This window comes from Janthinobacterium aestuarii (genome assembly GCF_046113285.1).
Lineage (GTDB): Bacteria > Pseudomonadota > Gammaproteobacteria > Burkholderiales > Burkholderiaceae_D > Janthinobacterium.
Genome location: NZ_CP142524.1, coordinates 6,126,721 through 6,184,391 on the forward strand (window position 1 = coordinate 6,126,721; position 57,671 = coordinate 6,184,391).

The window sequence follows — 57,671 nt, forward strand, 5'->3', positions numbered from 1 at the left end:
GTCATGCGCCCGGCGCGCACGTCTTCGGAAAACTTCCACACGTCCGTGCCCGAACCGATCGGCTTGCCCCGGTAATTCCCGTTCAACATGGGGCCGCCCGACAGCACGATGGTGGGCAAGTCCACGCTGGCCGCGCCCATCAGCAGGGCCGGGGTGGTCTTGTCGCAGCCCGTCAGCAGCACCACGCCGTCGATGGGGTTGGCGCGGATCGATTCCTCCACATCCATGCTGGCCAGGTTTCGGAACAGCATGGCCGTCGGGCGCAGATTCGTCTCGCCCAGCGACATGACGGGAAATTCGACGGGAAAGCCGCCCGCTTCGAGCACGCCGCGCTTGACCATCTCGGCCAGGTCGCGGAAATGGCCATTGCAGGGCGTCAGTTCGGACCAGGTATTGCAGATGCCGATGACGGGACGGCCATCGAAAGCGTCGCTGGGATAGCCCTGGTTCTTCATCCAGCTGCGGTGAATGAAACTGTCCTTGTCGTCGCCGCCAAACCACGCTTGCGAACGCAAGGGACGCTTGTTCTTGTTGCTGCTCATACTGTCTCCTGCGGGGAAATCAAGCCGCGCGCGGCGGCGATCAGCAGCGCACCGTGACCGGCCAGATAGTCTTGCTGCTGGTCGTCGACGATGATGCGCTTGCCATAAAAAAATCCGTGTTCTTCGATCAGCAGCCCGAGCGCCTGGCGCAGCATGGGCTTGCCCGTAATGACGAGCGGCGTATCGGGCCGCATCTGGATGGCGGTGCTGTTGCGCAGCGCCAGCAGGTCGCCGCTGAGGACGGCACCCATCAGGAAATTGGCCCGCTCATTGCATTCGATGGCGCTGAACTGGCCCAGGGTGCGCACGCTGAAGCAGGCGCGCGCCAGCCCCGTTTTTTGCGCCGCGGCCGCGCCGGCCAGCAGCATTTTCGGCACCAGGGTCTGGGCAAAACCGCCATCGACCGATTGCTTGATCAGGGTGTGCTGCGTGATCGCCTGCAGCAATTCCCCGGCGATGGTGGTGCTGCAGCCGAGGATGCGGCGCTGCTCGTCCACGCTGATCAATTTGGTATGCGAGCCGGGCATGATCAGGGTCGCCGCGCCGCGCAACTGCAGGCGCTCGAGCAGCGCGACGACTTCCGTCTCTTCGCCGCGCATCATGTCCATCGCCTCGACGTTATGCAGGCCGACGGCGCCATGCTGGTTGCGCACGCCGGGAATCAGCCACAGGGGCTGCGCCAGCACGTCGGGCAAGTCCACCGCCTGCATGCCTTGCGCCAGCTGGGCCAGGCCGGCGGGCGCCGGCAAATGCGGCACTTCCCGCACGCCCATGGGCGAACTGATCATGCCCGAAGCGAGCGCCAGGTCCACGGCCGACGGCGCGATGCCGGCGCTGGCCAGCACGCTGGCGATGGTGTCGCGCAGCGCTTGTTTCAGCGCGCCGTTATGGCCATCGATGGCGGTATTGCGCACGCCCGTTTCCAGCTGCGCCTGGGCGACGACGGCGCCGGCGCGCCACAGCAAGGTACGCGTATTGGTGGTGCCGGCATCGATGGTGAGTATGTTCATGGCAGGTTCGCAGCGTCGGTAAGGGCAAAAATAAATGAGGGAAAAACTACCCCATGGTAGAACTGCCCCGCATATCTGACCAATCACTTATTTGACATCATTGATACCGGTTCGGATATGTCAAACGCATCAATATCCTGCACGCCCAAACGGTAGGCGAGCTGGAACCGCCTCACCTGTCCCGGCTGCAATTGCACGCCCTGCGCCAGCAGGGAAAAACAGCGCGCATCGGAATACAGATGACAGCTGTCCTGGGTGCTGGAAAAACGCAGGACCCGGCCGGAAGCGGGGTCGGCAACCCGCGCCGCCTCGCGCAGCTGGCCGCTGCCCGTCCAGTAAAAGTCATGCCGGAATCCCGCCGATTGCGCCAGCGCGGGCCAGGCCAGGCGCGAAGCGAGCGGCGCCGGCTGGCGGAAGTCAAACGCGCTGCCCGCCACATCGAGCGGAGCGCTGCAAGAGTGGCCGCCAGGCCAGTAGCGGTCCGCCGCCAGGCGCAGCACATGGTCTCCCACTGCGGCGCGGCCGCCCTGCAGATTGAAGCGGGGCGCGGCAAGCGCAAAACGTGAAACCGCATCGGCCGTGGCGGCGCAGTCGAGGTGCAGGCTGCCATCGTCGTCAAGCCGGTAGGCCAGTCGCACCGACAGGCCGTCGTGCGCCAGGCGCAGCAGCAAGCGGCCGTCGTCCGGCGGGTCGCACCGCCAGCCCGTGGACGCGTGCGCAGCAGAGGGTGCCGCGCCCAGCACGTCGGCCAGGCGACCATAGCGGTCGGGCGCCCACCAGGCCCGCACGCTGGCGTCGTGCGCGTCGATGGCCACGCGCATGCCGCGCGCATTGCGCAGCAGATGCATCATGGCGCCTGCCCGGGGGCTGGCGGCGGCCGGCTGCGCTGCTGGAATTCGCGCGGCGTGCAGCCGAGTTCGCGCTTGAAGACGGCGTGCATGTACTGCACCGTGGTAAAGCCGCAACGCACGGCCACCTCGGCCACCTGCCCTGGCCCGCGCGCCAGCAGGGTCTTGGCCGCATCGAGCTTGAAATGCAGGATCTCGTCGTGCACGCTGCGCCCCAGCTCGTGGCGGAAGTGCGCTTCGAGCGAGGAGCGCGACACGCCCACGTAATCGGCCACCTGCTCCGTCTTGATGCCCTGGCAGGCGTACTGGCGGATGAAGTGGCGCGCCTGCATCACCTGCGGATGCTGGAAGGGCTGGTGGCGCGTGGACGCGAGCACGTTCAGGCCGGCCGGCGGCACGAGGATGCGCGTGCCGGACAGGCGCGCGCCGTTGAGCATCTGGTGCAGCAAATGCGCGGCCGTGCGGCCCATTTCCTCGGTGCCCTGGATCACGGAGCTCAAGGGAATGCGCGTGAGCATGCGCGCCAGCGGGTCGTTGTCGATGCCGATCAGGGCCACTTGCTCCGGCACGGCGATCCCCGCATGCATGCACGCTTGCAGCAGCTGGCGCGCGCGCGCGTCGCTCACGGCGATGATGCCGACGGGTTTTTCCAGACTGTTGAGCCAGGCGATCTGCTGCTCCACCGCCTCGTCCCAAGACGGCGCGCTGGTGGCCACGCCCCGGTACACGTCGGCGCGCATGTGGTCGCGCTCCATCAGGGCGCAAAATGCCGTTTCGCGTTCCTGAGCCCAGCGGTTGACATCGGCCTCGGGCAGGCTGAAACAGGCAAAGCGGCTCAGTCCCGCTTCCACCAGGTGTTCATAGGCCAGCTTGACGATCTTGAAATTATCGGTCGCCACGTACGGGATGCCGGCCGGGTAATCGTCCTCGCGCGCATACGAGCCGCCCACGGCCACCACGGGCAGGCGGCTGTGCGCCAGCGCCGCGCAGACGGCGGGATCGTCGAAATCGGCGATGATGCCGTCTCCCTGCCAGCGCTCGATGCCGGGCAGGCGGCAACGGAAGTCCTCTTCCAGGAACAGGTCCCACGACACGCGCGTGGTGTTCAGGTAGGCGGCGATGCCCGCGATGATGTCGCGGTCGTAGATCTTATTCCCGTTAAACAGCAGCGCGATCCGGTGCGCGGTCGGCATCTTCATGGTGTCTCCTCCCGTGCCAGATCGTTTCACGGCTATCTGCGTCCGGCTCGCGTGCTGACATCGACCCACACGGCGAGGGTGAGGATACTGCCTTTCACGATCATCTGCCAGTAGGTGTCCACGTCCAGCATGGACATGCCGTTATCGAGGCTGGCCATGACCAGCGCGCCGATCAGGGCGCCGTACACGGTGCCCGAGCCGCCGCGCATCGAGGTGCCGCCGATGAAGCAGGCGGCAATGGCGTCGAGTTCGCTGAAGGTGCCGGCGGACGGCGAACCGGCCGCCAGGCGGCCCGTGTTGATCAGGCCGGCGAGCGCGCACATCAGGCCCATGATGCCGAAGATCCACAGCTTGACGGCTTTCACATTGATGCCGGACAGGCGCGTCGCTTCCATATTGCTGCCGACGGCGTAGATGCGCCGGCCGAACACGGTCTGGCTGGTGATGTAGCTGAACAGCCCCAGCAAGGCCAGCAGCAGCAGCACGGGCAGCGGAATGCCTTCATAACCGTTCAGGGTCCGCACGAAGGCATACAGCACGGCGCCGATGACGGCCAGGCGCAGGCCGTCGGCCCAGGGCGCCGTCTGCGGCAAGCCATGCTGGGCGCGGCTGGCGCGCGCGCGCCACGTCAGGAAGGCGGCCAGCAGGAACAGGCCGATGCCCAGCACGATGCCGGGCACCGCAGGCAGGTAGCCCTGTCCCAGGTAGACCATCGGCTCGGAGACGGGCGCGATCGTGATGCCGCCCGTGATGCCCAGCAGGATGCCGCGATACGCGAGCATGCCGCCCAGTCCCACGATGAAGGACGGGATGCCCCGGTACGCCGTCAGGTAGCCATTGAGCAGGCCGATCACCAGGCCGCAGCCCAGCACCGCCATCAGGTTCAGCGCCAGCGGCCAGTGCTGCGTGACGTCCAGCACGGCGGCGATGCCGCCGAGTAGCCCCAGCAGGGAGCCGATCGACAGGTCGATCTCGCCGGCGATAATCACCAGCACCATGCCGCAGGCGAGGATGCCGGTGACGGACATCTGGCGCAGCAGATTCGACAGGTTGCGCGGCGTGAGGAAGCTGCCCTCCGTTTTCCACGAAAAAAAGGCCCAGATCAGCGCCACGGCGATCAGCAGGGCCAGCATCTTGTATTGGGTGAACAGCTGTTTGATACTGTGCGGTTTCATGCTGCGGGTTCCTTGTTTGCGGTGTTGGCGGCGGGCGCCGGGCGCTGGTCCAGCGCCGCCGCCAGCACGGTTTCCTGGCTCAGGCCATCGTTGATAAAGTCGCCGCGCAGGCGGCCTTCGCCCATCACCAGCACGCGGTCGGACACGCCCAGCACTTCAGCCAGTTCCGACGAGACCATGATGATGGCCACGCCCCGGTCGGCCAGCGCCAGCATCAGTTTGTAGATTTCATATTTGGCGCCCACGTCGACGCCGCGCGTGGGCTCGTCGAGGATCAGCACGCGCGGGCGCGTCAGCAGCATCTTGGCCAGCACGGCCTTTTGCTGGTTGCCGCCCGACAGGCTCGTAATGGGCAGCGACGGGCTAGCCGCCTTCAGTTCCAGCTGCGCGATCTCGCCGCGCACGGCCGTCAATTCCGCCTCGCCATCGATGCGCGTGGCACGCGCGAATTGCTCCAGCACGGCCAGGGTGATGTTCTGCCCCACGTCGAGATCGGGCACGATGCCGTGATGCTTGCGGTCTTCCGGCACCATGGCCAGGCCCATGGCAATCGCCTTTTGCGGGGACGAAGTGTCGATGCGGCGGCCATCGAGCCACACTTCGGCCTGGCACGGCCCCTGGTAGGCGCCGAACAGGGCCGAGACGAGTTCCGTGCGCCCCGCCCCCACCAGGCCGGCGATGCCGAGGATCTCGCCCTTTCGCAGGGTGAACGACACATCGTCGACGCGCTTGCGCTGCGGGTTGTCGGCGTCGATGCAGCTTACGTGGCGCGCCTCGAACAGCACTTCGCCGATAGGTGCCGGCTGCGCACGCTGCGGATACAGCTGGCTCATTTCGCGGCCCACCATTTGCGCGATGATGCGCTCGACGTTCATCTGCGCCATCGGCGTGGTGGCGATATGCTTGCCGTCGCGGATGACGACGATGGTGTCGCAGATGGCCGCCACTTCATCGAGCTTGTGCGAAATGTAGATGCAGGTGACGCCCTTGGCCTTCAGCGCGCGCAGGATATCGAGCAGCACGGCGATTTCCGAGGCCGTCAGCGACGACGACGGCTCGTCGAGTATCAGCAATCGCGCATTCTTGTTGAGCGCCTTGGCGATTTCCACCAGCTGCTGGTGGCCGCCGCCGTAATTCATCACGGGTTGCGCTACGTTCAGTTCGGGAATTTTCAGTTCGCGCAGCAGCTCGTCGGCGCGCTTGTACATGGCCGCGTAATGCATGCGCCCGCCGGGCAGGGTGAGCTCGCGGCCCATGAAGATATTCTCGGCCACGGACAGCTGCGGCACCAGCATCAGTTCCTGGTGGATGATGATGATGCCCGCGTCTTCCGTGTCGCGGATCGATTGCGCGCGCAGGGGCTGGCCATCCCACAGGATCTCGCCATCCCAGGTGCCGTGCGGGTACACACCGGACAGCACCTTCATCAGGGTCGACTTGCCGGCGCCATTCTCGCCGCACAAGCCGATGCACTCGCCGGCCCGCACCTGCAGGTCGATGCCGTCGAGCGCGCGGACACCGCCAAACTGTTTGACGATGCCTTTCATTTCAAGCAGATAGTCGGACATGCTCACTCTCGTTGCGGATACGGGGGAAATGTCGGATTACGCGGCGCCCATGGCGCCGCTAATCCGACCTACGGTCGATGCGGACGGCCGACACCACCACCGGCGTTTCCGGAGCCGGCGATTGTCGGATAACGGCCGATGCGGGCAATCGTAGGTCGGCTTAGCGCGCAGCGCGTAAGCCGACAGCAAGCGGGTAATCAATTACCCAGCTGCGCCTTGGTATAGAAACCGTCGTCGACGAGAATGTTCACGTTCGCCTTGGTCAAGGGCGTGGGTTTGAGCAGCACCGTGCTGACTTTTTTCAGGCCGTTGTCATAGCTGGAGTTGTAGGCGGGCTTTTCATTGCGCGCCAGTTGCACGGCCAGCTTGGCCGCTTCGGCGGCGATGGTTTTCAGGGGTTTGTAGACGGTCATCGATTGCGTGCCGGCGATGACGCGTTTGACCGCCGCCAGATCGGCGTCCTGGCCCGAGACCGGCACCTTGCCGGCCAGTTTTTGCGCGGCCAGGGCCTGGATGGCGCCGCCGGCCGTGCCGTCGTTCGAGGCGACGATGGCATCGATCTTGTTGCCGTTGGCCGTCAGCGCGTTTTCCACGATGGACAGCGCTTCGGTGGCGCTCCAGTCCTTCACCCACTGCTGGCCGACGATCTTGATATCGCCCTTGTCGATGAACGGTTTGAGCACCTTCATCTGGCCTTCGCGCAGCATCTTGGCGTTGTTGTCGGTGGGCGAGCCGCCCAGCAAATAGTAATTGCCCTTCGGCTGCAGCTTGGTCACGCCTTCGGCCTGCATCTCTCCCACTTTCTCGTTGTCGAACGAGATATACGCATCGATATCGGCGTTCAGGATCAGGCGGTCATACGACAACACCTTGATGCCGGCCTTTTTCGCTTCCTTGACGGTGTTGTTGAGCACAGTGGCGTTGAACGGCACGATCACCAGCACGTCCACGCCGCGCGAGATCAGGTTTTCGATCTGCGAAATCTGGCGCTGCTCGCTGGCGTCGGCCGACTGCACGAAGACCTTGGCGCCCTGCTTTTCGGCGGCGGCGATGAAGAAATCGCGGTCGCGCGTCCAGCGTTCCACGCGCAAGTCGTCGATGGAAAAGCCGATCTTCGGGTTTTTCGCATCGGCCAGGGCGGCGCTGCTGCTCAATGCCAGCATGGCGGTCATGATGGCTGCACTGATGATCTTGTTCATTGTGTGTCTCCTTGTGGATTTTTTAGCTACATTTTTTAACTGCGGGTACTGCTGAAAATTTTATGTCTGTGGTGGTGTCGGGTTACGCGCGAAGCGCTAACCCGACCTACGTGCTGCGACTGCTAATGGTTGTGGCGCGGCAGGGTCTGGCCCACGGCGCGGTATTTCAGGGCCAGCTCCATGCAGGCGCCCGTTTCCAGCTGGCCCACGCTGGCGCGGTAGATTTCCTGCCACGGCGTGGCGCTGTCGTTGACGGGCGGCGGCAGTTCCTGGGCGCGGCGCGCCAGTTCAGCCGCATCGACCAGCATGTCGCACTGGCCCCCGTTCAGGTCCACGCGGATGATGTCGCCCGTGCGCAGCAGCGCCAGGCCGCCGCCGACGGCGCTTTCCGGCGACGCGTTCAGGATCGAGGGGCTGTCCGAGGTGCCCGACTGGCGCCCGTCGCCCAGGGTCGGCAGGTTCAGAATGCCCGCCTTGAGCAAGGCGTCGGGCGGCTGCATGTTGACCACCTCGGCCGAACCGGGCCAGCCGACAGGGCCGGCGCCGCGCATGACCAGCATGCAACTGTCGTCGATATTGAGCGCCGGGTCATTGATGCGCGCGTGATAGTCAGCAGAACCGTCAAAGACGATGGCGCGCGCCTCGAACACTCCCTCGCTGCCGGGACGCGACAGGTAGCGCTCGCGGAAGGCGGGCGAGATCACGCTGGTCTTCATGATGGCAAAATCGAACAGGTTGCCCTGCAAGGCCATGAAACCGGCCTTTTCCTTCAGCGGCGCGGCAAACGGGCGGATCATCTCGCGGTCCGCGCTTTCGCGGCCCTGCAAGTTGGCCGCCATGCTCTGGCCCGTGACCGTCAAGCGGTCCGCGTGCAGCAGGCCCGCCTGCTGCAGCTCCCACATCACGGCCGGCACGCCGCCGGCGCGGTGGAAACGCTCGCCCAGATACTTCCCGGCCGGCTGCATGTTCAACAGCAGCGGCACATCGTAGCCATGTTCCATCCAGTCGCTCGAATGCAATGCCACGCCCGCATGGCGCGCCATGGCCATCAGGTGCGGCTGGGCGTTGGTGGAGCCGCCGATGGCCGCGTTGACGATGATGGCATCCAAAAATGCCTCGCGCGTGAGGATGCTCGACGGGCGCACGTCGTCATGCGCCATGCCGACGATGCGGCACCCCGTTGCATAGGCGATCTGGCCCCGTTCGCGGTACGGCGCGGGGATGGCCGAGCAGCCCGTCAGCGACATGCCCAGCGCTTCGGCCAGCGCATTCATCGTCGATGCCGTGCCCATGGTGTTGCAGTGGCCGGCCGACGGCGCCGAGGCGGCGGCGATCTGCAGGAATTTGTCGTTGTCGATCAAGCCGGCGGACAGCTGGCGGCGGCCCTTCCAGATGGCCGCGCCGGAGCCGACCAGTTCGCCGTCCATCCAGCCGTCGAGCATGGGGCCGCCCGACAGCACGATGGCGGGAATGTCCACCGTGGCGGCGGCCATCAATTGCGCCGGCGTGGTCTTGTCGCAGCCCGTCGTCAGCACCACGGCGTCGATCGGATAGCCATGCAGGACCTCCACCAGGCCCAGATACGCGAGGTTGCGGTCCAACGCGGCCGTGGGACGGCGGCAGTTCTCGAAGATCGGGTGCAGCGGGAATTCCATCGGGATGCCGCCCGCGTCGCGGATGCCGTCGCGCACGCGCTGGGCCAGCTCCAGATGGATGCGGTTGCAGGGGCTGATATCGCTGCCGCTTTGCGCGATGCCGATGATGGGCCGGCCCGAGCGCAGTTCCTCGGCCGTGATACCGTAGTTCATGAAGCGCTCGAGGTACAGCGCCGTCATGTCGATGTGGTCGGGATTATCGAACCAGTCCTGCGAGCGGAAGCGCCGCGCCTGGCGGTTGCCTGAGGTGCTCATGCGCCGTACCAGCCTGCGTCGACATAGTATTCGCGTCCCGCGCACTTGGCCGCGTTGTCGGACGCCAGGAACAGCGCCAGCGCCGCCACGTCTTCCGGCTCCACGCGCAGCTGCAGGCATTGTCCCTGCAGGATCACGGCTTCCGCTTCCGGCGTATGCCACAGCCGCTCCTGGCGCGGCGTGCGCACGGCGCCGGGAATGATGCAGTTGACGCGGATGCCGTCGGCACCCAGGTCGCGCGCCAGGCCGCGCGTCAGCCCTTCGATGCCGGCTTTCGCCGTCATGTAGATCGACAGGTTCGCCTGCGCCAGGTGCCAGGAAATCGAGCCCAGGTTGAGGATCACGCCGCTGCCCTTGGCGCGCATGGCCGGCGCCACTGCCTGGGCGCAGAAATACTGGTGGCGCAGGTTGACGGCCATGCGCTCGTCCCAGTAGGCGGGCGTGACGTCCTGCAGCTGGTGGCGGTCGTCATTGGCCGCGTTGTTGACGAGGATATCCGTGGCGCCCGCGCTGTGTGCGATCTCGGCGAAGGTGGCGGCCAGGGCGCCCAGGTCCGTCAGGTCGCAATAGCGGAACACGGGCGGCTGCAGCAGGTGGGCCAGCTTTTCCTGCAGCGCCAGCGACGCCTCGCGGGCGATGTCGAGAAAGGTGACGTGGGCGCCCTGGCGCGCGAACGCCTCGACGATGGCCACGCCGATGCCGGTGCCGCCGCCCGTGATGACGACGCGCTTGCCGGCCAGGCTGGGGTAAGTTGCATGCTGCATGGTGTCTCTCTTTTTAAAATAATCGGATCAAAGCAAGCCGCGTTGCGCCAGGTTCTGGTACAGCGCGCGCACGCCGAACGTCCAGGGGGCAATCGCATCGCAGCGCTGCACTTCGTTGACCAGCGCACCCAGCGCGGCGCTGGCAATCGTCACGCGGTCGCCCAGGTGGTGCGTAAAGCCGCCGCCCTGCGCGCCGCGGTCCTTTACGGGCGAGAACATGGTCCCGAGGAACAGCATGAAACCGTCCGGATACTGGTGGTACTGGCCCGCCGTCTGGCGCACCAGGTCAAGCGGGTCGCGGCTGATTTCGCGCATGAAGCTGGCGCCTTCGAGCACAAAGCCGTCGTCCGCGCCTTCGATCAGCAGCGACACTTCCGCCTCGCGTACGGTGTCGAGCGTGAAGTGCTCGTCGAACAGGCGGATGAAGGGGCCGATGGCGCAGGAGCCGTTGTTATCCTTGGCCTTGCCCAGCAAGAGGGCGCTGCGCCCTTCGATGTCGCGCAGGTTGACGTCGTTGCCCAAGGTCGCCCCCAGCACCTCGCCACGGCTGTTGACGGCCAGGACGATCTCGGGCTCCGGGTTGTTCCAGGCGGACGATGGCAGCAAGCCCACCTGCGCGCCGCAGCCCACCGACGACATCGGCTGCGCCTTGGTAAACACTTCCGCGTCGGGGCCGATGCCCACTTCCATGTACTGCGACCAGGCGCCACGCTGCTGCAGCTGCTGTTTCAGGCGCTGCGCCGCCTCCGAGCCGGGTTTTAATGCGGACAAGTCGCCGCCCAGCGTCGTTTGCAGCGCGGCGCGCAAGCTTGCCGCGCGCGCCGCGTCGCCGCCCGCCTGTTCCTCGATCACCCGTTCGAGCAGGCTGACGGCGAAGGTCACGCCGCAGGCCTTGACGGCCTGCAGGTCGCACGGCGCCAGTAGCAGCGGCTCGCCGGCCGGCGCGGCCAGCGCCTGCTCCAGCAGCGCCTGCACGGGGCCGAGCGCGATGCCGGGCGCATGGCGGGCGATATCGAGCGCATCGCTGCGTTCGAACAGCTCGGCCACCGTCGCTACCGTCTGCGTGATGTCGACCACCTCGCCGCCGCGCACGGCGACGACGCAGGGGCCGTCACGCCAGATGCGGCCGATGAGGAGAGCCTGCGCAAGGTCGGTGGGCAACAGGGAGGCGGGGGAAATCGGCTGCATGGCAAGCTTTCAAAAGGTCGTGACGGGATGGCTGGTCTTCAAGTTCGGACCGATTCTGCGCGCCGCCCTGTGTCGCCGCAATTACGAAAATCACCAAATTGAATGATGATTATTGGTATTGCAGCGCACCAAAAAAAGCCGCCGCCCGGCCTGCTCTCCCGCCCTGTCCGCAGGCGGGAAGGGGCACTATGGCGCATTGCATCAATTGGCCTATCGATATCGTTTTGGATATCGGCTATGCGAAAAAAGTGATTGGTGAGGGATGGATGGACAAACTAGTATCAGCCGTGGCCCGCAATCGGCCATTCGCACGGAGCCCGCCCGCTGGACGACGGCCCTGGCACATTCAACTATCGAAGACGGTGGAGACCTGAAATGAAAACAACAATGAAAATGCTGACCGCGAGCCTGGCGCTGGCCATCTCCGGCATGGCGGTAATGCCCGTGGCAAGCGCCGCAGACAAGGGCGCGATCGGCATCTCGATGCCGACCAAGTCGTCCATGCGCTGGATCGCCGACGGCGACAACATGGTCAAGGTATTCAAGGAGCGCGGCTACAAGACGGACCTGCAGTTTGCCGACGACGATATCCCGAACCAGCTGGCGCAGGTGGAAAACATGATCACCAAGGGCGCCAAGGTGCTGGTGATCGCCGCCATCGACGGCACCACCTTGTCGAACGTGCTGCAAAAGGCGGCCGACAAGGGCATCAAGGTCATTTCGTATGACCGTCTGATCCGCGGCACGAAAAACATCGATTACTACGCCACCTTCGACAACTTCCAGGTCGGCGTGCTGCAAGCGGGCTACATCGAATCGGCGCTGAAACTCAAGGAAGGCAAGGGCCCGTTCAATATCGAACTGTTCGGCGGCTCGGCCGACGACAACAACGCGCACTTCTTCTACAACGGCGCGCTGTCGGTGCTGAAACCGTACATCGACAGCGGCAAGCTGGTGGTGCGCTCGAAGCAGATGGGCATGGAAAAGGTCGCCACCCTGCGCTGGGACGGCGCCGTGGCGCAAGCGCGCATGGACAACCTGCTCAGCGCCTACTACGGCAATGCCCGCGTCGACGCCGTGCTGTCGCCATATGACGGCTTGAGCATCGGCATCCTGTCCTCGCTCAAGGGCGTCGGCTACGGCACGCCGAAACAGCCGTTCCCCGTCGTGACGGGCCAGGATGCGGAAATCCCGTCGGTGAAATCGATCATCCGCGGCGAACAGGCATCGACCGTGTTCAAGGACACGCGCGAACTGGCCAAAGTGACGGCCAACATGGTCGACGCAATGATGAGCGGCAAGACGCCGGCCGTCAACGATACCAAGACCTATAACAACGGCGTGAAGGTCGTGCCGTCCTACTTGTTGAAACCGGTCACCGTCGACAAGGCGAACTGGAAGCAGGTGCTCGTCACCGGCAGCGGCTACTACACGGAAGCGCAAGTGAAATAAGCATCCAAGGTACTGAAGGCCCGGCACTGCCGGGCCTTTCGCTTCACGCACGATCAAGAACAAGACTGCCGCACGGCCGCTGCCCACCAGCGCGGCCGTGCCAGAGAGGTTATATGACGAACACTATCCTGGAAATGCGCGGGATACGCAAAACATTCCCGGGCGTCGTTGCGCTCGACAATGTCAACCTGCGGGTACGCAGCGGCGAGATCCACGCCATCGTCGGCGAAAACGGCGCCGGCAAATCGACCCTGATGAAAGTGCTGAGCGGCGTTTACGGCCATGGCAGCTATACGGGCGACATCGATTACCTGGGCCAGACGCGGCACTTCCGCGGCATCAAGGACAGCGAAGAAATCGGCATCATCATCATCCACCAGGAACTGGCGCTGGTGCCCCAGCTGTCGATCGCCGAGAATATCTTCCTCGGCAACGAACCGTCCCGCATGGGCGTCATCGACTGGGAATACGCGCAAGCGAAGACGCGCGAACTGCTGCACAAAGTCGGCCTGAAGGAGTCCCCGGACACCCTGATCACCAATCTGGGTGTGGGCAAGCAGCAGCTGATCGAGATCGCCAAGGCGTTGTGCAAGGACGTCAAGCTGCTGATCCTCGACGAGCCGACGGCCAGCCTGAACGAAAGCGACAGCGCGGCCCTGCTCGACCTGCTGCTGGGCCTGAAAGCCCAGGGCATCGCCTCGATCCTGATTTCGCACAAGCTCAATGAAATTTCAAGAGTCGCCGATGCCATCACGGTGCTGCGCGACGGGAACACGGTCGACAGTTTCGACTGCCGCACGGAGCCCGTCAGCGAAGACCGCATCATCGAAAAGATGGTCGGGCGCGAAATGGCGGACCGCTATCCGCCGCGCACGCCCACCATCGGCGAGACCATTTTCGAAGTGCGCGACTGGCGCGTCTTCCATCCCGAGCATGCCGACCGCCCCGTCATCAAGGGCATCAATATGCACGCGAAAAAGGGCGAGATCATCGGCATCGCCGGCCTGATGGGCTCCGGGCGCACGGAACTGGCGATGAGCCTGTTCGGCCGCGCCTACGGCCAGCGCATCAGCGGCACGGTGCTCAAGCATGGCCAGGAGATCGACGTCAGCACCATCGGCAAGGCGATCGCGCACGGCCTCGCCTATGTCACGGAAGACCGCAAGGGCCTGGGCCTGATCCTCGAGGAAGACATCCAGAAGAACACCAGCCTGGCCAACCTGGACGCGATTTCGCGGCACATGGTGATCGACGAGCAGCGTGAATTCGGTGTGGCCGAGGAGTTCCGCCGCAAGCTCAAGACCCGTTGCTCGAGCGTGGCGCAGAAGGTGGTCAACCTGTCCGGCGGCAACCAGCAGAAAGTGGTGCTGGCGAAATGGCTGTTTTCGCGCCCCGACGTGCTGATCCTCGATGAACCGAGCCGCGGCATCGACGTGGGCGCCAAGTACGAGATCTACAGCATCATCAGCGAGCTGGCCGCCGAAGGCAAATGCATCATCATGATTTCCTCGGAAATGCCGGAATTGCTGGGCATGTGCGACCGGATCTATGTCATGAACGAAGGCCGCTTCGCGGCAGAACTGAGCGCGGCAGAAGCATCGCAGGAACGCATCATGCGCGCGATCGTTACACACGGAGAAAACAATGGACAATAAACTGACAGCAGGCGCGCCGGCAGCAGCAGCGCCAGCGGCCGCGCCGCAAGCGAAAAGCTATGCCGGCTTCTTGAAAAACAATATGCGCGACTACGGCATGCTGCTCTCGCTGATCGTCATCATGGGCTTTTTCCAGTACATGACGGACGGCACCCTGATGCAGCCGCTGAACCTGACGAACCTGGTGCTGCAAAACAGCTACATCGTCATCATGGCGCTGGGCATGCTGATGGTCATCGTGGCCGGCCATATCGATTTATCCGTCGGCTCGGTGGTCGGCTTCGTCGGCGCGCTGGCCGCCGTCCTGATCGTCAACTACCACATGCATTTTGTCGCCGCCAGCATCCTCTGCCTGCTGGCCGGCGCCGTCATCGGTGGCGCGCAAGGCTATTTCGTCGCCTTCTTTAAAATCCCGTCCTTCATCGTCACCCTGGCCGGCATGCTGGTGTTCAAGGGCCTGACCCTGGCGCTGCTGGCAGGCCAGTCGGTCGGCCCCTTCCCGGAAGGCTTCCAGATGCTCAGCTCCGGCTTCCTGCCCGACCCGTTCGGCGGCGACAACCTGCGCGGCCTGTCGCTGCTGCTGGGCGTGATCGCCGCCGCGGCGCTGATCGTCACCTCGCTGCGCAGCCGCGCCAAGCAACTGAAACACGGCATGGAAAACGAGCCGCGCGCCTTCTTCCTGCTGAAAAATGCCATTTTCGCCGCCGTGATGGTGTATTTCAGCTACCTGCTGGCGTCGTACCGTGGTTTTCCCAACGTGCTGGCCGTGATGTCGCTGCTCATCGTCGCCTACACCTTCATCACCAACCGCACCGTGCTGGGCCGCCGCGTGTATGCCGTGGGCGGCAACGAAAAGGCGGCGCGCCTGTCGGGCATCAAGACGGAACGGGTCAGCTTCTACACCTTCGTCAACATGGGCATGCTGGCCGCGCTGGCCGGCCTGATCTTCGCGGCGCGCCTGAACACGGCCACACCGAAGGCGGGCACAGGTTTCGAGCTGGACGTGATCGCCGCCTGCTTCATCGGCGGCGCCTCGGCCTCGGGCGGCGTGGGCAAAGTGATGGGAGCCGTCATCGGCGCCTTCATCATGGGCGTGATGAACAACGGCATGTCCATCATGGGCATCGGCATCGACTACCAGCAGGTGATCAAGGGCCTGGTACTGCTGGCGGCCGTGTTCATCGACGTGATTAATAAAAATAAATGAGAAGAACAAGGAAGCACAGGTTCGAGCCTTAGGGGGCTCTGGCCGGCGTTCGCGCCGGCCTTTTTTATTCCATTCACATCATCAATATGATTTCAGCAAGCCACCACGAAGCTTTCGCAACGAAAGATACCCACCACTGACCACGAAAACACCTTCCTCGTTCCTGATCTCGATATTGCCCTCATCCCAGCGCAGCAAGCGCGGCAAATTCTGCCGATAGATAACGATGCCAGTATGGCGCGCTTCCTCGACATAATGCATTTTTAACAGACGCACTTCTATTTCCCCAAGCATGCCAAGTCCATTATCCCGTACCTTGAATGCGGCCGGAAGGACGGCTATCAGCGAGAACAACGATCCTATCCCCGCCCCCAGCAATACCACCTCAAGTGGCGCCTTCGATTCACGATCCAGAGAAAAAAGATAAGTGATGGCTACCATGCATATCAGCAGGGTAACGATCCAGGAAGTTGCCTGGGCCTTGGATTGAAACAGCACAAAGTAGCGCCACTTTGCTAGCGGAAAGAAAATAGACGTGACACTACGGCGTATTTTTTCCATCCTGCCGTCCTCAAACCGATGCTTTGTCTGCTTCATTTTCGCTCCATTGTTAACACAAAAAGAAAGCTGTCCGCACAAGCGGTACAGCTATTTATTATGTTTTGGAAAAAAATGAAGAGGTTGACAGAAATCATCTAAGGCGACTTTTGCATCGCGTCAGACAGCCGCCAGCCGCGCCGCCCTATCCCCCCACCATGCCGCCTCCTCGAACACGGAAAAGCCCGACAAATCCGCATGCGCGAACAGGATGGCGCCGTCGTGTTCGCGCAAGGCCTTCAAGCCCGCGTTGCTGCGAAAGCCCGGCAAGGGCGCCGCCATGGCGTGACCGCGCACGGTGATGTCGACGCGCTCTACGCTGCTGGCAAAATCGCGCCCATACGCCGTCTTTAAATCGACGCTGGCCAGCGCCAGCAGTTCTTCGGGGCTGGCCACATCTAACCATTTGCGCGCTTGCTGCGGCGTGCGGTCGGACAGGGCCACGTAGGCGCTGAAGACGGTTTTCTCGGGCGGGCGCACGCGGATGTCCTGGTGGGTCGAGACGACGTAGCCGAGGCCCGGTTCCTGGTACACCACGTTGTCCCAGCACAGGGGCGCATGCGGCAGTTCGTCGGGAAAGCGTTTCAGTAAAAAATTCGCCACCAGCCACGGCGCATACGCGGGCGTATCGCGTTTCGCGTCGAAGCCATAGTCGGCGATGTTCTTCACCACGCGCGCCGCCACGTACAGCGGCATGGCGCAGATGGCCTTGCGCGCCTTGACCAGGTAGGTGCGCGGCTGGCCGTCGACCAGTTCCAGGCACAGCGCTTCCACGCCGTTGGCCGTCGTCGTGAGGGAAACCACCGTGCCCGCGTGGCGCCGGACCTTGGACGCCTGTTCCATGGCCGTGGCGACCGGTTGCATGCCGCCCGGCCAGGTCAGCCAGGCGCCATTGCCCGCATTGGCGGCCTGGCCCCAGCGGCTGCAGTAGTAATGCAGGCCGGCCCAGGCCGAGACCTGGTCGTAGCGCGTGCCGTAATCGTCGCGGCAGCAGTAATTCAGATACCAGTGCAGGGTGGGCGAGGTATAGCCTTCGCGCTCCATCCACTGCTTCAAGGTGATGGTGTCGAGCGCCTGCCAGGCCGGATCTTGCGACGACGCCACGGTAGGAAAGACGAAGACGCGCTTGCCATCGTTGCCATGCGCCTGGCGCAAACGCCGCACCTCGGCAAAGAAGCGTTCATGCTGCGCCAGTTCCGCAGGCGGCACGCCTTCGGTGGGAATGAAGCCGTCCTGCCAGTGGCCGTTGAACAGCAATCGCTCTTCCGGAGCGTGCAGGATGTAGCGCTCGTCGTAATATGGCTTTTCCGCCTGCGGATCGCGCTGGATAATCCCCAGGTCGAACAGGATCTCTCGCACATGGGTCGATTCGGGCGACGGCAACGGCAGGTAATGGCCACCGGTCGGATAGGCCAGGTCGCCGAAGTGGCCGCCGGCCGCGTTGCCATACGGCTGCGGGCCATCGATCATGAGAAAATCCCTGTGCCCCAGCTTGTTCAAACGCCAGGCGGCCGTCAGGCCCGCGATGCCGGAGCCGAGGATGGCCACGTCGGTCGTCAAGGTGCGTGCAGGCGGCGGCAGCGCCGTGCCCTCGCGCAGCAGCTTGCGCAAATAATGCCCCTCGCTGCGGCCCGGATACAGCACCTTGGGCGTGATTTCCTGCCAGCGCAGATACGCGGCGATGCTGCCGATGCCGGCCGCCGCCGCCGCGGTGCCGCCGGCGGCCCACAGCATGAAGGAGCGGCGCTGCATCAGCGGATCACCCGGTTCCAGTCCTGCTCGAATTCATGCACGAGCGACTGGGTATTCAAGCGGTTCGGCGCCATGGGCAGCGGCTGCATGTCGGGCGGGAAGATGAACATCTCGCGCGTGGTGTCCGCATTCAGGTAGCGCATCGGCAGGCGGTATTGCGTCGGCGGTGCGTAGTCGAGCTGGGGCGAGGCAAGGATAAAACCCCATTCACCGAACGAGGGCACGTAGGCGTGGTAGGGCCAGGTGCGCATGCCCACTTCGCGCAGGGTCGAATTGATGGTCCAGTAGGCGTGCGGGGCAAAGAACGGCGACGTCGATTGCACCACCATCAAGCCCTTGGCCGCCAGGTGCTTTTTCACCAGGTCGTAGAACGGCACCGAATACAGTTTGCCGAGCGCGAAGCTGGACGGATCGGGGAAATCGACGATGGCCGCGTCGAACATGTCGCCGTTGTTGCGCAGCCAGACGGCGGCATCGGCATTGACGACGGTGACGCGCTTGTCCGAGAACGCGTTGTTATTTAACTTTGCCAGTTCCGGGCGCGTGGTAAACGCGGCCGTCATGGCAGGATCGAGGTCGACCACGGTGACGTGTTCGATCTGTGGATAACGGAGGATTTCGCGCAGCGCCAGGCCATCGCCGCCGCCCAGCACCAGCACGCGGCGCGCCCACGGCAGCGCTTCGAGCACGGGGTGCACCAGCGCCTCGTGGTAGCGGTACTCGTCGCGCGAGGAAAACTGCAGATTGCCGTTGATGTAGAGCCGCGTATCGTCCTTCCAGCGCGTGATCACCAGGCGCTGGTAAGGCGTCGTGGTGGAATACACGATCTGGTCGCCGAACAGGCCGTGCTCGCCCCAGGCCACCATGCGGTCGGACATGGCAAAGCCGGCGACCAGCACCAGCATCACGGCGCAGGCGCGCAGGAAGCGCCCCGTGAGGTTCTTCAGCTCCGCGCGGAACACGTAAATCGTCCACAGGCCCACGCCCACGTTGAGCATGCCGAACAAAAAGCCCGTGCGCACCAGGCCCAGGTAGGGCGACAGCACCAGCGGAAACAGCAGGGAGACGGCCAGCGCCCCCAGGTAATCGAAGGTGAGCACGCGGCTGACCAGCTCGGAAAACTCCGTCTGGCGCGAGTTCAGGGCGCGCATCACCAGCGGCACTTCCATGCCGACCAGTGCGCCGATCAGGAACACCATCACATACAATAAGGTGCGAAATGGCGCGGCCATCCACGAGAACGTCATGAACAGGATGGCGGCCGACAAGCCGCCGATCAGGCCCACGGCCAGCTCGATGTCGACGAAGCGCGAGAGCACGTCGTCGTCCCGCACATACTTGGAAAAGTGGGCGCCCACCCCCATGGCAAACAGGTAGCAGCCGATGATGGTGGAAAACTGCAGGATGGAATCGCCGAGCAGGTAGCTGGACATGGCGCCGGCGATCAGTTCATACGCGAGGCCGCAGGAGGCGACCACGAAGACGGACAAAATCAGAATCTTTTTGTTCATTGGACTTTTTTTTGTTCTAATATGCGTTGACGTTATCAAATACTCATTGCGAGGAAAGCCGTGCCCGCCATCCTAAACTATCTGATCCATCTTATACTGGCCGCCGCGCTGCTGATTGCCTTTTTTATCATCTACACGCGCGTCACGCCGTATAACGAAGTGCTGCTGATCCGACAGGGCAACCAGGCGGCGGCCCTGTCGCTGGGCGGCGCGCTGCTGGGCTTTTCCGCCACCATCGCCTCGTCCCTGATGCACACGGCCAACTACCAGCAATTCTTCGCCTGGGCCTTCGGTGCCATGGTGGTGCAATTGCTCGCCTATGTGGTCACCACGCGCCTGCTGCGCATGTCGAAGGATCAGATCGAATCGAACAACAGCGCCTTCGGCGGCCTGCTGGGCGCCATTTCGCTGTCGATCGGCGCCATCAACGCCGCCTGCATTTCCTGACACCGCTTTATCTTATTCAAGGACATCCATCATGAGCCTCGGCAGCTTTATCAAGAAGCAGTTTATCGACGTACTGCAGTGGAACGAAGAGACGGAAGGCGTGCTGGCCTGGCGCTTCCCCATGCAGGATTTCGAGATCCAGAACGGCGCCATCCTGAATGTGCGCGAATCGCAGGTCGCCGTCTTCGTCAATGAAGGCAAGATCGCCGACGTCTTCGGTCCCGGCACGCACAAGCTGACGACGCAGACCTTGCCGCTGCTGACCAACCTGAAAAACTGGGACAAGCTGTTCGATTCGCCGTTCAAGTCGGACGTGTATTACTTCAGCACGCGCGTGCAGACCGGCCGCAAGTGGGGCACGCCGCAGCCGATCACCATCCGCGACAAGGATTTCGACATGATCCGCGTGCGCGCCTTCGGCATGTATTCGTACCGCATCGCCGACGCCCGCACCTTCTTCACCGAGATCAGCGGCACGCGCGAAGTCTATACGCGCGACGAGGTGGAAGATCAGTTGCGCGGCATTCTGATGTCGAGCATGGCCAGCTCGCTGGGCGGCGCGAATGTCCCCTTCCTCGACATGGCGGCCAACCAGGCGCTGATGGCGCAAGAGGTCAAGGATGGCCTGGCGCAGGCGTTTGCCCGCTACGGCGTGGGCCTCGATGAATTCAACGTGGCCAGCATCAGCCTGCCCGAGGAATTGCAGGCGGCGCTCGACGAACGTATTTCCGCCGGCATGAAGGGCGGCCTGGGCGCTGACAAGATGAGCGGCTACACCAAATTCCAGGTGGCCAACGCGATCCCGCTGGCGGCGCAGAACGAAGGCGGCATGGCCGGCATCGGCGCCGGTCTCGGCGCCGGACTGTCGATCGGCCAGGTGATGGCGCAAAGCATGGGCGGTGCGCTGCAGCAGCCCGCCCCGGCACCCGCTCCGGCGGCTCCACCTGCCGAGGAACCGATCGAGGCGCGCCTGGAAAAACTCAAGGGTTTACTGGACAAGGGGCTCATCTCGCCGGCCGACTACGATGGCGCCAAGGCTGAACTGCTGAAAAAACTGATCGGCTGATTAGGGCGAAATACGACTGCATGCAAACTGTTTCCTGTCCCAGCTGCGGCGCGGAAGTGCATTTCCGCTCGCACGCTTCCGTGCTCGCCGTGTGCGAGTACTGCCACAGCACCATCCTCAAGGACGCCGATTCCGTCAGGGACGTGGGCAAGATGTCGGCCGTCCTGGAAGACTATTCGCCGATCCAGATCGGCACGGCCGGCGTACACGACGGCGTGCACTTCACCGTCGTCGGGCGCATCCAGCAGCGCTACAGCGCCGGCACGTGGAACGAGTGGTATCTGCTGTTCGACGACGCCAGCACGGCGTGGCTGGGCGACTCGTCCGGCCTGTACACGCTGACGCGCGAGCGCGGCACGCAGGATGCCCTGCCCGCCTTTGGCGAGCTGGCGCCGGGCAGGCGCTACACGATCTGCGGCGAACCGTACACGGCCGCCGAGATCCGCAGCGCCGAATGCATCGCCGGCCAGGGCGAGCTGCCCTTCAAGGTGGGCGCCGGCTGGCGCATCCAGGTGGCGGACTTCCGCAACTACGCGAGCTTCGTCACGCTCGACTACACGGATGGCCCGCAACCGGTCGTCTACCAGGGCGTCGCCGTCACCCTGGACAGTTTGCAATGCCAGCTGCTGCGCGACGACGAGGCCATCGCCAAAAGCGCCGGCAAGTACCGCGGCAAGCTCGATGCGCTCGACTGCCCCTCCTGCGGCAGCGGCATCCAGTACGTCCCTGGCGCCGCGGCGCAGCTCGTGTGTCCCGCCTGCCATGCGCAGCTCGATGCCAGCGGCCCGGAAGCGCAGGTGCTGGCCATCGGCAAGCAGGTGCACGAGAACGCCGACATCACGCTGGAACTGGGCGCCAGCGCGAAGATCAGCAATGTGGATTTCACGGTGATCGGCATGATGCGCCGCGCCGACGACGAGGGCAGCGAGTGGAACGAATACCTGTTGTACAACGCGCGCGCCGGCTTCTTCTGGCTGGTGGAGACGGACGAGGGCTGGTCGCGCTCGAACGTGCTGCCGAACTGGCCCAGCTGGGCCTCGCTGGACGCCGCCAGCTGCACGCTCGATGGCGCCACCTACCGCAAACTGTATGACTACGGCTCGCAGGTCGTGTATGCGGCCGGCGCCTTCAACTGGAAGGTGGCCGTCGGCGACAGCACGCGCGTCTATGAATTCGAGCAGGGACAGACCAAGCTGGCGGCGGAACTCACGGGCGAGGAAATGACCTGGTCGCGCTCCGTGCCCGTCGCCTACGACCAGATGGCCGCCTGGTTCGGCGCCGCCTTCCATGGCGCCATCAAAACGACGAATATCCAGCTCAGTCACCGCGGCATCGCCAAGGTCTTCATCGTCATCGTGCTGGTCTTGAATGCGATCCCCATGTTCGTGTCGTTCTCCAGCACCTTGATGTGGAGTTTGCTGGGCTGCCTGGCGCTGTTCCTGCCCGCCGCTTTTCTCGACAAGAATGCAAAGAATCCCCATGAGTAAATACGTGATCTACGCCCTGATGGTGACGTTTTCCGTCACGGCCGCCAACTGGGTGCGCATGTTCAAGGTGGCCGGCAGCGGCAGCAGCGGCGGCAGCAGCTGGAGTTCGCGCACGGGCGGCGGCGGCGGCAGCTATGGCGGCGGCTCCAGCGGCGGCAGCCACAAATAAGCATGGCGTCCGCACCGCATCTCCCCCTGGGCATCCATCTGCTGGCCGACCTGTCGGGCATCGCACCGGAACGCCTGCGCGACTGCGCCGCGCTCGAGCGCCTGCTGCGCGAGGCGGCCATCGCGGCCGGTGCGCAAGTACTGCACGGCCATTTCCACAGCTTTGGCCCGGGCCAGGGCGTCACGGGCGTGCTGCTGCTGGCCGAGTCGCACATCTCGCTGCATACCTGGCCCGAAGTGGGCTTTGCCGCCGTCGACATCTTCATGTGCGGCGCGGCCCGGCCGCAGCTGGCGCTGGACATCATCCAGACGGCGCTGCAACCGGCGCATTGCCAGCTGCAGTCCGTGCGGCGCGCCCCGCCCGGATAGGCCTGGCGTCGCTGGTGGATCGCGCGGGGATCGCTTACACTGTCGGCTGATCCCCCAACCGTGACTCCCATGCGCCGTTCCGCCCTCCTTGCCCTGCCCCTGCTGCTGCTGGTTTCCGCCTGCGATGACTACACGGCGCCCAGCCTGTACCAGGCCACCACGCCCGAGTGCAAGACGTGGACGGATGGCTCGCGTTTCGAACTGCCGCGCGGTATCAGCATCTACGCCACGCCGCCTGTCACCTTGAAGGAAGGCGGCACGGAGCTGGCGCTGATTTTTACCTTGCCCGTCGGCACCCAAGCCAGTTTTACGCGCCTGTCCTTCCTGCTGGAAGAACCGAAAAAGCCGCCTTTCGCGGAAGCCAAGATACTCACCATTTACCAGCGCGGCATGAACCAGAAGGCGGAGATCGTCGACGTCATCGAGCAGCTGCCCATCATGTTTGCCGCCGTCGGCAACAGCAAGGAAACCCAGTGGCGCTTGCGCCTGCAACTGCCGCGCCAGCTGCCGCAGCGCTTTGATCTGTCCATGCCCGACATGCTCGTCGGCGGCAAGCGCTACCCGGTACGCACGTTTACGTACCGCTATTTCCCCGAACGCCAGGCATACGGCATGTGCAGCTGAGCCACACCGTCCATTGACGGCAGTGCGTGCCGCTGGCACACTGGCGTTTTCCATCACACAACAGGAGTAGACAACATGCGCCATTCGGATACTGCCGTGCTGTCGGCTGCCTGATCACTGTTTTCCCCTGCTAAGCATTTTTTAGCTCGCCATTCCCATACGCGTGATCGCGTAGCCGACTTCCCCTTCTTTCGTGCCAGTCATCGCGACTGGCGGTGCCTGCACGCGCAGGCTACACGTCCGCACGCGGACGACAGAATTTGGAATCACGCTACCATGATCGCATTCGATTTTGCGCAACTACGCCTTATCGGGCTGCAGCAGGCTATCGCCGGCGCGGCCACCCAACTCGACTTATCTTCCCCCGCCGCGCAGCTGATGCGCGTGAGCGCCGTGCACCGCGACAGCATCGGCGTGCACGACGGCAGCCTGGAACAGCCAGCGCAGATCCTGCCGCGCCTGCTGCACGCGCTGCTGGAACACGACACCATCCTTGCTGTCGGCGACTGGATCGCCGCCGAACCCGATCTTCACGGCGCGCTGTGGATAACGGCGCACTTATCCCCAGTCACGCAGATCGCGCGGCGCGGCAATGACGGCCGGCGCCAGGTGCTGGCCAGCAATGTCGACACGGCCCTGCTGGTGATGGGACTCGATGAGGATTTTAATCCGCGCCGCCTGGAGCGTTACCTGGCCATCGTGCTGGCGGCCCAGGTCAGCCCCGTGGTGGTGCTGAGCAAGGCCGACGTGGCCGACGACGTGCCGGGCAAGCTGGCGCTGCTGAAACAGCGCCTGCCGCCCCACGTCCCGCTGTTCGCCATCGATACACGCCATGCGTATGACGTGGCCATCCTGGAACCCTGGCTGGGTGCCGGCCAGACCCTGGTACTGCTCGGCTCATCGGGCGCGGGCAAGTCCAGCCTGACCAATACCTTGTGCGCGGCGGATCAAGCGACCAACGGCGTGCGCCATGGCGACGGCCGCGGCCGGCACACGACAACGGCCCGCTCGCTGCACCTGTGTGCGGATGGCGCCTGCATCATCGACACGCCGGGCTTGCGCAGCTGGCGCGCCGATGCCGATGCGCAGACCCTGGCGGCCACGTTCGACGACATCGCGGCGCTTGCCGCAACGTGCCAGTTCCGCGATTGCCAGCATGCCAGCGAACCCGGTTGCCAGGTGCGTGGCGCCGTCGACGGGGACCGCCTGCGCAATTATCACAAGCTGCTGCGCGACGCGCGCCGCAGCGAGGAGACGCCGCTCGAGCGCATTGCCGCGCGCGCCAAGTGGAAGACGATCTTGAAAGCGGGGCTGGAAAGGGGAAAGAACAAGCGCCGCTAGTTTTTACTGAAATCCGTTTGCTGAAAAAAAAGGCAGCCCGCAGGCTGCCTTTTTGTATTACTGCATGCGAGCAAATTAATGCTTGCGCAGCTTCTGGATCGCTGCCAGCTGCGCAATCGCGCTGGCCAGCTCGGCTTGCGCTTGCGCGTAGTCGATGCCCGAATCCTTGTTGTGGATATTTTCTTCCGCCAACTTCTTCGCTTCCAGCGCTTTCGCTTCGTCGAGGTCGTGACCGCGGATCGCGGTATCGGCCAGGACGGTCACGGTATCCGGTTGCACTTCCAGCAGGCCGCCGGCAACGAAGACGAACTCTTCTTCAGCCTGGCCGACTACCTTGATGCGGACCGCGCCCGGACGGATGCGGGTAATCAAAGGCGTGTGGCGTGGGTAGATACCCAGCTCGCCCTGTTCACCCGGCAACGCGACGAATTCTGCTTCGCCTGAAAAAATCAGTTCTTCAGCGGAAACCACGTCAACGTGAATTGTGTGTGCCATGTGTGTCCTATCGGGTTGAAGAACCCCGCCGTCTAACGGGCGGGGTTAGGCCCAGACTTAACTTAGTTAAGTTTCTTGGCTTTTTCGATTGCTTCTTCGATCGTGCCGACCATGTAGAACGCTTGTTCCGGCAGGTGATCGAGTTCGCCCGAAGCGATCATTTTGAAGCCCTTGATCGTGTCTTTGAGCGAAACGTATTTACCAGGCGCGCCGGTAAAGACTTCAGCGACGTGGAAAGGCTGCGACAGGAAACGCTGCATCTTACGTGCACGGGCAACCAGCAGTTTGTCTTCCGGTGCCAGCTCGTCCATACCCAGAATCGCGATAATGTCGCGCAATTCCTTGTAGCGTTGCAGGGTCGTTTGCACGGCACGCGCGGTGTCATAGTGCTCTTGACCAACGATCAACGGATCGAGCTGACGCGAGGTCGAATCCAGCGGGTCCACGGCTGGGTAGATACCCAGGGAAGCGATGTCACGCGACAGCGCAACGGTCGAATCCAAGTGAGCAAACGTGGTAGCAGGCGACGGATCGGTGTAATCATCGGCTGGAACGTAGACGGCCTGGATCGAGGTGATCGAACCGGTCTTGGTCGACGTGATACGCTCTTGCAGACGGCCCATTTCTTCCGCCAGGGTCGGTTGGTAACCCACAGCCGACGGCATACGGCCCAGCAGTGCCGACACTTCGGTACCGGCCAGCGTAAAGCGGTAGATGTTGTCGACGAAGAACAGAACGTCCTTGCCTTCATCACGGAACGATTCAGCGATCGTCAGGCCGGTCAGCGCGACGCGCAGACGGTTACCTGGCGGTTCATTCATCTGACCGTAGACCATCGCCACTTTGGAGTTCTCTGGGTTTTCCAGATCGACCACTTTCGCGTCAGCCATCTCGTGGTAGAAGTCGTTACCTTCACGGGTACGCTCACCGACGCCGGCGAACACGGACACGCCGCTGTGCGCTTTAGCGATGTTGTTAATCAGTTCCATCATGTTCACGGTCTTGCCTACGCCAGCGCCGCCGAACAGACCAACTTTACCGCCTTTTGCAAACGGGCACACCAGGTCGATCACCTTGATGCCGGTTTCCAGCAGTTCTTGCGATGGCGACAGTTCGTCGTATGCAGGAGCGGTGCGGTGGATCGACGCGATCTGCTCGTGCGACACGGGGCCGCATTCGTCGATCGGGTTGCCCAGCACGTCCATGATGCGACCCAGGGTTGCTTTACCGACTGGCACCATGATAGGTTTGCCGGTGTTCTGGATCATCATGCCGCGACGCAGGCCATCGGACGAGCCGAGTGCAATGGTACGGACAATGCCGTCGCCCAACTGCTGTTGTACTTCCAGGGTCAGTTCCGAGCCTGCCATCTTCAAGGCATCAAATACCTTAGGCATCGCGTTGCGGGGAAACTCAACGTCCACCACAGCGCCGATACACTGAACGATTTTGCCATCAGCCATGTTCGTTCCTTCAATATAGTTAAATTCGTTTAAACCGCAGCCGCACCGGCGACGATTTCGGAGAGTTCTTTGGTAATCGCAGCTTGGCGGGTCTTGTTGTAGATCAGCTTCAATTCGCCGATCACACTACCCGCGTTGTCGCTTGCAGCTTTCATCGCGACCATCCGTGCCGATTGCTCGGACGCCAGATTCTCCGCGACTGCCTGGTACACCAGCGCTTCTACATAGCGCTCCAGCAATTCGTCGATGATGCTTTGTGCATCCGGCTCGTAGATGTAATCCCACGAGTGTGCGCTCTTGTCGGCGACCATTTTGTCAGCCGTCAACGGCAGCAACTGTTCGACCACTGGTTCCTGCTTCATCGTGTTGATGAATTTGGTGTAGCACAGGTACACTGCGTCGAGCTTGCCAGCCTGGAATTCTTCGAGCATGACCTTGACAGGTCCGATCAATTTATCCAGGTGCGGCGTATCACCGGTTTGAATGGCAGAGGCGACGATCTTGACGCCGATGCGATTCAAAAAACCCAAACCCTTGTTACCGATGGCAACTGCTTCAATCCGGTTGCCAGCTGCTTCCAGCTCGCGCGACTTCGACGTCACCTGGCGCAGGATGTTGGTGTTCATGCCGCCGCACAGACCTTTGTCGGTCGTGACAACGATGAAACCCACTGCCTTCGCTTGCGTACCCTGGGCAACTGCCAGGAACGGGTGCGTGTATTCCGGATTGGCGTTCGCCAGATTGGCGGCGATATTCCGAATCTTGTCACTGTAGGGACGGGCGGCCCGCATCCGGTCTTGCGCCTTGCGCATTTTGGACGCGGCGACCATTTCCATCGCCTTGGTGATCTTCTTCGTATTCTCTACGCTCTTGATCTTGCCTCGTATCTCTTTGCTTGATGCCATGAGTCCTTACTCCTTCTGCGCGTAGGGCGGCGCCTCACTCGAGGCGGGCGCCGCCTGGCCGCTTAATATGCGCCGGATTTCTTGAAATCAGCAATGGCCGCCGACAGAGTTGCTTCGCTGTCTTTGTCTAGTTGCTTGGTTTCTTCGATCTTGGCCAGCAGAGCAGCTTGCTTGGTCTTCATGTAAGCGTGGACACCAGCTTCGAACGACAGCACTTGCTTGACTGGCACGTCGTCCATGAAGCCTTTGTTCACCGAGAACAGCGATACGGCCATCAGCGAGATCGACAGTGGCGAGTACTGGGCTTGCTTGAGCAATTCCGTTACGCGGGCACCGCGGTCCAGCTGCTTGCGGGTCGATTCATCGAGGTCCGAAGCGAACTGCGCAAACGCGGCCAGTTCACGGTACTGCGCCAAGTCGGTACGGATACCGCCGGACAGGTTTTTGATGACCTTGGTCTGGGCGGCGCCACCGACGCGCGATACGGAAATACCGGCGTTAATCGCAGGACGGATACCGGCGTTGAACAGCGAGGTTTCCAGGAAGATCTGACCGTCGGTAATCGAAATCACGTTGGTTGGAACGAATGCGGACACGTCGCCAGCTTGCGTTTCAATGATCGGCAGTGCCGTCAGGGAACCGGTCTTGCCTTTGACGGCGCCGTCGGTGAACTTCTCGACGTAGTCGGCGTTCACGCGTGCTGCGCGTTCCAGCAGGCGGCTGTGCAGGTAGAACACGTCGCCTGGGTACGCTTCGCGACCTGGTGGACGGCGCAGCAGCAGCGAGATTTGACGGTATGCAACAGCTTGTTTGGACAGATCATCGTAGACGATCAGTGCATCTTCACCGCGGTCACGGAAGTATTCGCCCATGGCGCAACCGGAGTACGGCGAGATGTATTGCATGGCGGCCGATTCCGAAGCGGAAGCGGCGACAACGATGGTGTACTCCATCGCGCCGTGCTGTTCCAGCGAGCGCACGATGTTCTTGATCGACGAGGCTTTTTGGCCAATCGCGACGTAGATACATTTCATGCCCTGGCCTTTTTGATTGATGATCGCATCAATCGCCACGGCCGACTTGCCGGTTTGACGGTCGCCGATGATCAGTTCGCGCTGGCCGCGGCCAACGGGAACCATCGCATCGATCGACTTCAGGCCGGTTTGCATTGGTTGCGAAACGGATTCACGGGCGATCACGCCCGGGGCGATTTTTTCAATCGCGGCCGTCAGTTTGGTCTCGATGGCGCCTTTGCCGTCGATCGGCTGGCCCAGCGCGTTGACAACGCGGCCGAGCAGCTCAGGACCGACTGGCACTTCCAGAATGCGGCCGGTGCATTTCACCGTGTCGCCTTCGGAGATGTGCTCGTAGGCACCCAGAATCACGGAACCGACGGAGTCGCGTTCCAGATTCATTGCCAGGCCAAACGTGTTGCCTGGGAATTCCAGCATCTCGCCTTGCATCACGTCCGACAAACCGTGGATGCGGCAGATACCGTCGGCGACGGAAATAACCGTGCCTTGATTACGCACTTCAGCGCCGCCGTCAAGACCTTGGATCCGGCTCTTGATCAACTCGCTGATTTCAGATGGGTTGAGTTGCATACTAACTCCTAAAAGTGTTTCTCTCAGCTTGCGCGAGGGGTAAGGGTCTGTCTAAGCTGGCCTGCCGAAGCGCGTGTCTTACGACACCAGTGCAGCGTGCAGTTGCTGCAGCTTGGCGCGCACCGAGGTATCGAGCACTTGGTCGCCAACAACCACGCGCACGCCGCCGAGCAGCGATGGATCCACTGTGACGGCAGGGTTGAGCTTACGACTGAATTTCTTTTCCAGCGTTGCGACCAGCTCGGCCGTTTGGCCTTCGCTCAGATCGAAAGCGCTCGTGATCTCGGCGTCAGCCGCACCTTCCAGGCCATTTTTCAAGGCATGGAATTGCGCGCCGATTTCCGGCAGCAGGCTGATGCGGCCATTTTCGATCAACATCGTGACGAAGTTTTTCACTTCCTCATTGAGCGGCGATTTCAACAACGACAGGATGGTGGCGGCGACGTCGCTTTCCGAAACCTTCGGATTGCGCGCGTACGCCTGTACCTCGGGGTGGCTACCGATCTGTGCCAGTTCGGACACCAGCTCGGACCACGCCGCGAGGTTGCTTGACTCCTTACCAGCTTGGGCTACGCGGAACAAAGCTTCCGCGTAGGGACGGGCGACGGTTGCGAGTTCTGCCATGATTACAGCTCGACAGCAAGACGCTGCAACATTTCGGCGTGAGCCGTAGCGTTGACTTCACGCTTCAGGATCTGCTCGGCACCCTTGACAGCCAGGTCAGCCACCTGAGCGCGCAATTGTTCGCGTGCTTTCGACAGTTGCTGTTCGGCGTCCGACTGGGCTTGCGCAATGATACGCGCAGCTTCAGCTTGTGCATTTTGCTTGATCTCTTCAGCAACCAGCTGCGCGCGCTTTTCAGCGTCCGCAACGCGTTGCGACGCTTCTTCACGTGCACTGTTCAATGCCTCTTGCGCACGCTTTTCAGCGACTGCCATCGAAGCCTGACCTTGATCGGCCGCAGCCAATCCATCCGCGATTCGTTTGGCACGCTCATCCAGCGCGTTGTTCAGCGCTGGAAATACGAACTTCATCGAGAACCAGACCAACACCGCGAAGGTGATCATCTGGCCGATGAGCGACATATTGATGTCCATACCTTTGCTCCTAACTAAAAGTTTCTCCTAGGGTTGGAGCGAATTACTGAGCAACAGCCGTCAGAGCGGACAGGAACGGGTTAGCGAACGTGTACAGCAGAGCAACACCAACGCCGATCATCGAGATAGCATCCAGCAGACCAGCGATAACGAACAGTTTGGTTTGCAGTTGTGGCATCAGTTCTGGTTGACGTGCCGAAGCTTCCAGGAATTTGCCACCCAAGATAGCGAAGCCCAGAGCGGTGCCGATTGCGGCCAGGCCGATGATGATTGCTGCTGCCAGAACGGTCATGCTTTGTACTTGTGCGATCAGAGCTTGCATAAAATTCTCCTAAATTTAAAAACGAAAGATACTAAAAAAACAAAATATAAAGTTAATGATTAATGTTTCTCAACCGCGAGGCTCAGATACACAACCGTCAACGCCATAAACACAAAAGCTTGCAAAGTTACAATCAAGATATGGAAAATTGCCCATGGACCACCCAACGCCCACTGTGCCCACCAAGGCAACAACGCGATCAAGATGAAAATCAGTTCGCCGGCATACATATTGCCGAACAGTCGCAGCGACAGGGAGATCAGTTTTGCAACCAGCTCAACCATTTGCAGCAAGAAATTGACAGGTGCCAGGGCGATCGTGCCGATCAGGCCGCTCGCGTGGAACGGTGCCGTGAACAGTTCCTTGATCCAGCCGCCCAGGCCCTTGGCCTTGATCGAGAAGGCGATCACGCACAGCACGACGGACAGCGACATGGCGAAGGTGTGGTTGACGTCGGCGGTCGGCACGGCGCGCAGTTTATGCACGCCAAACCAGCTCAGGATCTTCGGCAACAGGTCAACCGGCAGGAAGTCCATCGCGTTCAACAACCAGACCCACACAAAAATAGTGATGGCCAGCGGCGCGATGACCTTGCTTTTCGCGTGGAAGGCCCCATTAATAGTGTCATTGACGATTTCCATGACCATTTCGACGAAGTTTTGCAACTTGCCAGGGACACCAGCCGTCGCGCGGCGCGACGCCATATAGAAAACAGCCAGGAAAACAAAGCCCAGAATGGCCGAAATCCAGAACGTATCCAGATTGATCATGCCGTCGGCACTTCTCAGGTGGGCCAGATGGTGACTGATGTATTCTGTGGCGTTGGCCGGGGCAGCATGGCCCGCTTCAATAGCGTGTTCTGTGGTCATAATGAATTTAGATTTGTCGTTTCAGAGCTCAACAGGCCCCAAAACCAATGATTAAACAGCGAGCAATGAAAACCAGTATGCTAAGGTTGCCACCGCGAAACCCAAGATCAGCCATAACCAGGCGGCCGACTGAAACAACACCAGTGCCAATATAAACAGCACCGCTGTGATAAATATTTTCACCACTTCTGCGCGCAAATGCGCCCGGAATGCCTTATTGGCGTCGCTAGAACCGCGAACCACCAACAGGGCATACACCAGGCTACCGATGACTGCGATAGCGCCGCCGTATGCGGCGGACCAGCCTCTGACACTGCCACCGAAAAACAGGGTGACCGTGGCAAAACTGATAGCGATTGCTAGCTGCAATGCAACTACTTTGTAGACTGGCTTGGCAATACTTTGTTGTGAATCACTCAATTGCCAAGTTCCCAGAAAAATCTACACACGCAAAGACACGGGATTATAGTTGGCTTTGATCTATAGAGTCAAACGTTGGTGCACCGCAGCAGGGCAATTGCTGCGTGAAACTGACGCTTTACCGACTATTCGCCGCCATTTGCACCACTATATGGCAAAGTCGCTTGTCTGGCCGCTTCCAGCCGTGTTATCAAGGAATCACGTGGTGCATCCGGAAAGCATGGCCGGATCGGCCACACCCGCATGGCCCTGTCTTTGCAGCTTGCTATTTAACCACGCAAACGTGTCAACAAGCCATCGAGCACGTCAAGATCGGCAAAATCGATGACCAATTGGCCACGGCCTTTGTTGCCCATTTTGAACACCACGGGCGTAGCCAGCGCATCGGACAGCTCTTCTTCCAGGCGCGCGATATCGCCGGACTTTTCCTTTTGCCGCGGCTCGACCGGGTTGGCCGCTTCCTCGACCGTGCGGGTGACGAGCTTTTCCGTTTCGCGCACCGACAGGCGCTTGGCCACGACCTGGTTCGCCAGGGTGATCTGGCTGGCCGCATCGACGGCCAGCAGCGCGCGCGCATGGCCCATGTCGATATCGCCGGCCATCAGCATGGTTTGCACGGGACTGGCCAGGTTCATCAAGCGCAACAGGTTCGACACGGCGCTGCGCGAGCGTCCCAGCGCAGTGGCCGCTTGCTCATGCGTAAAACTGAAGTCGGCGATCAGGCGGTGGATGCCCTGCGCCTCTTCCAAAGGATTGAGGTCTTCGCGCTGGATGTTCTCGATCAGCGCCATGGCGGCGGCGGCCAGGTCGTCCACATCGCGCACCAGCACCGGCACTTCCGTCAAACCGGCCAGCTGCGAGGCGCGGAAGCGGCGTTCGCCCGCGATGATTTCATATTTGACAAGTCCGCTCAGGGTATCCTGCCCGATGGGACGCACCAGGATCGGCTGCATCAAGCCCTGCGCCTTGATCGAGGCGGCCAGTTCATTCAAGGCGCCCTCGTCCATGCGCGTGCGCGGCTGGTACTTGCCGGCTTGCATTTGTGATACGGGCAAGTTCGACGGTTGTGTCGTGTCCGGACTGGCAAAATCGCCGCCGCCGCCCAACAGGGCGTCGAGTCCGCGACCCAGTCCTTTTAATTTTTTCGTAGCCATGCTGTCCTAATCGTGTTTTCAGAGTAAGCGCTTACATCAAATCGTGCAGGCGCCCGCCTCTTGTTTACATATGTTTGATGCGCTCGACCATCTCGGCGCCGAAGGCGATATACGCCTGGGCACCTTTCGAGCTGGGGTCGAAGGTCACGCCGGGCAAGCCGTACGACGGCGCTTCGGCCAGGCGCACGTTGCGCGGGATGATGGTATTGAAGACCTTGTCGCCGAAGTGCTGTTCCAGCTGCGCCGACACTTGTTGCGATAATGTCATGCGCGGATCGAACATCACGCGCAGCAAGCCGATGATCTTCAAATCCGGGTTCAGGTTCGCATGCACCTTCTTGATGGTGTTGACCAGGTCGGACAAGCCTTCCAGCGCGTAGTACTCGCACTGCATCGGGATGATCACGCCATGCGCGGCGCACAGGCCATTCAGGGTCAGCATCGACAATGCCGGTGGGCAATCCACCAGGATGAAATCGTATTCGCCGTCCACTTCGGCCAGCGCATCCTTCAGGCGGCGCTCGCGGTTGTCGAGTTCGACCATCTCCACTTCGGCACCGGCCAGCTCTCGGTTCGACGGCAAGACATCGAAGCGCCCCGCTTCCGAACGCTGGCGTGCCGTCTTGACATCGGACTCGCCCAGCATCACTTCATAGGTCGACGCCTTCAGGCCAGCCTTGTTGATGCCGGCGCCCATGGTCGCATTGCCCTGCGGGTCGAGGTCGACCAGCAGCACGCGCTGGTTCAACTTGGCCAGACCGGCGGAGAGATTGACGCTCGTTGTGGTTTTACCAACACCACCCTTTTGATTTGCTACACAAAAAATTTTGGCCATGTATCTTCTAGTTGTAAAGAGATGCAAACTTCATCGTGCGCCCCGGCATCTGGCCGAAACGATTTATACTGTTTATTTTATTTATACGATATAAATCGTTTATACGGTTTATATTATTTATACCGTATAAACTGTTTATATGATTTATACCGTTCAATTCCTAGGCCTTTAAACTCTTGCTATAAAGACCAGATGACGCTCTGCATTTAGCCCTGGCACCTGGATCGCTCGTAATTCCGTCACTTTCCAGTCTGCCGGCAGTCGCTCTCTCTCGTCTGGCGGTGCCACCCCTTTCAAGGCGATGAATTGCCCGTCCTCGGCCAGCACGTGGTGCGACCAGTTGACGAAGTCGGACAGGTCGGCAAAGGCGCGCGAGGTGATCACGTCGAATTTCTGCGCCACTTCCAGCTGTTCCACCCGTTTCGTGTACACGGTGACGTTGGTCAGCCCCAGTTCCGCCTTCACTTGCGTCAAAAATGCCGTCTTTTTATGCACGGTGTCGATCATCGACACCTTCACATCGGGCCGCGCGATGGCCAGGACCATGCCCGGCAAGCCGCCGCCGGCGCCCACGTCGAGCACATGCTTTGCATCCGCGAACGCCGGCACGGCGGCCAGCGAATCGAGCACGTGCAAGGTCAGCATCTGCATCGGATCGCGCACCGACGTCAGGTTGTACACGCTGTTCCATTTGGCCAGCAAGGCCAGGTAATCGAGCAGTTTTTCCGTCTGATCCGCGCTCAGGTCGAGCCCCAGCGCGGCGATGCCTTCATTCAAAATCTGGGCCAATGCGGCCCGGTCAAACTGCTTCATTCAACAACCTCGTCCTTTAAAGTGGTGGTCTGTATTTCGGCTTGCCCTGCGCCAAAACCGCGCTTTTTCAGATGCACCAGCAGCAGCGAAATCGCCGCCGGCGTCACGCCCGATATGCGCGATGCCTGGCCCAGGGTTTCAGGGCGCTGCTTGTCGAGTTTTTGCCGCACTTCGACCGACAGCGCGCCGATATCGAGGTAATTGAAACCTTCCGGCAAGGCCAGGTTTTCGTAGTGTTCATGGCGCTCGATTTCCTTGCTCTGGCGCTCGATGTAGCCCGCATATTTGAGCTGGATTTCCACCTGCTCGCGCACGGCGGGGTCTTCCACGCCGGGGCCGGCCAGGACCTGGCCTTCCATGCCCGTCATGCTCATCAGGGTGTCGTAGGCCACGTTCGGGCGGCGCAGCAGGTCCGCCAGCGAGTACTCGCGCTCGATGGCCTGGCCGACGATGCGTTCCGATTCGGCGGCCGCCAGGATGCGCGGATTGACCCACGTGGAACGCAGGCGTTCGAGCTCGCGCGCCACCGCTTCGCGCTTGGTCTCGAACGCTTGCCATTGGGCGTCGCCCACGCAGCCCAGCGCGCGGCCGATTTCCGTCAGGCGCATGTCGGCATTGTCTTCGCGCAGGCTCAAACGGTACTCGGCACGGCTGGTGAACATGCGGTACGGTTCCTGCACGCCCTGGGTGATCAAATCGTCGACCAGCACGCCCAGATAGGCCTCGGAGCGGCCCGGTACCCAGGCTTCCTTGTCCTGCGTCAGCAAGGCCGCATTCAGGCCCGCCAGCATGCCTTGCGCGGCAGCTTCCTCGTAGCCCGTGGTGCCGTTGATCTGGCCGGCGAAGAACAGGCCCGCGACGGCCTTCGTTTCCAGCGACGCCTTCAAGCCGCGCGGGTCGAAATAATCGTATTCGATGGCATAGCCGGGGCGCAGGATATGGGCGTTTTCCATGCCCTTCATCGACTGCACCAGGGCGATCTGCACGTCGAACGGCAAGCTCGTGGAGATGCCGTTCGGATAGAACTCATGCGTCGTCAAGCCTTCCGGCTCGAGGAAGATCTGGTGCGATTCCTTGCCCGAGAAGCGGTGGATCTTGTCTTCGATCGAGGGGCAGTAACGCGGGCCCACGCCTTCGATGACGCCCGTGTACATGGGGCTGCGGTCCAGGCCGGCGCGGATGATGTCGTGCGTCTGGCTATTCGTGTGCGTGACCCAGCATGGCACCTGGCGCGGGTGCATGGCCGTGTTGCCCATCACCGAAAACACCGGCACGGGATCGAGGTCGCCCGCCTGTTCTTGCATCACGGAAAAGTCGATCGTGCGGCCATCGATGCGCGGCGGCGTGCCCGTTTTCAAACGGCCTTGCGGCAGTTTCAGCTCTTTCAGGCGGGCCGACAAGGAGATGGCGGGCGGATCGCCGGCGCGGCCGGCCGAATAGTTATTCAAGCCCACGTGGATCTTGCCGTCGAGGAAAGTACCGGCCGTCAGCACGACGGCGCGCGCGAGAAACTTCAAGCCGATCTGCGTCACGGCGCCGACGACCCGGTCGCCTTCGACGATCAGGTCATCGACCGCTTGCTGGAACAGCCACAGGTTAGGCTGGTTTTCCAGGCGCGTGCGGATGGCGGCCTTGTACAAAATACGGTCGGCCTGGGCGCGCGTGGCGCGCACTGCCGGGCCTTTCGAGGAATTCAGGATACGAAACTGGATGCCGGATTCGTCGGTGGCAATCGCCATCGCGCCGCCCATGGCATCGACTTCCTTGACCAGGTGGCCCTTGCCGATGCCACCGATGGAGGGGTTGCACGACATCTGGCCCAGTGTCTCAATATTATGCGTGAGCAATAGCGTCTTCTGCCCCATGCGGGCGGAAGCGAGGGCCGCCTCGGTACCGGCGTGACCACCACCGACAACGATGACGTCGAATTCTGTAGGAAATAACATGATAAATAGGTAACAGTGCAAGTAAAAATGCGGGAAGAGAGCTCCGATTATAGAGTCTTTTTGCGAACGCAACCTTCCACGGGCCAATTTTTGCTTAATTTTTACTCAGCGAGGGCAAGTCGACAGCGATTTTTGTTTCACGTGGAACACGCAGCGGTGCCAGGACAGGCCCGCGCCGCGCTGCGGGGTCCGGCAATGTTTGCTACAATTGCCTCATCGTTCGCCCCGTGCTCACGCCAGTGGCCAGCGCGACGATCATCCAGGAGGACGGCCTCCCCCATCATGGGAACACACCGGGACGGCCCGCTCTGTATAGGAGCCGCCATGGCCTGGATACTGTTAATAATTGCCGGCATGCTTGAAGTCGTGTGGGCATACTCGATGAAACTCTCCGAGGGTTTCACCAGACTCACTCCCTCCGTTGTCACCGTCGTCATGATGATCGCCAGCTTCGGCTTGCTGTCGCTGGCCATGCGCACCCTGCCCCTGGGCACGGCTTACACTATCTGGACGGGCATCGGTGCCGTCGGCGCCTTTATCGTCGGCATCGTCTTTCTGGGCGAGCAAGTCAATACCATGCGCGTGTTCGCCGCCGTCCTCATCGTGTGCGGCATCGTGCTGATGAAACTGTCATCGAGCCACTGAGAGGAATCCCCATGCTCCTCGAACACTATTTTCCCGTCCTGCTGTTCATTCTGATCGGCATCCTGGTCGGCATCGTGCCCATGCTGCTGGGACGCGTACTGGGGCAGCACAAGCCCGATGCGCAAAAACTGTCACCGTACGAATGCGGCTTCGAGGCGTTCGGCGATGCGCGCATGAAGTTCGACATCCGCTTCTACCTGGTAGCCATCCTGTTCATCCTGTTCGATATCGAGGTGATCTTCCTGATGCCGTGGGCGGCCAACGTCAACGAGCTGGGCTTGCCCGGCTTCTGGGCCGTCATGGGCTTTCTCGGCGTGCTGGCCATTGGCCTGGCCTATGAATGGAAACGCGGCGCGCTCGAGTGGGAGTAAGCGCCGCTTTTGGTTCCACGTGAAACAGGCACGGGGCAGGAAAGCGGAGTATGCTGGACTTCTGTCTTTACTGTCAGGAGCATGCATGTCCGCCTTCCAGTTCCGTACCGTGCCGCATCTGATCGTTGATCCGGGCGCCGCTGCCCAACTGGGCGCCCATATCGCCCACCACTTCCCCGCCGTGCGCCGCGCCCTGCTCGTCACCGACGCGGGCTTTTTGCGCACGGGTCTGGCCGATGCACCGTTGCGCAGCTTGCAAGCGGCCGGCATCGAGGCGCATGTCTTTTCCGATGTCCAAGCCGATCCGCACGAAGCCGTCGTGCTGGCTGGCGTGGCCCAGGCGCAGATGTTTCACGTGGAACTGATTATCGGCCTTGGAGGCGGCAGCTCACTGGACGTGGCCAAGCTGATCGCCGTGCTGGCGCCCGGTCACCAGGAACTGGCCCAGCTGTACGGCATCGGCAATGTGCACGGTCAGCGCCTGCCGCTGGTGCAATTGCCGACGACGGCCGGCACGGGCTCGGAAGTCACCCACATCGCCATCGTCACCACGGGCGCCACCAGCAAGATGGGCGTCGTCGCGCCGCAACTGTATGCGGACCTGGCCATCCTCGACGCCAGCCTGACCCTGGGCTTGCCGCCCGCAGTGACGGCCGCCACCGGCATCGATGCCATGGTGCATGCGATCGAAGCGTACACCAGCCGCCTGCTGAAAAATCCCTTGTCCGACATGCTGGCCACCCAGGCGCTGTCGCTGCTCTCCAGCAACTTGCTCGCAGCCTGCCGCGATGGCAGCAACTTGCCGGCGCGGCAAGCCATGCTGCTGGGCGCCATGCTGGCCGGCCAGGCGTTTGCCAACGCACCCGTGGCTGCCGTACATGCGCTCGCCTATCCCATCGGCGGCCTGTTCCACGTGCCGCATGGCCTGTCGAACGCGCTGGTGTTGCCGCACGTGCTGCGTTTTAATCTATCCCATGCGGCGCCCCTGTATGCGCAACTGGCGAGCGTATTGCAACCCGGCATCACGGGCAGCGAGGAAGCGCGGGCCGAGGCCCTGATCGACGCCATGCAGGAGATTGCCGTGGCTACCGGTATCGCGCGCACTCTGCGCGAAGTGGGCATCACGTCCGGCGACCTGGACCGCCTGGCCGATGAAGCCATGCTGCAAACGCGCTTGCTGGGCAACAATCCGCGTCCCCTCACGCGCGCCGATGCGCGCGCCATCTATGCGGCCGCACTGTGAACCAGCAGACGGAATCTGCCAACCCGCCCTGCTACACTGAAGCCATGACGCCTCCCGACATCCCCATTCATCCCGACAGCACCCACTTTCCGTACGGTGCCTGTGCCGGCTGCCATGACAGCGCGCCGCTGCCGTTTGCCTTCGAGTATGCCTATCAGCCCATCGTCGATCTGGCCACGCGCAGCATCTATGCGCACGAGGCGCTGGTGCGCGGCCCGAACGGCGAAAGCGCGGCCAGCGTGCTGGCGCAAGTCAACGACGCCAATCGCTACCGCTTCGACCAGGCGTGCCGCGTCAAGGCCGTGGCCGGTGCAGCGCGCCTCGGCATGCAGGGCTTCCTGTCGATCAATTTTTTGCCCAACGCCGTCTACCGTCCGGAAGTGTGCATCCGCAGCACCCTGGAAGCGGCCAGGCTGCACAGCTTCCCCACCGATAAAATCATCTTTGAAGTGACGGAAGGCGAACGGGTGCAAGACCGTCCCCACCTGGTCGATATTTTCCGCGCCTACCGGCGCTTCGGTTTCCAGACGGCCATCGATGATTTCGGTGCCGGCTATGCGGGCTTGAACCTGCTGGCCGAATACCAGCCCGACATCATCAAGATCGACATGGACCTGGTGCGCGGCATCGATACGCAGGCGCCGCGCCAGGCGATCGTGCGCGCCATCGCCAGCCTGTGCCATGAGCTTGGTATCCGCGTGCTGGCCGAAGGCATCGAGACCCGCGCCGAGCGCGACTTCCTAGCCAGCTGCGGCATTTCCCTGATGCAGGGCTACTGGTTTTCCAAGCCCGTCTTCCAGGGACTGGGCCAGATCGCCGAGTCGGCCTGGGAATAAAAACGGCCACGTGAAACGTGGCCGCAGGTTCCACCAACGATACTGGCTAGTTGGGAATATCGACGACAGTCCCCGTCACGCTGATGGCATTAGCGGGCGCCGGCGTTGCCGCAATCGCCGGCACGTTGACATTCGTGATCAGGGTCGACGCATCGGCGCGCGTCACCGTGCGCACCACCTGCGATGGCGGCAAGGCTTGCTTGGCGTTCAAGTGCGCATACATGGCGTCGAGCGCCCGGTTCAGGTACACGTGCAGCGGTACGATCAGGGTCGGCAAGGCGCTGCTGAAGGAATCGAAATGGTTGGCATTGGTCACCTCGATATAGCGCAGCTGGCTATTTGCCCCTTCCACGGCGGCGTTCAGGCCAAGATAGGCGCGCGAGGCGTGATTGACGGGAATCAAGGTGTCGCTGCGGCCGTGCACGATGATGGCCGGCTTGCCCTGCAACTTTCCGCTGGCCGCGACTTCGGCCATGCCAGCCCGCACGCGCACGCTCTGCCCGCCCAGGGTGCCCTGCAAGTTGGCGCTGCTGACGGCGTCGCGCCCCGTCGCCAGGCTGCGCAGGCACAGGAAGCCGTCGAGCGACTGGTCCGCCAGGCTGGTCGATGGCGACACGCCGGCCGTGTAGACTTTGGCGCCGCCCACGCTGTTCTCGTACACGACATTGCCGAGGATGCCGTTTTGCGCGGCAAAGCTGGCCGCCTTTTGCGCTGTGGTAAACGCGATCGGATTGCCGCTGCCGTCCGTCTGCGCAAACGTGAAACCGCACACTTTATCGGTCACGGAAAATTTCCCGTAGGCATACGCATACGTGACGGCTACGAGGATGTTCGTGCCCGCGTGCGAAGCCTGCAGCGGATCGGAATCGACCAACCAGCCATACGCGCGCAAGCGCTGCTTCGCGTCCGCCTGCTGCGCCGCCAAGTCGGCGCCGTTCAATAAGCCCTTGGCAACCAGCGCCGTGCAGCGTCCCGCATTGCCGGCCACGGAAGCGATGCACGGCTGATACAGGGCCGCATAGGTGGCGTAGTCGAACAGCGCGCGGCCCGGATTGGCCACCACTGCCCCGCCCTGGCGCACGCTGTAGGCGTTAGATGCCGCCGGCTGGATTTGCGGTTCGCTGGCCGCCACGCCGCTGATCAAACCTTTCGTATCCTGTTCCGCCGCCAGCAGGGCCGAGCCGGCGCCGTTGGAAATGCTTGAGGCGATCGTGATGGTGTTCTTCGGCGTCAGGCGCACGATGCGCGAACTGCCGTCGCGGGCCAGCACGCCGTAGCGTTCATTCAAGACGTAAAACGCCATCTCGACCGCCTGCAAGGTCACCTTGCCCCAGTCCTTCTCCGGGTTTTGCTGCGAGTGCGCATGCTTGAAGGCGATGCGGTTCGGATAGGCGCCAGACCAGGCCAGCCGGTCCGCGTCGCTCAAGTCGGGCGCGAAGAGCGCGTTCTTGCCGGCGGCGACCCTGCCCGCGCGCACGCCGTTCTGCAGGTTGACGCTGTCGTCCTCGAACACATACAGGCCCGTGCCAGAACCCTTGTCCGCATACGCCACGGCGCAACCTTTTTTCAGGCCCCATTCGCCCGAGCTGCCGATGGCGCCGTAAATGCCGCGCGAGCCGCTGGACGTGCCCGTGACGATGCAGGCGCGGTCCGGGTCGAAGCTGGCCGGCACCTGCACCATCAAGGTGACGTTTTTCTTGCCCGTGCCATCATCGGCATAGGCGATGTATTCGCTGCCCGCGACCAGGCCCTCACCCGCGCCCACGTTGCCGGCCGCATCCACGTTCGGCCCGTACAGGGTGCCGTAGCCGCTGTTGGCGGCGATGTCGAGCACGGCGCGGTAATTGGCATAGATCGCATTGCGGCGCAGCTCGAGCGGCGTCGGCTGTTCCGCATTCGCATACGCGGGGGTGGCGCCCGCCAGCCCCGTCTTGCCCAGCCCTGCCGTCAGCAGATCGTTCGTCTTGCCGTCGTAGTCGGCGCGCGCAATCGTCCCCAGGTAGCCGGGCATCTGGTTCAGTTCTTCCGGCGCATGGTTGCTGCCGCAGGCTGCCAACGCCAGCAGGGTGCACAGGCTCGTGCCAACAGTGCCCGCGCGCGTGATCGTCATTTGCATGGTGGTTCTCTCCGTTGAAGTAACAGTGGACGCACAATGAAAAACGCCGGACGAATCGTCCGGCGTTGCTTGAAAATCAGACAGCGGCTTTGGCCGCCCTGCCGCCGAAACGCGCGATGGCTTCGCCGACGATGCCGCGCCGGAACAGCAGCACGCAGATGACGAAGATCACGCCCGTGACCATGCCCACCGATTCACCCAGGGTGCCGAACCACTCGATGCCCGTGTGCGTGGCCAGGTAGGTGCCGACATCGCCCAGCTTGTTTTCCAGCGCGATGATCAATACGGCGCCGAGGATGGGACCGGACAAAGTGCCCATGCCGCCCACCAGGGTCATCAGCACGACCAGGCCCGACATGCCCCAGTACACGTCGGTCAAGGTCTCAAAGCCCAGCACCAGCGTCTTGGTGGCGCCGGCCAGCGCGGCCAGCGACGCCGACAGAACGATGGCCATCAGCTTGTACTTGTTGACGTCGTAGCCGAGCGAGATGGCGCGCGGTTCGTTTTCCTTGATCGCCTTGAGCACTTGTCCGAACGGCGAATGGATGGTGCGCACGATCAGGGCGAAGCCGGCGACAAAAATGGCCAGCACGACGTAGTACAACACCGTGTCGTTGGCCAGGTCTATCGTGCCCAGCAAGGTTCCACGTGGAACACCCTGCAAGCCGTCCTCGCCGCCCGTGAACGGCAGGCGCAAGGCCAGGAAGTACACCATCTGCGCCAGCGCCAGGGTGATCATCGTAAAGTAGATGCCCTGGCGGCGGATCGCCAGGCCGCCGATCACCAGGCCCAGCAAGGCGCCCGTGGCGACGCCGGCCAGCAAGCCCAGTTCCGTCGGCCAGCCCCAGGTGCGCAGCGCATAACCGGTGACATAGCCGGCGCCGCCGAAGAAGGCCGCGTGGCCGAACGACAGCAAACCCGTGTAGCCGATCAACAAGTTGAACGCGCAGGCAAACAGGGCAAAGCACAGCAACTTCATCAGGAAGACGGGGTAGCCGTAAAACGGGGCCGCCAACGCCAGCAGCAAAGCAATGGCGTAGCCTACATTCTTATTCATCGTGGTAGCTCCAATACATGACTGATGAGGATTACTTTTCTTTGCCGAACAGGCCGGCGGGACGCAGCAGCAGCACGATGACCATCACCACGAACACCACGGTGGCCGAGCCTTCCGGGTAGAACACGCGGGTCAGGCCCTCGATCACGCCCAGGCCCAGGCCCGTCAGGATGGAACCCATGATGGAACCCATGCCGCCGATCACCACCACGGCAAATACGACGATGATCAGGTTCGAGCCCATCAGCGGCGAAACCTGGATGATCGGCGCCGCCAGCACGCCGGCGAAACCGGCCAGCGCCACGCCGAAGCCGAAGGTCAAGGTCACCATCAGCGGCACGTTGATGCCGAACGCCTCCACCAGTTTCGGGTTTTCCGTGCCAGCCCGCAGGTAGGCGCCGAGCTTGGTTTTCTCGATGACGAACCAGGTGGCCAGGCAGACGGAGAGCGAGGCGATCACCACCCAGGCGCGGTAGTTCGGCAAGATCATGAAGCCGAGGTCCGTCGCGCCGGCCAGCGCCTCGGGCACGGCATACGGCTGACCCGAGACGCCATAGAACGAGCGAAACACGCCTTCCATAATCAGGGTGATGCCGAACGTCAGCAGCAAGCCATACAGGTGGTCGAGTTTATACAGCCAGCGCAGCATGGTCTTTTCGATCAGGATGCCGAGCAGGCCGACGAGGATCGGGGCGATGACCAGCATGGCCCAGTAATTGATGTCGAAATAGCTGAGGCCCATCCAGGCCAGGAAGGCACCCATCATATACATGGCGCCGTGCGAGAAATTAATAACGTTGAGCAAGCCGAAGATGACGGCCAGACCGAGAGACAACATGGCATAGAACGAGCCGTTGACGAGACCCAGCAGCAGCTGGCTCATCATCGCTTGTAATGGAACGCCGAAAATTTCCATGGCATCACAGTATAAAAAGCACCGCCGGGTAGCGGTGTGGTATCAAGGGAAACGCGCCACCGCAAACAAGTGCGGCGGCGCAAGGCGAACCCTGCGGGCGAAGCATGCAGGACAGAGCGCCCGCGCGCAGGCGGGCACTCTGTGGAGGTTGCTACAGCGTTACTTCCACAGCGAACACTTCGATTCGGCCTTGGTCACATACGCCTGTGCACCGGGCACGGTGGCGACCACCTTGTAGTAATCCCATGGGTATTTCGACTCGGACGGTTTCTTGACTTCCATCAAATACATATCGTGCACCATGCGGCCATCGGGGCGTACTTCGCCATTCTGGGTGAACATGTCGTTGATCTTGGTCTTTTTCAGGTAGGCCATGACCTTGTCCGTATCATCCGTGCCGACGGCCTTGACGGCTTTCAGGTAGTTCGCCGCGGCCGAATAGTCGGCCGCCTGCAGCATCGACGGCTCCTTCTTCATCTTGGCGAAATAGCGTTTCGACCAGGCGCGCGTTTCAGGATTCAAGTCCCAGTACCAGCCATCGGTCAGGTACATGCCCTGCGTGAGGTTCAGGCCCAGCGAATGGATGTCGTTGATGAAGATCAGCAAGCCGGCCAGTTTCATCGATTTCGTCAGGCCGAACTCGTTGGCCGCCTTGATGCTGTTGATGGCGTCGCCACCCGCATTGGCCAGACCGAGGATCTGCGGTTTGGCCGCTTGCGCCTGCAGCAGGAAGGACGAGAAATCCGAGGCGCCCAGCGGATGCTTGACGCTGCCCAGCACCTTGCCGCCGGCCGCCTTGACGACCTCGGCCGTGTCTTTTTCCAGCGAATGGCCAAACGCATAGTCGGCCGTCATGAAATACCAGTTCTTGCCGCCCTGCTTGACGATGGTGCCGCCCGTGCCGCGCGCCAGCGCCACTGTGTCGTAGGCGTAATGCACGGTGTACGGCGTGCACTCTTCATTCGTCAGGCGCGAGGAGCCGGCACCGATGGCAATGAAGATTTTTTTCTTTTCAGCCGCGACCTTGGCCATGGCCAGGCTGGCGCCGGAATTGGTGCCGCCGATCAGCATGTCGACGCCCTGCTGGTCGAACCATTCGCGTGCCTTCGAGGCGGCGATGTCGGCCTTGTTTTGATGGTCGGCGGAAATGAATTCCACCTTTTTGCCGGCCAGTACCACGCCGGCATCGGCGATCGCCATCTTGATGGCTTCCGCGCCACCGAGGCCGTCGACGTCGGAATACACGCCTGACATGTCGGAAATAAAACCGATCTTGATGGTATCGCCCGATACCTGGGCGTGCGCGGCGGCGGAAAAGCCCAGGGCGCAAAGAGTGGCGGTGGCAATGGCGATAGCGTTACGTTTCATAGTGTCTCCGTTGGGATTATTGTTTGCTATTTAAACGATTGCTCGACGACGATACGGAACTACATGGGCATTACACGCCAAGCAGCTCGGTCAATACCGGCATCTTGGCTTCCAGTTCGGATGCAGCAAAAGTCTCGACGATCTGACCGTGCTCCATCACATAAAACCGGTCCGCCAGCGGCGCGGCAAACCGGAAATTCTGTTCCACCATGACGATGGTGTAGCCCTTTGCCTTCAGGGTGGTAATCATGCGCGCCAGGCCCTGCACGATGACGGGTGCCAGGCCTTCGGAAATTTCATCGAGCAGCAGCAAACGGGCGCCCGTGCGCAGGATGCGCGCCACGGCCAGCATCTGCTGCTCCCCGCCCGACAATCGCGTGCCCTGGCTGTGGCGGCGCTCCTGCAAATTCGGGAACATGGCGTAGATTTCCTCCACCGACATGCCCTTCTCGCCGCTGGCCAGGGTCGGCGGCAGCAGCAGGTTTTCCTCGGTCGACAGCGACGAGAAAATGCCGCGCTCTTCAGGACAGTAACCGATACCCAGGTGGGCGATTTTGTGCGTGGCCAAACCTATCGCTTCGCTGCCATTGACTTTGATGGAGCCCGTGCGCGCGCCCGTCAGCCCCATGATGGCGCGCAAGGTGGTCGTGCGGCCGGCGCCGTTGCGGCCCAGCAAAGTCACCACTTCGCCCTGCTCCACTTTCAGGTTGACGTCGTGCAGGATGTGCGATTCGCCATACCAGGTGTGCAGTTGCGTAATTTCCAGCGCGGGTGCGCCACCATTCACTTGTGTCGCCATCAATGCGCCCCTTCCAGTTCGGCGTGGGTGGTGCCCATGTAGGCTTCCATCACTTGCGGATTGCGCGACACTTCCGCGTAACTGCCCTCGGCCAGCATGGCGCCGCGCTGCAGGACGGAAATCTTGTCACAGATGCCAGAGACCACGCTCATATTGTGTTCCACCATCAAAATCGTGCGGCCGGCCGACACTTTTTTGATCAGCTCGGTGACGCGGTGCACGTCTTCGTGGCCCATGCCTTGCGTCGGTTCATCGAGCAGCATCATTTCCGGCTCCATCGCCAGGGTGGTGGCAATTTCCAGCGCCCGCTTGCGTCCATAGGGCATGTCGACCGTGATGGTGTCGGCAAACTCCGTCAGGTCGACTTCGGCCAGCAAGGCCATGGCGCGGTCGTTGAGCTGGTTCAAGGCACGTTCGCTTTGCCAGAAATGGAACGAGGTACCGAGCTGGCGCTGCAAGCCGATGCGCACATTCTGCAGCACGGACAGATGCGGGAAGACGGCGGAAATCTGGAAGGAACGGATCACGCCCATGCGCGCGATCTGGGCCGGTTTGGCGGCCGTGATATCTTTCCCATTGAACAGGATCTGCCCGGATGTGGGGACCAGGAATTTGGTGAGCAAGTTGAAACACGTGGTCTTGCCGGCGCCGTTAGGACCGATCAAGGCGTGGATATGGCCCCGCTCTACCTTCAGGTTCACCTCGCTCACAGCGGTGAAACCCTTGAATTCCTTGGTCAAATTTCTTGTTTCCAAGATTACGTTTGACATCGTGTCTCCTAGTTGTACTTTTTGTACTACTTAGTCATTTTTATAATACACAACTTAAATTTAACGCACAATACAGTATAACTACGGGGATTTTTCGCCAGCCCGAATGGCGCAAACTCGCACGCTTGCCCCGCTATTTCCAGGCCGCGTGTATCATTTGCGCCGCTTTTTCCGCGATCATCACGGTGGGCGAGTTCGTGTTACCAGAAGTAATGTACGGCATGATCGAGGCATCGACGACACGCAAGCCGGCCACGCCGATCACGCGCAAGGAGCTGTCGACCACGCTAGAGGCCTCGCTGGCCAGACCCATGCGGCAGGTGCCCACCGGGTGGAAGATGGTGGTGCCGATCTGGCTGGCCGCCTGCGCCAGCTCTTCCTGGCTCTGGAATTGCACGCCCGGCTTGTATTCTTCGGGAGCGAATTTTTTCAGGGCCGGCGCGGCGGCGATGGCGCGCGTCAGGCGCAAGGCGTCGGCCGCCACGGCGCGGTCCTGCTCGGTACTCAGGTAATTGGGCACGATCTTCGGCGCCGCATAGCTGTCGGCGCTGGCGATGTGCACATGGCCGCGCGAGGTGGGACGCAAATTACAGACGCTGGCCGTAAACGCGGGAAACGCATGCAAGGGTTCGCCGAATTTGTCGAGCGACAGCGGCTGCACGTGGTATTGCAGATTCGGCGTGGCTTGCTGCGGGTCGGACTTGGCGAACGCCCCCAGCTGCGACGGCGCCATCGACATGGGCCCGCTCTGGAACAGCGCATATTGCAAGCCGATCTGCATTTTTCCGACGATATTGCTGGCCATCACGTTCAAGGTCTTGACGCCCTGCACCTTGTACACCATACGCAGCTGCAAATGGTCTTGCAAATTGCCGCCCACGCCAGCCGAGTCCAGCACGGGCGTGATGCCGTGTTCGCGCAGCAAGGCGGCCGGGCCGATGCCGGACAATTGCAGCAATTGGGGCGAACCGATGGCACCCGCCGTCAGCAAGGTTTCCCGTTTGGCCGTCGCCTGCCACTGCGTGCCGCCGCCCGTAAACACGATGCCCGTGCAGCGCGGCCCCGTTTCCGTCGTTTCCAGCAGCAGACGTTCCACGTGGCAGCCCGTCATGATCGTCAGGTTCGGCCGGCGCGCGGCCGGTTTCAAGAACGCTTTCGAGGTATTCCAGCGAATGCCGCGGCGCTGATTGACGTCGAAATACGCGCTGCCGCTATTGTCGCCGCCATTGAAATCGCTGGTTTTCGGGATGCCCACCTGCTGCGCCGCGTCGCGGAACGCATTCAAAATATCCCACGACAGGCGCTGTTTTTCCACGCGCCACTCGCCACCGACGCCATGGTTTTCCGAGGCGCCGCCGTAATAATCCTCGCTTTGTTTAAATAGCGGCAAGACTTTGTCCCAGCGCCACGAAGCGTCGTCCGTCAGGTCGGCCCAGTGATCGTAATCGCCGGCCTGGCCACGCATGTAGATCATGCCGTTGATGGAAGAGCTGCCCCCGAGCACTTTGCCGCGCGGATAGATCAGGCTGCGCCCGCCCAGGCCCGCGTCCGCCTGCGTGGTATACAACCAGTCCGTGCGGGGGTTGCCGATGCAATGCAGATAGCCGACGGGGATGTGGATCCACACGTAATCGTCCTTGCCGCCCGCTTCCACGAGCAAAACGTTGGCATCCTTGTCGCGCGTGAGCCGGTTGGCCAGCACGCAACCTGCCGTGCCGCCGCCCACGATGATGTAGTCGTATTCGCCTGCCGATTCCAATGAAGCTCCTTTCGGTATGCCATCAAGCTGTCGCGCGGCGTGTCTCCCCACCGCGTCCCTTTACCAGAGTCTGTCTTTCTTCATGCATGCATGGCTGCTGAGCCGTCTTGAGATTACCACCAGTCCCGGGCCAGGGCGACATTAATCGTGGCCAGCGATATGGGCGAGCGTCACGATAAGCTCAAAAACAAGGTCGCCAAGCTGTGGATAACCGTATGGATATCCACAGGTACGATATGTGAGTAAACGAAAATTTTTTTGGACGCCTTTTTTTATCCCAAAACCATCCCCGGCAGATACAACCCTTACTCAGCGTTTATCCGTACGCCAAGCGATTGTTTACAAGGATAAATCAGGACTTATCCACAGAAGATGTCGCCGTTAACTACTATTACTATTCTTGTATACGATCTTGTTAAGATAAACCTGACAACGCGCGCTTTGTCTGCCTTTTCCTTCGGGAAGGTTCACAAGCCTGTCTTCAAAAAAAACGGCGAGCTGCTTTGACTGACAAAAAAAATCGCGCCAACAACTGAGCGACGAAAACCGGCACGGCCGGCATCACGCGCACTGCACTGCCAAACCGTTTTGCAAAATGGAATCGTCAACCGTCCTGGCCAGGTATTCGGCCGAGAGACGGTGCGATGTCGAAAAGAGGGGGTATTTGAGACGATTGTGGATAAGTCACTTGATATCCACAGGATGACTTGTGAGTAAACACGAAGTTATGCGCAGGCCCGCATTTTATACAATTTTGCTCCTCGCGTGATACAGCGATTATGCACGCTTTATTTTGCGCGTAAACGGTTGATCCTGTTGAAAAAAAGTGACTTATCCACAGAAAAAAACGCGTTTACTATTACTACTATTTTTATATATAGATCTATTGTAAACCGACAAAAAAACGGAAGTCCGGGGATATTTCCAAAAAGCATGCAAAAAACGTCAAAAAAAAGCCAACGGCAACAGTGCTACCCACTGCCAAACCGTCTGCCAGGAATCACCTGGATGCCGATGTTCGTGAAAGAAGCGCGTTCGTGATCGCTCAGCTTCGATTGCCAGACAGGAATCAGTCCACACAAATCCCGTCAAACATGTCACTGCAGCAAGAAAAAATGCGATTTTTGCGTAGCGGTGTGGATAAGTGCCTGCATATCCACAGGATGAGATGTGGGAAAAGTCGATCTTTGTCCACAAGCCAATTTTTATCCCAAACAAGTCCTCGCTGGATACAATGCTTGTGCGCCTACTTTTTTGTGCGCTAAGTCGATGATTTTTCGATGGTATACCGACTTATCCACAAAAAAATGGCCGTTTACTATCACTACTATTTTTATGTATACATCTTTATTTAAAACACAGAGACAAACGCGCACGGTGGAAAAGTCACCGAAAAGGCTGTTTTCACCCTGTAAACCGTTTTGCAATTCAAAAAACCTGTAAAAACAGCATGAATTCACACAAAAAAATGCGTTTAGGCATCATCAGTGCCTTGCACGAAGAACAGCAGGGGCTGGTAGAAGCCATGCAAGGCCCTCAGAGGCGTTCGCACGGCATGCGTGACTACACCCTGGGGAACCTGTGGAATATCGACGCTGTGTGCGTCCTGTCGCGTCTGGGCAAGGTTGCCGCTGCCATGACAGCTTCTATCCTTGTGGAAAAGTACGGAGTTACCCACATCGTCTTCACCGGCGTGGCCGGCAGTGGGGATAAACACGTGAAAGTGGGCGACATCGTGGTGGCCGAATCGCTGCTGCAGCATGATATGGACGTCCGACCTTTGTTTCCCCGCTTCGAAGTGCCGCTGACGGGCTTGCAGCGCTTCGCCACGGACCTGGAACTGAGCACGCAACTGGCCGCCGCCGCGGAAGATTTCCTGCGCGACGATGTTTCCAGCGTGCTCAAGGCGGCCGATATCGTGGAATTCGGCTTGCAGCACGCGCAGGTGCACCGCGGCCTGATCGCCAGCGGCGACCAGTTCATCGGCAGCGCCGCGCATATCAACCAGCTGAAAGCGGATATCCCTGACTTGCTGGCCGTCGAAATGGAAGGCGCCGCCGTGGCGCAAGTGTGTTTTGAACTCGGTGTGCCGTTTACGGTCATGCGCACCATTTCCGACAATGCCAACGAAGAGGCGGCCGTCGACTTCATGCGTTTCGTGCAATCCGTCGCTTCGCCGTATGCGTTTGCAGTGATTCAGCAGCTATGCCAGCGCCTGGCTGGCTGATGTTTCAGCTAGCGTGTATAAAAAAAGGGCAGAACCACCGGTTCTGCCCTTCCTTGTTAACTACCTGCTTAAAATTTAGACACTTAACATCATTAAACTGGCATTACCACCGGCCGCCGTCGTATTCACGCACAGCGCCCGCTCAGCGACCAGGCGCCACAGGGGGATGGCACCGTCCTGCGTGGTGGCGATGGTGGCCACCAGGGCCCCTTCCCGTGCCGCCAGCAGCGGTTTGAGCTGGCCATCGAGACTAGGCTCGATCATGGCGATCTGGAAATCCTGCTTGACGGACTCGAGGCTGCTGACGATCTGGATGCGGTCCTTCAGCGCCGCCGGCAAGTCGCCGGGGATCAGCTCCGGCGCTTGCGCCAGCACGAGGGCCTGGTTACCGGTGGCCAGCACGGCCGCCAGCTGGTTCATCAAGGTGCCGGACGTGGCTGCCGCGCACAGAATCGTGCCCCGTGCGGCAAAGCTCAGGGTATTGCGCTCGCCCGTCGGGCCTGGCAAGACGGTGGTGCTGCCCAGCAAGGTGGTGCGTGCGTATTCCTGCGCCAGTTGCTGCACCTGGTCGTGGCCATGCATCTTCGCCCAGACGGTCAGCGCGTCGAGCGCGGGCGGCGCCTGGCGCTGGTGCTGCGCGCCGGCCGGCGCATTGCGCTGCAGGCGTTTCAGATACAGGGGGCCACCGGCTTTCGGTCCCGTGCCCGATTTGCCTTCGCCGCCGAACGGTTGCACGCCGACGACGGCGCCAACGATGTTACGGTTGACATAAATATTGCCCACGTGCGCGCGCTGGGTGATGAAAGCGATGGTTTCGTCGATGCGCGTATGAATGCCCAGGGTCAAGCCATAACCGCTGTCGTTGATCGATTGCACCAGTTGCGGCAGTTCGGCCCGCTTGTAGCGGATCACGTGCAGCACGGGGCCGAAGACTTCCTGCGTCAATTGCGCCAGCGACTTAATTTCCAGCACGGTCGGGGCGACGAACGTGCCTTTGACGGTCGGCAAATCGAGCGAATAATGGTCGATGGCCATGGTTTTCATCTTGTTGATGTGGGCCAGCAAGTTACCTTGCGCTTCCGCATCGATGACGGGACCGATATCGGTCGCCAGGCGGTCAGGATTGCCAACGCGCAATTCCTGCATCGCACCTTTCAGCATATGGATGGTCTTGTCGGCGATTTCCGTTTGCAGGAACAGCACGCGCAAGGCCGAGCAGCGCTGGCCGGCGCTGTCAAAAGCGGACGACATCACGTCCTGCACCACCTGTTCCGGCAAGGCGGACGAATCGACGATCAGCGCGTTCTGGCCGCCCGTTTCGGCGATCAGGGGAATGTCGATGCCTTCGGCCACGGCGCGCGCGGCCAGGTTGCGGTTGATCAATTGCGCCACTTCCGTCGAGCCCGTGAAAATCACGCCTTTCACGCGCGCGTCATTGCACAGGCCGGCACCGACCACTTCTCCACTGCCGGGCAAGAATTGCAGCGCACCGCGCGGCACGCCGGCCGCATGCAGCAATTGCACGGCGCGGTGGGCGATCAGCGGCGTTTGCTCGGCCGGCTTGGCCAGCACTACGTTGCCGGCTGCCAGAGCGGCGGCCAGTTGGCCCGTAAAGATGGCCAGCGGGAAGTTCCACGGGCTGATGCAGGTGACGGGACCGAGCGCCAGGGTGTTCGGCGCATGTTCCACCTGCGCCGCGTAGTAGCGCAGGAAGTCGACGGCTTCGCGGATTTCCGCGATCGCGTTCGGCAGCGACTTGCCCGCTTCGCGCACGGCCAGGGCCATCAGCTCGATATGGTGTTCCTCGAACAGGTCGGCGGCGCGCAGCAACGCTTGCGCGCGGACCGACGGTTCCGTCGTTTGCCAATCCATGGCATACGCGCTGGCGCTGGCCAGCGCCGTTTCCACGTCCGCCGGACCGGCTTCCATGACCTTGCCCACGACATCGTCGTGCTGGGCCGGATTGTGGATGACTTGCATCGGCGTATTCAGGCTGACGGCGCCATCGATCAGCGGCGCCGCCTGCCATGTCTGCTGCTGCGCCAGGCCGGTGGCCAGGGTGCGCAAGGTGTCTTCATTCGACAGGTCCAGGCCGGCCGAGTTCCTGCGCTCGCTGCCAAACATGTCCAGCGGCAGCGGAATCGACGGGTGCGGCAAGCCGCCCTGCAGGCGTGCCTGTTCCAGCGGATCGCGGATCAGACTATCGATGGCCACGCTTTCGTCGACGATCTGGTTGACGAACGATGAGTTGGCGCCGTTTTCCAGCAGGCGGCGCACCAGGTAGGCCAGCAGGGTTTCATGCGAGCCGACGGGGGCGTAGATGCGGCACGGCTTGTCCAGGTTGTCGGGGCCGACGACCTGGTCGTACAGGGTTTCGCCCATGCCGTGCAGGCACTGGAATTCATAGTCGGTAATACCGTCGCGTTTTGCCCAGGTATAAATGGTCGACAGGGTTTGCGCGTTGTGCGTGGCAAACTGCGGGTAGATCAGGCTGCTGGCAGCCAGCAGTTTTTGCGCACACACGAGGTAAGAGACATCCGTGTAGACCTTGCGCGTGTAGACGGGATAGCCCTCCTGGCCGTCGACTTGTGCGCGCTTGACTTCCGCATCCCAGTACGCGCCTTTCACCAGGCGCACCATGAACTTGCGGCCGCTGCGGTGCGCCAGGTCGATCAGGAAATCGATGGCGAACGGGCAGCGCTTTTGATACGCCTGCACCACGTAGCCGATGCCGTCGAAGCCGGCCAGGTCCGCATCGAACGCCAGTGCTTCCATCAGGTCCAGCGACAGTTCCAGGCGGTCCGTTTCTTCCGCATCGATATTGAAGCCGATGTTGTGCTGTTTGGCCAGCAACAGCAACGCTTTGACCTTCGGCAGCAATTCTTCCATGACGCGGGCGCGCTGGGCGCGGCTGTAGCGCGCATGCAGGGCCGACAGTTTCACGGAAATGCCGGGGCCGTTGCGGATGCCACGTCCGTTCGACGCCTTGCCGATCGCGTGGATCGCCGTTTCGTACGAAGCGTAGTAGTTGGCCGCGTCGGCTTGCGTCAGGGCCGCCTCGCCCAGCATGTCGTACGAGTAACGGTAGCCGCGCGTTTCATTCTCGCGGCTGTTCTTCAACGCTTCCTCGATGGTTTGCCCCGTGACGAACTGGTTGCCCAGCATGCGCATGGCCAGGTCGACGCCCTTGCGGATCAGCGGTTCGCCGCCTTTGGCGATGAGCTTGGTCATGGCCGAACCGAGGCCCGATTCGCTGCTGGTACTGACCAGTTTGCCCGTAATCAGCAAGCCCCAGGTGGCGGCATTGACGAACAGCGACGGCGATTCGCCCAGGTGCTTCTTCCAGTCGCCCTTGCTGATTTTGTCGGCGATCAAACGGTCGGCCGTTTGACTGTCGGGTATACGCAACAGCGCTTCAGCCAGACACATCAATGCAACACCCTCTTCCGACGATAGCGAGAACTCGTGCATCAGTGCATCGACACCGGACGCGCGTGTGCGTTTTTGGCGCACGTTCGAGACCAGGCGATGCGCCAGCGCTTGTCCTTCGGTGATCGTTTCGGTACTGCTGGGGCGCACTTGTTGCAACAGCCACTGCACGGCGGAAACCTCATCGCGCCTATAGGCGGCAGTGATGGCGGCGCGTTGTGGTGTCGCTTCGGGCAGGATTTCTGCCTGGAACGCAGCAAAAGGAATCGGGATAAAAGCCGAGGGGCCTGCAGGGTGCATAAGTGCTCTTTACAAGGAAAAAGGGGACGAAAACTGACGTAATTCTTGCTCTTTTTTGGTGCAAAAAAATACAGAAAGTCGGACGTTAAGATGATTCGATTGTAAAGGGGATTCTTATGGATTAATTCTGGTAATACAGGGGACTAGCAATAGATAGTTTTTGATGCGACAATTTAACCAAATAATATTAATTTGGGGGTGATAGGAATGCTGGACAAGATCAGTAAGAAAATCTTGATGGAATTGCAGAGCGATGGACGCATCAGCAATGTGGAGCTGGCCGCGCGCGTGAACCTGTCGCCGGCCGCCTGCCTGGAGCGCGTGCGCAAGTTGCACGAATCCGGTTACATCATGGGCTATACGGCCCAGTTGAACCCGCAGTTGCTCGACGTGTCGTTGCTGGTGTTCATCGAAGTGGTGCTCGATCGCACGACACCGGAAGTGTTCGACGCCTTCAAGCATAGCGTACAAATCATTCCAGAGGTACTGGAATGTCATATGGTGGCCGGCGGCTTCGATTACCTGGTCAAGGCGCGCGTCAAGGACATGGCCGCCTACCGCGAATTCCTGGGCAAGACCTTGCTGCAAAAAGGTGTGCGGGAAACCCACACTTATGCCGTCATGGAAGAGGTCAAAAACACCACCAAATTGCCAATTAAGTGACCTCGGTGTAGCCGCCCCACTTTTCTGATTGAGCTATCGGAACAAATGTTGTAGGGTAGAACCACAATTCTGCTATCCGGTAGCCGCCTGAAACGCCGCATAGACGTGACGTTCAGGGTGCAAGGCGGGCAATCGTGCCCACCCGCATACGGTTACAGCACGTCCCTTCAACGGGACGTGACGGGTTCGCGCAGCGGGGGACAAATGAAGCAGTTGCAGCATCAGCTGGTGCGTTTCTTTGTATTCACGATCCTGGCCATGGCCATCGCCTGTTGCCTGGCCTATCTGTTGCTGCTCTCGGGCGGCGAGCATCCGTATCTGATCGCTTGCGTGGCCGCCGCCATCGGCGCCGCGCTGCTGGCGGCGGCCAGCCGTGCGCGCGGCGAGCCGGGCTTGCACGAGTTCGCCGATACGGTGGGCAACGCCATCGACGCCATCATGATCGGCGCAGCGGAAACTTCGTATTTTGTCGATTCCGTCAAACAGAAGGTGGAACTCGACGTGCGCACGGCCAGCGACATTGCCGACAGCTCCGTGCAAAATGCCGCGATGACGGAAAAGATCGCCGCCAATGCGGAACGGGCCGCCAAAGTGGCCGCCGGTGTGCGTGTGGAAAGCGTGGCGGCGCGCGCCGAAGTGGACCAGGGCTTGCGCCGCATCAATCATGCACGCGAGGAAGCGCAAGGCGCCTCCAGCAACATGCTGAGCTTGCAGGAAAAATCCAAACGCATCACCGGCTTTACGGAAGCCATTTCCGATATTTCCGCGCGCACCAACTTGCTGGCGCTGAATGCCGCCATCGAAGCGGCGCGCGCCGGCGAACACGGGCGCGGTTTTGCCGTGGTGGCCGGCGAAGTGCGGCAATTGGCGCAGCGCACCAAGGAAGCCTCCGATGAAATCAGCGTGATGGTGCGCGAAATCAATGAACAGGCGGAAAAAGCCGCACGCGGCATGAGTTCGCTGGCGACCGGTGTCACGGAAGCGGCGCGCAATGTGGAAAGCGTGCATGCCTCGCTCAGCCATATCGAGGAATCGTCGGGCGAGTCGGAAGACGAGATCGGGCAAATCGCCCGCGCCTCGCGCGAGCACGTCGACACGACGCAGCTGATCGCCGACGCCATCCTGCAAATCCGCGACAGCATGTTGTCGACGAATGCCGAATTGCCGCGCGCCACGCAGTCGGCCATGGCTCTGGCCGAGCGGGCCGAAGTGATCGCCGGCGCGCTGGGCGAATCGAGCGTGGCCACACCGCACGACGAGATCCGCGAGGCGGCCCAGCGCGCCGCGCGCGAAGTGGGCAAACTGTTCGAGCAGGCGATCGCCTCGGGGCGCATCACGCGCGAAGCCCTGTTCGACCGCCACTACCGCCCCATCCCGAACACCAATCCGCCCAAGCACAACACGAAGTTCGATGCCTTTACGGACAAGGTGCTGCCCGACCTGCAGGAAGGCGTGCTGGCCGCGTTACCCCATCTCGCGTATGCGGGCGCCGTCGACAACAATGGCTATTTTCCAACGCATAACAAGAAGTTTTCCCAGCCGCTGACGGGCGACTACGCGACCGATATCGTGAATAACCGCACCAAGCGCATCTTCAGCGACCGTACGGGCAAGCGCTGCGGCAGCAACACCAAGCCCTTCCTGTTGCAGACCTATAAACGCGACACGGGCGAAGTCATGCACGATTTATCCGTGCCGATTCACGTCGAGGGCAAGCACTGGGGCGGTTTCAGAATCGGTTATCGGTCCAGCAATCACGCATAAAAAAAACGCCTGAGACATCAGGCGTTTTTTTGTTACGTACAGGTGTTATTCGACGTGCGGCTTCGGTGCCACGCCGCCGCCGGCCGCCGTGGCCGTGCGCAGGGTGGGCGTGTTCATGCTTTCCAGGTGGTTGCGCAGCCATTTGTGGGCGGGGCTGCGGGCGTCGCGTTCGTGCCACAGCATGTCCAGGTGGACGGCCGGCAGGGTCAACGGCAAATCCTTGTACAGCAGGGACTCCGTCATGCCCGTCGAGGCGATCAGATGGCGCGGCAAGACCGTGATCAGGTCGGAATTGGCGACGACGCGCCCGGCCGTGAAGAACTGGTTGACCGTCAACAAAATGCGCCGTTCGCGGTGGATCTGCGACAGCGCTTCGTCGATCAAGCCATGCGCGCGGCCGGAAAAG

Annotated in this window: 52 protein-coding genes (2 of these 52 only partly in view); 17 read left to right on the forward strand and 35 right to left on the reverse strand. The window is 61.5% G+C overall.

The features are described from left to right. From araD to OX462_RS27660, 10 genes are all read right to left on the reverse strand, one after another. Positions 1-542, reverse strand: partial view of an L-arabinonate dehydratase gene (gene araD, locus OX462_RS27615; protein WP_409027469.1) — the 5' portion only. It extends 1,189 nt beyond the left edge of the window; 542 of the gene's 1,731 nt are visible here — the first part of the coding sequence; the start codon lies at positions 540-542; the stop codon falls past the left edge of the window. Continuing rightward, positions 539-1,552, reverse strand: coding sequence for a 2-dehydro-3-deoxygalactonokinase (locus tag OX462_RS27620; protein ID WP_409027470.1), 1,014 nt, complete (start codon positions 1,550-1,552; stop codon positions 539-541). The genes araD and OX462_RS27620 overlap by 4 nt, the downstream gene beginning before the upstream one ends. 83 nt (positions 1,553-1,635) lie before the next feature. Continuing rightward, complete coding sequence (locus OX462_RS27625) at positions 1,636-2,403, reverse strand: aldose epimerase family protein (RefSeq protein ID WP_409027471.1); 768 nt, start codon at positions 2,401-2,403, stop codon at positions 1,636-1,638. Continuing rightward, positions 2,400-3,599 (reverse strand): XylR family transcriptional regulator, encoded by a 1,200-nt coding sequence (locus OX462_RS27630; RefSeq protein WP_070218948.1) that lies wholly within the window; start codon positions 3,597-3,599, stop codon positions 2,400-2,402. Before OX462_RS27630 ends, OX462_RS27625 begins: the two co-directional genes overlap by 4 nt. Before the next feature lie 32 nt (positions 3,600-3,631). Beyond that, complete coding sequence (locus OX462_RS27635) at positions 3,632-4,774, reverse strand: sugar ABC transporter permease (protein ID WP_070218947.1); 1,143 nt, start codon at positions 4,772-4,774, stop codon at positions 3,632-3,634. Beyond that, positions 4,771-6,342 carry a D-xylose ABC transporter ATP-binding protein gene (xylG, locus tag OX462_RS27640; RefSeq protein ID WP_070288885.1) on the reverse strand — a complete coding sequence of 524 codons (1,572 nt, stop codon included), beginning with the start codon at positions 6,340-6,342 and terminating at the stop codon, positions 4,771-4,773. Before xylG ends, OX462_RS27635 begins: the two co-directional genes overlap by 4 nt. 197 nt (positions 6,343-6,539) lie before the next feature. Next, positions 6,540-7,514 carry a D-xylose ABC transporter substrate-binding protein gene (gene xylF, locus OX462_RS27645; protein WP_099377905.1) on the reverse strand — a complete coding sequence of 325 codons (975 nt, stop codon included), beginning with the start codon at positions 7,512-7,514 and terminating at the stop codon, positions 6,540-6,542. A gap of 149 nt (positions 7,515-7,663) precedes the next feature. Further along, positions 7,664-9,451 carry an IlvD/Edd family dehydratase gene (locus OX462_RS27650; RefSeq protein WP_409027472.1) on the reverse strand — a complete coding sequence of 596 codons (1,788 nt, stop codon included), beginning with the start codon at positions 9,449-9,451 and terminating at the stop codon, positions 7,664-7,666. Then, positions 9,448-10,215 (reverse strand): D-xylose 1-dehydrogenase, encoded by a 768-nt coding sequence (locus OX462_RS27655; RefSeq protein WP_409027473.1) that lies wholly within the window; start codon positions 10,213-10,215, stop codon positions 9,448-9,450. Before OX462_RS27655 ends, OX462_RS27650 begins: the two co-directional genes overlap by 4 nt. A 27-nt stretch (positions 10,216-10,242) precedes the next feature. Further along, positions 10,243-11,403: a fumarylacetoacetate hydrolase family protein gene (locus tag OX462_RS27660; RefSeq protein WP_409027474.1), complete on the reverse strand. Its 1,161-nt coding sequence runs from the start codon at positions 11,401-11,403 to the stop codon at positions 10,243-10,245. A 429-nt stretch (positions 11,404-11,832) separates the two neighbouring features. Here OX462_RS27660 and chvE point away from each other — a divergent pair, with 429 nt between their 5' ends. The 3 genes from chvE to mmsB all read left to right on the forward strand — a co-directional run bounded on the left by chvE (position 11,833) and on the right by mmsB (position 15,717). Beyond that, positions 11,833-12,855, forward strand: coding sequence for a multiple monosaccharide ABC transporter substrate-binding protein (gene chvE / locus OX462_RS27665; RefSeq protein ID WP_225243237.1), 1,023 nt, complete (start codon positions 11,833-11,835; stop codon positions 12,853-12,855). Positions 12,856-12,968: 113 nt separating this feature from the next. Next, a complete protein-coding gene (gene mmsA, locus OX462_RS27670) occupies positions 12,969-14,510 on the forward strand; it encodes a multiple monosaccharide ABC transporter ATP-binding protein (protein WP_121670802.1) in 1,542 nt (513 codons plus the stop codon). After that, a complete protein-coding gene (gene mmsB, locus OX462_RS27675) occupies positions 14,500-15,717 on the forward strand; it encodes a multiple monosaccharide ABC transporter permease (RefSeq protein WP_070218940.1) in 1,218 nt (405 codons plus the stop codon). The genes mmsA and mmsB overlap by 11 nt, the downstream gene beginning before the upstream one ends. An 81-nt stretch (positions 15,718-15,798) precedes the next feature. Here mmsB and OX462_RS27680 read toward each other — a convergent pair whose 3' ends face one another. The 3 genes from OX462_RS27680 to OX462_RS27690 all read right to left on the reverse strand — a co-directional run bounded on the left by OX462_RS27680 (position 15,799) and on the right by OX462_RS27690 (position 19,577). Then, the gene (locus OX462_RS27680; RefSeq protein ID WP_070218939.1) at positions 15,799-16,314 is read right to left on the reverse strand and encodes a hypothetical protein; all 516 of its coding nucleotides are present in this window, start codon (positions 16,312-16,314) and stop codon (positions 15,799-15,801) included. A 120-nt stretch (positions 16,315-16,434) separates the two neighbouring features. Beyond that, positions 16,435-18,066: an NAD(P)-binding protein gene (locus OX462_RS27685; RefSeq protein WP_070218938.1), complete on the reverse strand. Its 1,632-nt coding sequence runs from the start codon at positions 18,064-18,066 to the stop codon at positions 16,435-16,437. After that, the gene (locus OX462_RS27690) at positions 18,066-19,577 is read right to left on the reverse strand and encodes a polyamine aminopropyltransferase (RefSeq protein WP_070218937.1); all 1,512 of its coding nucleotides are present in this window, start codon (positions 19,575-19,577) and stop codon (positions 18,066-18,068) included. Before OX462_RS27690 ends, OX462_RS27685 begins: the two co-directional genes overlap by 1 nt. Before the next feature lie 60 nt (positions 19,578-19,637). Here OX462_RS27690 and OX462_RS27695 point away from each other — a divergent pair, with 60 nt between their 5' ends. From OX462_RS27695 to rsgA, 7 genes are all read left to right on the forward strand, one after another. Continuing rightward, positions 19,638-20,024 (forward strand): DUF350 domain-containing protein, encoded by a 387-nt coding sequence (locus OX462_RS27695; protein ID WP_070218936.1) that lies wholly within the window; start codon positions 19,638-19,640, stop codon positions 20,022-20,024. Between the two features lie 31 nt (positions 20,025-20,055). Continuing rightward, positions 20,056-21,090, forward strand: a complete 1,035-nt coding sequence (locus OX462_RS27700) for an SPFH domain-containing protein (protein WP_070218935.1) — start codon at positions 20,056-20,058, stop codon at positions 21,088-21,090. 20 nt (positions 21,091-21,110) lie between these two features. Next, positions 21,111-22,577 carry a DUF4178 domain-containing protein gene (locus OX462_RS27705; RefSeq protein WP_070218934.1) on the forward strand — a complete coding sequence of 489 codons (1,467 nt, stop codon included), beginning with the start codon at positions 21,111-21,113 and terminating at the stop codon, positions 22,575-22,577. Further along, complete coding sequence (locus OX462_RS27710; protein ID WP_157792409.1) at positions 22,570-22,746, forward strand: hypothetical protein; 177 nt, start codon at positions 22,570-22,572, stop codon at positions 22,744-22,746. Before OX462_RS27705 ends, OX462_RS27710 begins: the two co-directional genes overlap by 8 nt. Positions 22,747-22,748: 2 nt before the next feature. Beyond that, positions 22,749-23,114 carry an adenosylmethionine decarboxylase gene (gene speD, locus OX462_RS27715; RefSeq protein ID WP_409027475.1) on the forward strand — a complete coding sequence of 122 codons (366 nt, stop codon included), beginning with the start codon at positions 22,749-22,751 and terminating at the stop codon, positions 23,112-23,114. 69 nt (positions 23,115-23,183) lie between these two features. Next, positions 23,184-23,738, forward strand: a complete 555-nt coding sequence (locus OX462_RS27720; RefSeq protein WP_070218932.1) for a hypothetical protein — start codon at positions 23,184-23,186, stop codon at positions 23,736-23,738. Between the two features lie 276 nt (positions 23,739-24,014). Continuing rightward, a complete protein-coding gene (rsgA, locus tag OX462_RS27725) occupies positions 24,015-25,079 on the forward strand; it encodes a ribosome small subunit-dependent GTPase A (RefSeq protein ID WP_409027476.1) in 1,065 nt (354 codons plus the stop codon). Between the two features lie 75 nt (positions 25,080-25,154). Here the strand turns inward: rsgA and OX462_RS27730 are convergent, their stop codons facing one another. From OX462_RS27730 to mnmG, 13 genes are all read right to left on the reverse strand, one after another. Continuing rightward, positions 25,155-25,574 (reverse strand): F0F1 ATP synthase subunit epsilon, encoded by a 420-nt coding sequence (locus OX462_RS27730; protein WP_065307860.1) that lies wholly within the window; start codon positions 25,572-25,574, stop codon positions 25,155-25,157. A 62-nt stretch (positions 25,575-25,636) separates the two neighbouring features. After that, positions 25,637-27,037, reverse strand: coding sequence for a F0F1 ATP synthase subunit beta (gene atpD / locus OX462_RS27735; RefSeq protein WP_034752705.1), 1,401 nt, complete (start codon positions 27,035-27,037; stop codon positions 25,637-25,639). Between the two features lie 29 nt (positions 27,038-27,066). Then, positions 27,067-27,942 (reverse strand): F0F1 ATP synthase subunit gamma, encoded by an 876-nt coding sequence (atpG, locus tag OX462_RS27740; RefSeq protein WP_070218929.1) that lies wholly within the window; start codon positions 27,940-27,942, stop codon positions 27,067-27,069. A 62-nt stretch (positions 27,943-28,004) separates the two neighbouring features. Further along, entirely contained in the window at positions 28,005-29,546 is a 1,542-nt protein-coding gene (gene atpA / locus OX462_RS27745; RefSeq protein ID WP_034752701.1) for a F0F1 ATP synthase subunit alpha, read from the reverse strand. Between the two features lie 78 nt (positions 29,547-29,624). Beyond that, a complete protein-coding gene (locus OX462_RS27750; protein ID WP_034752699.1) occupies positions 29,625-30,170 on the reverse strand; it encodes a F0F1 ATP synthase subunit delta in 546 nt (181 codons plus the stop codon). A 2-nt stretch (positions 30,171-30,172) separates the two neighbouring features. Then, positions 30,173-30,643: a F0F1 ATP synthase subunit B gene (locus tag OX462_RS27755; protein ID WP_034752697.1), complete on the reverse strand. Its 471-nt coding sequence runs from the start codon at positions 30,641-30,643 to the stop codon at positions 30,173-30,175. 43 nt (positions 30,644-30,686) lie between these two features. Next, positions 30,687-30,965, reverse strand: a complete 279-nt coding sequence (gene atpE / locus OX462_RS27760) for a F0F1 ATP synthase subunit C (protein WP_034752695.1) — start codon at positions 30,963-30,965, stop codon at positions 30,687-30,689. Between the two features lie 59 nt (positions 30,966-31,024). Next, positions 31,025-31,834, reverse strand: coding sequence for a F0F1 ATP synthase subunit A (gene atpB / locus OX462_RS27765; RefSeq protein ID WP_046681851.1), 810 nt, complete (start codon positions 31,832-31,834; stop codon positions 31,025-31,027). A 51-nt stretch (positions 31,835-31,885) separates the two neighbouring features. Beyond that, on the reverse strand, positions 31,886-32,254 hold the full coding sequence (locus OX462_RS27770) for an ATP synthase subunit I (RefSeq protein ID WP_034752692.1): 369 nt from the start codon (positions 32,252-32,254) through the stop codon (positions 31,886-31,888). Between the two features lie 269 nt (positions 32,255-32,523). Beyond that, positions 32,524-33,408, reverse strand: a complete 885-nt coding sequence (locus tag OX462_RS27775; protein WP_409027477.1) for a ParB/RepB/Spo0J family partition protein — start codon at positions 33,406-33,408, stop codon at positions 32,524-32,526. A gap of 64 nt (positions 33,409-33,472) precedes the next feature. After that, a complete protein-coding gene (locus OX462_RS27780; RefSeq protein ID WP_034752687.1) occupies positions 33,473-34,243 on the reverse strand; it encodes a ParA family protein in 771 nt (256 codons plus the stop codon). 168 nt (positions 34,244-34,411) lie between these two features. Continuing rightward, complete coding sequence (gene rsmG / locus OX462_RS27785) at positions 34,412-35,056, reverse strand: 16S rRNA (guanine(527)-N(7))-methyltransferase RsmG (protein ID WP_409027478.1); 645 nt, start codon at positions 35,054-35,056, stop codon at positions 34,412-34,414. Beyond that, positions 35,053-37,002 (reverse strand): tRNA uridine-5-carboxymethylaminomethyl(34) synthesis enzyme MnmG, encoded by a 1,950-nt coding sequence (mnmG, locus tag OX462_RS27790; protein WP_409027479.1) that lies wholly within the window; start codon positions 37,000-37,002, stop codon positions 35,053-35,055. Before mnmG ends, rsmG begins: the two co-directional genes overlap by 4 nt. Positions 37,003-37,326: 324 nt before the next feature. Here mnmG and sugE point away from each other — a divergent pair, with 324 nt between their 5' ends. From sugE to OX462_RS27810, 4 genes are all read left to right on the forward strand, one after another. After that, positions 37,327-37,647, forward strand: coding sequence for a quaternary ammonium compound efflux SMR transporter SugE (gene sugE, locus OX462_RS27795; protein WP_070218924.1), 321 nt, complete (start codon positions 37,327-37,329; stop codon positions 37,645-37,647). Positions 37,648-37,658: 11 nt separating this feature from the next. After that, positions 37,659-38,018, forward strand: coding sequence for an NADH-quinone oxidoreductase subunit A (locus tag OX462_RS27800; protein ID WP_409027480.1), 360 nt, complete (start codon positions 37,659-37,661; stop codon positions 38,016-38,018). Positions 38,019-38,103: 85 nt separating this feature from the next. Further along, positions 38,104-39,261: an iron-containing alcohol dehydrogenase gene (locus tag OX462_RS27805; RefSeq protein ID WP_409027481.1), complete on the forward strand. Its 1,158-nt coding sequence runs from the start codon at positions 38,104-38,106 to the stop codon at positions 39,259-39,261. Positions 39,262-39,305: 44 nt separating this feature from the next. Continuing rightward, entirely contained in the window at positions 39,306-40,097 is a 792-nt protein-coding gene (locus OX462_RS27810; RefSeq protein WP_409027482.1) for an EAL domain-containing protein, read from the forward strand. Positions 40,098-40,143: 46 nt separating this feature from the next. Here the strand turns inward: OX462_RS27810 and OX462_RS27815 are convergent, their stop codons facing one another. From OX462_RS27815 to OX462_RS27845, 7 genes are all read right to left on the reverse strand, one after another. Further along, positions 40,144-42,207, reverse strand: a complete 2,064-nt coding sequence (locus OX462_RS27815; protein ID WP_409028788.1) for a 3-hydroxybutyrate oligomer hydrolase family protein — start codon at positions 42,205-42,207, stop codon at positions 40,144-40,146. An 82-nt stretch (positions 42,208-42,289) separates the two neighbouring features. Beyond that, positions 42,290-43,270 carry a branched-chain amino acid ABC transporter permease gene (locus tag OX462_RS27820; protein ID WP_070218920.1) on the reverse strand — a complete coding sequence of 327 codons (981 nt, stop codon included), beginning with the start codon at positions 43,268-43,270 and terminating at the stop codon, positions 42,290-42,292. A gap of 31 nt (positions 43,271-43,301) precedes the next feature. Next, complete coding sequence (locus OX462_RS27825; protein WP_070218919.1) at positions 43,302-44,186, reverse strand: branched-chain amino acid ABC transporter permease; 885 nt, start codon at positions 44,184-44,186, stop codon at positions 43,302-43,304. Between the two features lie 159 nt (positions 44,187-44,345). Beyond that, entirely contained in the window at positions 44,346-45,554 is a 1,209-nt protein-coding gene (locus OX462_RS27830) for an ABC transporter substrate-binding protein (protein ID WP_070218918.1), read from the reverse strand. Positions 45,555-45,624: 70 nt separating this feature from the next. Next, a complete protein-coding gene (locus OX462_RS27835) occupies positions 45,625-46,353 on the reverse strand; it encodes an ABC transporter ATP-binding protein (protein ID WP_070218917.1) in 729 nt (242 codons plus the stop codon). Further along, positions 46,353-47,123 carry an ABC transporter ATP-binding protein gene (locus OX462_RS27840; RefSeq protein WP_035823437.1) on the reverse strand — a complete coding sequence of 257 codons (771 nt, stop codon included), beginning with the start codon at positions 47,121-47,123 and terminating at the stop codon, positions 46,353-46,355. Before OX462_RS27840 ends, OX462_RS27835 begins: the two co-directional genes overlap by 1 nt. Before the next feature lie 133 nt (positions 47,124-47,256). Beyond that, a complete protein-coding gene (locus OX462_RS27845; RefSeq protein WP_070218916.1) occupies positions 47,257-48,882 on the reverse strand; it encodes a GMC family oxidoreductase in 1,626 nt (541 codons plus the stop codon). A gap of 1,468 nt (positions 48,883-50,350) precedes the next feature. On the opposite strand from OX462_RS27845, the gene OX462_RS27850 reads away from it, so the two are divergent. Further along, positions 50,351-51,109: a 5'-methylthioadenosine/adenosylhomocysteine nucleosidase gene (locus OX462_RS27850; protein ID WP_070219103.1), complete on the forward strand. Its 759-nt coding sequence runs from the start codon at positions 50,351-50,353 to the stop codon at positions 51,107-51,109. A 75-nt stretch (positions 51,110-51,184) separates the two neighbouring features. Here OX462_RS27850 and putA read toward each other — a convergent pair whose 3' ends face one another. Continuing rightward, positions 51,185-54,838: a trifunctional transcriptional regulator/proline dehydrogenase/L-glutamate gamma-semialdehyde dehydrogenase gene (gene putA, locus OX462_RS27855; RefSeq protein ID WP_070218915.1), complete on the reverse strand. Its 3,654-nt coding sequence runs from the start codon at positions 54,836-54,838 to the stop codon at positions 51,185-51,187. 207 nt (positions 54,839-55,045) lie between these two features. Between putA and OX462_RS27860 the strand changes: the two genes are divergently transcribed. Together OX462_RS27860 and OX462_RS27865 are read left to right on the forward strand one after the other, a co-directional pair. Continuing rightward, entirely contained in the window at positions 55,046-55,501 is a 456-nt protein-coding gene (locus tag OX462_RS27860; RefSeq protein WP_010393827.1) for an Lrp/AsnC ligand binding domain-containing protein, read from the forward strand. 204 nt (positions 55,502-55,705) lie between these two features. Further along, positions 55,706-57,265 (forward strand): methyl-accepting chemotaxis protein, encoded by a 1,560-nt coding sequence (locus OX462_RS27865; protein ID WP_070218914.1) that lies wholly within the window; start codon positions 55,706-55,708, stop codon positions 57,263-57,265. Positions 57,266-57,310: 45 nt separating this feature from the next. On the opposite strand, the gene OX462_RS27870 is transcribed toward OX462_RS27865, so the two are convergent. Next, positions 57,311-57,671 carry the 3' end of a LysR family transcriptional regulator gene (locus OX462_RS27870; RefSeq protein ID WP_034783859.1) on the reverse strand. Its footprint extends 620 nt past the window's final position, so the window shows 361 of its 981 coding nt (coding positions 621-981); its start codon lies beyond the right edge, outside the window; its stop codon occupies positions 57,311-57,313.

Bases quoted from the DNA above. Each gene is read 5' to 3' on its own strand.
- OX462_RS27620 (WP_409027470.1), bottom strand. From the start codon at position 1,552: ATGAACATACTCACCATCGATGCCGGCACCACCAATACGCGTACCTTG.
- OX462_RS27625 (WP_409027471.1), bottom strand. From the start codon at position 2,403: ATGATGCATCTGCTGCGCAATGCGCGCGGCATGCGCGTGGCCATCGAC.
- OX462_RS27630 (WP_070218948.1), bottom strand. From the start codon at position 3,599: ATGAAGATGCCGACCGCGCACCGGATCGCGCTGCTGTTTAACGGGAAT.
- OX462_RS27635 (WP_070218947.1), bottom strand. From the start codon at position 4,774: ATGAAACCGCACAGTATCAAACAGCTGTTCACCCAATACAAGATGCTG.
- xylG (WP_070288885.1), bottom strand. From the start codon at position 6,342: ATGTCCGACTATCTGCTTGAAATGAAAGGCATCGTCAAACAGTTTGGC.
- xylF (WP_099377905.1), bottom strand. From the start codon at position 7,514: ATGACCGCCATGCTGGCATTGAGCAGCAGCGCCGCCCTGGCCGATGCG.
- OX462_RS27650 (WP_409027472.1), bottom strand. From the start codon at position 9,451: ATGAGCACCTCAGGCAACCGCCAGGCGCGGCGCTTCCGCTCGCAGGAC.
- OX462_RS27655 (WP_409027473.1), bottom strand. From the start codon at position 10,215: ATGCAGCATGCAACTTACCCCAGCCTGGCCGGCAAGCGCGTCGTCATC.
- OX462_RS27660 (WP_409027474.1), bottom strand. From the start codon at position 11,403: ATGCAGCCGATTTCCCCCGCCTCCCTGTTGCCCACCGACCTTGCGCAG.
- chvE (WP_225243237.1), top strand. From the start codon at position 11,833: ATGGCGGTAATGCCCGTGGCAAGCGCCGCAGACAAGGGCGCGATCGGC.
- mmsA (WP_121670802.1), top strand. From the start codon at position 12,969: ATGACGAACACTATCCTGGAAATGCGCGGGATACGCAAAACATTCCCG.
- mmsB (WP_070218940.1), top strand. From the start codon at position 14,500: ATGGACAATAAACTGACAGCAGGCGCGCCGGCAGCAGCAGCGCCAGCG.
- OX462_RS27680 (WP_070218939.1), bottom strand. From the start codon at position 16,314: ATGAAGCAGACAAAGCATCGGTTTGAGGACGGCAGGATGGAAAAAATA.
- OX462_RS27685 (WP_070218938.1), bottom strand. From the start codon at position 18,066: ATGCAGCGCCGCTCCTTCATGCTGTGGGCCGCCGGCGGCACCGCGGCG.
- OX462_RS27690 (WP_070218937.1), bottom strand. From the start codon at position 19,577: ATGAACAAAAAGATTCTGATTTTGTCCGTCTTCGTGGTCGCCTCCTGC.
- OX462_RS27700 (WP_070218935.1), top strand. From the start codon at position 20,056: ATGAGCCTCGGCAGCTTTATCAAGAAGCAGTTTATCGACGTACTGCAG.
- OX462_RS27705 (WP_070218934.1), top strand. From the start codon at position 21,111: ATGCAAACTGTTTCCTGTCCCAGCTGCGGCGCGGAAGTGCATTTCCGC.
- OX462_RS27710 (WP_157792409.1), top strand. From the start codon at position 22,570: ATGAGTAAATACGTGATCTACGCCCTGATGGTGACGTTTTCCGTCACG.
- speD (WP_409027475.1), top strand. From the start codon at position 22,749: ATGGCGTCCGCACCGCATCTCCCCCTGGGCATCCATCTGCTGGCCGAC.
- OX462_RS27720 (WP_070218932.1), top strand. From the start codon at position 23,184: ATGCGCCGTTCCGCCCTCCTTGCCCTGCCCCTGCTGCTGCTGGTTTCC.
- rsgA (WP_409027476.1), top strand. From the start codon at position 24,015: ATGATCGCATTCGATTTTGCGCAACTACGCCTTATCGGGCTGCAGCAG.
- OX462_RS27730 (WP_065307860.1), bottom strand. From the start codon at position 25,574: ATGGCACACACAATTCACGTTGACGTGGTTTCCGCTGAAGAACTGATT.
- atpD (WP_034752705.1), bottom strand. From the start codon at position 27,037: ATGGCTGATGGCAAAATCGTTCAGTGTATCGGCGCTGTGGTGGACGTT.
- atpG (WP_070218929.1), bottom strand. From the start codon at position 27,942: ATGGCATCAAGCAAAGAGATACGAGGCAAGATCAAGAGCGTAGAGAAT.
- atpA (WP_034752701.1), bottom strand. From the start codon at position 29,546: ATGCAACTCAACCCATCTGAAATCAGCGAGTTGATCAAGAGCCGGATC.
- OX462_RS27750 (WP_034752699.1), bottom strand. From the start codon at position 30,170: ATGGCAGAACTCGCAACCGTCGCCCGTCCCTACGCGGAAGCTTTGTTC.
- OX462_RS27755 (WP_034752697.1), bottom strand. From the start codon at position 30,643: ATGGACATCAATATGTCGCTCATCGGCCAGATGATCACCTTCGCGGTG.
- atpE (WP_034752695.1), bottom strand. From the start codon at position 30,965: ATGCAAGCTCTGATCGCACAAGTACAAAGCATGACCGTTCTGGCAGCA.
- atpB (WP_046681851.1), bottom strand. From the start codon at position 31,834: ATGACCACAGAACACGCTATTGAAGCGGGCCATGCTGCCCCGGCCAAC.
- OX462_RS27775 (WP_409027477.1), bottom strand. From the start codon at position 33,408: ATGGCTACGAAAAAATTAAAAGGACTGGGTCGCGGACTCGACGCCCTG.
- OX462_RS27780 (WP_034752687.1), bottom strand. From the start codon at position 34,243: ATGGCCAAAATTTTTTGTGTAGCAAATCAAAAGGGTGGTGTTGGTAAA.
- rsmG (WP_409027478.1), bottom strand. From the start codon at position 35,056: ATGAAGCAGTTTGACCGGGCCGCATTGGCCCAGATTTTGAATGAAGGC.
- mnmG (WP_409027479.1), bottom strand. From the start codon at position 37,002: ATGTTATTTCCTACAGAATTCGACGTCATCGTTGTCGGTGGTGGTCAC.
- sugE (WP_070218924.1), top strand. From the start codon at position 37,327: ATGGCCTGGATACTGTTAATAATTGCCGGCATGCTTGAAGTCGTGTGG.
- OX462_RS27800 (WP_409027480.1), top strand. From the start codon at position 37,659: ATGCTCCTCGAACACTATTTTCCCGTCCTGCTGTTCATTCTGATCGGC.
- OX462_RS27805 (WP_409027481.1), top strand. From the start codon at position 38,104: ATGTCCGCCTTCCAGTTCCGTACCGTGCCGCATCTGATCGTTGATCCG.
- OX462_RS27810 (WP_409027482.1), top strand. From the start codon at position 39,306: ATGACGCCTCCCGACATCCCCATTCATCCCGACAGCACCCACTTTCCG.
- OX462_RS27815 (WP_409028788.1), bottom strand. From the start codon at position 42,207: ATGACGATCACGCGCGCGGGCACTGTTGGCACGAGCCTGTGCACCCTG.
- OX462_RS27820 (WP_070218920.1), bottom strand. From the start codon at position 43,270: ATGAATAAGAATGTAGGCTACGCCATTGCTTTGCTGCTGGCGTTGGCG.
- OX462_RS27825 (WP_070218919.1), bottom strand. From the start codon at position 44,186: ATGGAAATTTTCGGCGTTCCATTACAAGCGATGATGAGCCAGCTGCTG.
- OX462_RS27830 (WP_070218918.1), bottom strand. From the start codon at position 45,554: ATGAAACGTAACGCTATCGCCATTGCCACCGCCACTCTTTGCGCCCTG.
- OX462_RS27835 (WP_070218917.1), bottom strand. From the start codon at position 46,353: ATGGCGACACAAGTGAATGGTGGCGCACCCGCGCTGGAAATTACGCAA.
- OX462_RS27840 (WP_035823437.1), bottom strand. From the start codon at position 47,123: ATGTCAAACGTAATCTTGGAAACAAGAAATTTGACCAAGGAATTCAAG.
- OX462_RS27850 (WP_070219103.1), top strand. From the start codon at position 50,351: ATGCGTTTAGGCATCATCAGTGCCTTGCACGAAGAACAGCAGGGGCTG.
- putA (WP_070218915.1), bottom strand. From the start codon at position 54,838: ATGCACCCTGCAGGCCCCTCGGCTTTTATCCCGATTCCTTTTGCTGCG.
- OX462_RS27860 (WP_010393827.1), top strand. From the start codon at position 55,046: ATGCTGGACAAGATCAGTAAGAAAATCTTGATGGAATTGCAGAGCGAT.
- OX462_RS27865 (WP_070218914.1), top strand. From the start codon at position 55,706: ATGAAGCAGTTGCAGCATCAGCTGGTGCGTTTCTTTGTATTCACGATC.